Here is a 56,298-nt window from a genome sequence, read left to right on the forward strand (position 1 = left end):
CGCCTGATCTTGTTGGGCAGGCGGAACATGTGCTCGGTGAGGTCGGCGCCGAGCTCGCAGCCATAGGTGCGCTCCAGCAGGATCCGGCCCACCGGCTCCCCGGCCTCGGCCACCCAGCTGTCCACGCCCTCCGCGGTGAGGTTGGGCACCACCAGCAGTTCGGCGGGCCCGTTCGCGATCCACTCCATGGCGGTCTCGTGCACGCCGCGGACCAGGGCGGCCGGCACCGGTCCGCGCTTGCCGTACATGGAGTAGGGGGAGCCGGCGAAGACCACCGGGTCACCGAAGGCGCCCACCAGGCCGACCTGGCGTTCGTAACCGTCCCAGAAGGGCGACCGGTGCACCGCATACAGGGGCATCACCGCGTCGCCCTCCGCCCCGGCCGGGGTGTGGACATAGGCGTGCCGGGCCCGCTTCTCTATACCGATGGCCTCCCAGCCGCGCAGCCAGCCGGCCGAGTCGTACAGGCAACTGGCGGCCACCCGCTCCGGTACCTCGTCGGACAGCGACCAGCCGGAGGCAGTGGTCAGCACGCTCTGGCCGGTCTGTGTGGCACCCACGTACGCATGCCTCCTGCTTCGGGCCGACAATTCGCTGGGCCACGGTAGGGAGTCGCGCTCTCACTCCGGTATCAGCCCGGTCTCACGCGGAGCGGTGGTCGCCGTGAGAACGAGACAAGAACAACGGTCCCTACTGTCCCTGTCCGGGCCGGGGTCCACGGCGTCTTGGACGGCTCTTGTCGAAATCCCGGCGAAGACGGCACAGGCATCGGCCTGTTGGGGTCACAAGGGAGAGCTATGAAGGCGGAGCTGGCGATGTTCGGCAGCAAGCCCGCGGTACGCCCGGAGCACCGGCGGCTGGAGTGGCCGGTGGTGACGGACGCGGACCGCGAGGCCGTGCTGCGCGTGCTGGACAGCCGTAAGTTCACGGTGGGCGCGAAGAACGAGCAGGAGATCAGCGGACTCGAGTCGGAATGGGCCGAGTTCTGTGACACCCGCTACGCGGTGGCCGTCAACAGCGGCACGGTGGCACTGGAGTTGGCGCTGACGGCGCTGGGCATCCAGCCCGGTGACGAGGTGATCGTCCCGGCCCTGAGCTATGTGGCCACGGCCATGGCGCCGCTGTACCAGCTGGCGATCCCGGTGTTCGTGGACATCGACCCGGTCACCTTCAACATCGATGTCAACCAGATCGAAGCCAAGATCACCAACCGCACCAGGGCGATCATCCCGGTTCATCTGGGCGGTCTGCCCGCGGACATGGACGAGATCCGGGCCCTGGCCCGCAAGCACGACCTGCTGGTGATCGAGGACGCGGTGCAGGCCCAGGGCGGCAAGTACCGGGGCGAGACCTGCGGTTCCATGGGCGCGGCCTCGGTGTTCAGCCTCAATGTGGAGAAGTCCATCCCCACTTGTGGTGAGGGCGGTCTGATCGTCACCGATGACGAGGCGGTCGCCGAGCGCTGCCGCAGCCTGCGCATCCTGGGCGAGGACCTGAGCACCGAGGAGCGGCTGTATGTCTCCGCCACCCGGGGCTCCAACCTCAAGCTGAGCTCGGTGCTGGCCGCCTTCACCCGCTCCCAGCTGGCCCGGTTCTGGGACTACCAGGAGCGCCGGGACGCCAACACCCCGGTCTTCCTGGAGCGGTTGGCGGCGCTGCCGGGCATCGTGGTCCCGCCCACCCCGGAGGACCGCAGCCATATGTGGCATATGCTGCGCTTCCGCTTCGACCCCGAGGCGGCCGGGCTGGACGGCCTGTCCGCGGGCCGGTTCCGGCAGGCGCTGCGCCGGGCGCTGCTCGCCGAGGGCGTGCCGCTGACCCACTACCAGATCATCCCGCTGCCGGGGCAGCCGGTGTTCCAGGAGCAGAACGCCTATGGCCAGGGCTACCCCTGGTCGCTGCCCGGCACCAACCCGCAGCGCTACGACCTGGCCGACTACCCGGTGACCTGCCAGGTGATCGAGGACTCGCTGTGCCTGCGGCGGATGCACCTCAACCCGGACGCGGGCCCCGCGCTGGACGAGTACGCCACCGCCTTCGAGCGGGTCTGGAAGAACCTGGACGTGGTCGGCCGCATGGCCAGGCAGCTGGACTACGCGCCGCCGTGGGCCGCGGTCAAGGGGGCCGCCGTGCAGGCCGGTGCCACGGTATGAGCACCCGGACCGCTGAGGCACCCGCCGGCCCGGACGTGGGGCGGGACGAACTGGAGCGCCGGGCCCTGGCGGTCCGCGAGCACATCCTCCGGATCGGCGCCGGGGCGGTCGGCACCCATGTCGGCGGCTCGCTGTCGGCGGCCGACATCCTGGTGGCCCTGTACTTCGGGGTGCTGCGGGTACGGCCGGAGGACCCGCGCTGGGCGGAGCGCGACCGCTTCGTCCTCAGCAAGGGGCATGCCAGCGCCGCCCTGTACGCCACGCTGGCCGAGCGGGGCTTTATCGACCGCGCGGAGCTGGCGGGCTACGGGAGTCCGGACGGCCGGCTGATGGCCCATCCCACCCCGGCGGTGCCCGGGGTGGAGTTCGCCACCGGCTCGCTGGGCCACGGGCTGTCGCTGGCCACCGGACTGGCGGTGGCCGCCCGGCGGGCCGGGCAGCCGCACCGCGTCTTCGTCCTGCTCGGGGACGGGGAGCTGCAGGAGGGCTCGGTCTGGGAGGCGGCCATGTCGGCGGCCCATCTGGGCCTGGACAACCTCACCGCGGTGGTGGACCGCAACCGGCTGCAGATCAGCGGGTCCACCGAGGACCGGATGCGGCTGGAGCCGCTGGCGGACAAGTGGCGCGCCTTCGGCTGGCAGGCGGTGGGCGTGGACGGGCATGACTTCGGCCAGTTGCTGCCGGCCCTGCGGGCGGCACCGGAGCCGGGGCGGCCCACCGTGCTGATCGCCGACACGGTCAAGGGGCGCGGCGTGCGCCACCTGGAGAACCGCAAGCAGAGCCATTTCGCCAAGCTCGGCGCCGCCGCCTATGAGCGCGCGCTCACCGCCCTGCGAGCCACCGCATGAGCGCCGCGACCCAGGCGACGGCCGCCGCCGCGCAGCAGCATGAGTCGGACCGGGCGGCCTACCGCGCCACCCTGGTGGAACTGGCCCGGGCCGACCGCCGGATCTGGTGCCTGGACTCGGACATGGGCGGCCTGGAGAAGCAGTTCCAGGCCGAACTCCCGGACCAGTACCTGGACCTGGGCATCGCCGAGGCCAATCTGATGTCGGTGGGGGCGGCGCTGGCGAGCACCGGCCTGCTGCCCTTTGTCAACACCATGGCCGCCTTCGCCTCGGCCCGGGCGCTGGAACAGGTCAAGATCGATATCGCCTACCACGCCCTGCCGGTGCGCATCGTGGGGACCCACTCCGGCTTCTCCGCGGCCCATCTGGGCCCGACCCACCACGCCCAGCAGGATCTGGCGGTGATGCGGTCGCTGCCCCATATGACCGTGCTGACGCCGGCGGACCCGGCCGAGACGGTGCGGATGGTCAACGCGGCGGCCCAGCTGCCCGGTCCGGTCTATATCCGGCTCGGCCGCGGCCCGACCGATCCGGTCTACCCCGGCCCGGCCGGGTTCACCGTGGGCAAGGCGGTGACCCTGCGCACCGGGGGCGATGTGACCCTGGTGGCCGCCGGCAGCCACCCCGTGCTGTTCGCCCTGGAGGCGGCGCGGCGGCTGGCCGCCGAGGGCATCGAGGCCACGGTGCTCAATATGCACACCATCAAGCCCCTTGACGTACCGGCGCTCGTCCACGCGGCCGAGCACACCGCCGGCCTCGTCACCGTCGAGGACCACTCGGTGCTCGGCGGGCTGGGCGGCGCGGTCGGCGAGGCCCTCGCCGAGCACCGGCCGGCCAGGGTGCTGCGGGTCGGCATGGCGGACGCGTTCTGCGCCCGTCCCGGCGACCACCGCACCCAGCTCAAGGCCGCGGGGGTCTCCCCGGAGCATGTCATCGCGGCCGCCCGGGCCGTGCTGACCGGCCGTTCGTCCCCTTCTTCCACGGAAGTTCCGTCCGCGGAAGCCAGCGACATCACCAAGGAGAGTGCGTCATGACCACCGCCACCGCCAGCACCTGCCCCGAGTGCGCCGAGGCCGTGCCCACCGCGCCCGGCCTGCGGGTCAGCTCGATCGTGGTCTGCCCGGCGTGCAAGGTCGAACTGGAGGTCATCGGCCTGGAGCCGGCCGAGTTCGCCCTGGCGCCGGAGATCGAGGAAGACTTCGGGGAGTAAGGGGTGAGCATGAGCGCGTCCCAGGACGGCCTGCTGGCCGTCCTGACGACCCGCGTTCGCCTGGAGGAGCGGCTGATCTTCACCGCCCTGGAGCGGCGCGGCATCCCCTACACGCCGGTGGACGACCGGACTCTGCTCGGCGACCTCCAGTCGCCGCCCACGGTGCGCTACCGGGGGGTTCTGAACCGCATCATGTCGCATACGCGCAGCGTCTACGCCGCGCATCTGTTTGAGGCGATGGGGTGTCAGGTTCTCAATCCCAGCCGGGTGATCGAGGTGTGCGGCGACAAGATCCTCACCTCGCTGGCCCTGGTGCGGGCCGGTCTGCCGACCCCGCGGACGGTGGTGGCCGTCACCCCCGACGCGGCCCTGAAGGCGATCGAGGAGATCGGCTACCCGGCGGTGGTCAAGCCCGCCGTCGGGTCCTGGGGCCGGCTGCTGTCCAAGGTCAACGACCGGGACGCGGCGGAGACGCTGATCGAGCACAAGCAGGCCATGCGTGCTCCGCAGCACTCGGTGTTCTATGTCCAGGAGCTGATCGACAAGCCCGGCCGCGACATCCGGGTCATTGTGCTCGGCGACCAGGTGGTGGCGGCGGTCTACCGGCGGTCGGACCACTGGATCACCAACACCGCCCGTGGGGCGGCCACCGAGCCCTGCGAGCTGACGCCGGAACTGGCCAAGCTGGCGCTGCGGGCCGCCGAGGCGGTCGGCGGCGGGATGCTCGCGGTGGACCTGATCGAGCGCTCCACGGGCGAGGTGCTGGTCACCGAGGTCAACCACACCATGGAGTTCCACGGTCTCGCCTCGGCCACCGAGGTGGACATCGCGGACCTCGTCGTCAGCCATGTCCAGGAGGTGTTGGCCCGGTGAAGGCCGCAGTGATCGGTGCCGGCGGTTACATCGGCGGTGAGCTGGTGCGGCTGCTGCTGCAGCATCCGCACCTGGAGCTGGCCCAGGCCACCTCGACCCGCCACCGGGGCCGGCTGCTGAGCGCGGCCCACCCCAACCTGCGTGACCAGAGCGATCTGTGCTTTGTCACCGAGGACGAGGTGGGCCCGTGCGATGTGCTGTTCCTGGCCATGCCGCACGGGGCGGCGGCGAAGTCCGTCGACCGGTGGTCGGCGCTGGCGCCCCGGGTGGTGGACCTCAGCGCGGACTTCCGGCTGGCCGACCCCGTGGTGCGCGAGCGCTATTACTCCGGTGCCGCCCCCGACCCCGCCTGGCAGTCCCGCTTCCGGCCGGGCATCCCGGAGTTGCACCGGGAACGGCTGCGCGGGGCGGGCCATATCGCGGTGCCCGGCTGTATGGCCAATGCCGCGATCCTGGCCCTGCATCCGCTGGCCGCGGCCGGGCTGGTCGAGGGGCCGGTGCTGGTGGACGCCCGCACCGGTTCCAGCGGCGGCGGGCGGACCCCGGACCAGGGCAGCCACCACCCCGAGCGCAGCGGCGCGCTGCGTATCGCCAAGCCGCACGGGCACCGGCACACCGCGGAGATCGAGCAGTCCTGCGGGGTGCCGGTGCGGATGACGGTGACCGCGGTGGAGGCGGTGCGCGGAGTACAGGCCGTCCTGCACATCACCCCCGCGCGCCCGGTCACCGAGCGGGAGCTGTGGGCGGTCTACCGCGCCGCCTACCGCCAGGAGCCCTTTGTCCGTCTGGTGCGGGAGCGCTCCGCGCTGCACCGGATACCGGAGCCGAAGATCCTCAGCGGCAGCAACTTCTGCGACATCGGGCTCTCCCTCAACTCCGCGGGTGACCACCTGATCGTGGTGGCCGCCCTGGACAACCTGGTGAAGGGAGGTGCCGGCAATGCCGTCCAGTGCGTCAACATCGCCTCGGGCTGGGACGAGCGAGCGGGACTGCGCTTCGCCGGACTCCACCCGGCCTGAGCGCCTGGTGGTGAAGGTCGGCGGTTCGCTGGGCGAGGAGATGGACCGGGCCTGCGCCGACATCCGCCGCCTCGCCGCGGCGGGGACCGAGGTGGTCGTGGTGCACGGCGGCGGCGCCGAGGCCGACCGGCTGGCCGGTGAACTGGGCCGCACCACACGGTACTTGACGGCGCCGGACGGGCGGCGCAGCCGCTACACCGACGCCGCCGCGCTGGACGCGCTCACCATGGCCATGCTCGGCCGCGTCAAACCCGCGCTGATCACGGCGCTGACCGCGGCCGGGGTCCGCGCGGTGGGCCTGTCCGGGGCGGACGGCGGCCTGGTCGCCGCCCGCCGCACCCGGCCGGCCAGGGTCCGGGTGGACGGCCAGGAGCGGGTGGTCCGGGACGACCTGTCCGGGCGGATCGGCGCGGTCGATCCGCACCTGCTGCTGACTCTGCTGGACGGCGGCTATGTCCCGGTGGTCTCGCCGCCCGCGCTGGACCCGGAGGCCGGCCTGCTCAATGTGGACGCCGACCGGCTGGCCGCCCAGCTCGCGGTGGCCCTCCGGGCCGACTGGCTGGTGATTCTGTCCAATGTGCCCGGCCTGCTGCGGGATCCCGGGGACCCGGCGAGCCTGGTGGCCGAGGTTCCCGTCGGCCAACTGCCGCACTACGCCTCGCTGGCGGGCGGGCGGATGAAGGTGAAACTGCGCAGCGCGGGTGAGGCGTATCTGGCCGGGGTCGGGCAGGTGGTCCTCGCCGACGGCCGGCACCCCTCGCCGGTACTGGCCGCCCAGGCCGGCGCCGGCACGACGTTCGTCAAAGGAGCACCATGACCGCACGTGCCGAGTCCCTGCTGCGCCGGATGGTGGAGATCCCCTCGCCCTCGGGCCAGGAGGCCGAACTGGCCGCCTTCCTGGCCCGGGAGCTGCCCGAGTGGGGCTTCACGGCCCAGCTGGACGAGGTGGGCAATGTCATCGCCCGGCGGGGTGCCCCCGAAGGGCCGGTGATCATGCTGATCGGCCATATGGACACCGTGCCGGACCAGTTGCCGGTGCGGCAGGAGGGCACCGTGCTGCACGGGCGCGGCACCGTGGACGCCAAGGGCCCGCTGGCCACCATGATCTGCGCCGCGGCCGCCGCCGAGACGGCCGGGGTGCAGCTGGTGGTGGCCGGGGTGACCGAGGAGGAGACCTTCGGCCGCGGGGCCACCCACCTGGCCCGGACCCAGCGGGCCGATGTGGCCATCGTCGGCGAGCCCAACGGCTGGTCGGGCGTGGGCATCGGCTACAAGGGGCGGGTGGTGGTGCGCTATGACGTCAGCCGTCCCGCCGTGCACACCGCGAGCCCCGCGGAGAAGGCGTCCGAGGCGGCCATCGCCTTCTGGAACCGGGTGGCGGACTACTGCGAGCGCAACTCGCCCTCGGAACGGGCCTTCGAGCGGCCCATCCCGACCCTGGTCGAGATGGGCGGCACCATCGAGGAGGCCCGGCTGACCGTCGCCGTCCGCACTCCCCCGGGCTTCGACCTGGCGGACTTCGAGCGCTTCCTGGGCGAGGCGGCCGGCGATGCCGTGCTGAAGATCGACGACCGGACCCCGCCGGTGCGGGTGGACCACCGCGGCCCGGCGGTCCGCGCCCTGTGCGCCGGGATCCGCGCCCGCGGCGCCCGCCCGGTGCTCAAGCTCAAGACCGGCACCGCGGACCTGAACATCCTGGAACCGGCCTGGCAGGTGCCCATGGCGGTCTACGGGCCCGGCGACTCCAGCCTCGATCACACCAGCCGGGAGCACATCGACCTGACCGAGTACGCCACCGCCATCGACGTCCTGCGGGACGCCCTGGAGCGGCTGGCCGGCGAACTCGGTCAGGCCGAAGGCTGACGTGCAGTCGGACGTGCAGTGGGAAGTGCAGCCGGACGCGCGGTCGGATCGGATACGGCTTACGGTGCCCCGCTGAGCTGGGCCTCGGCCCGGGCCGGGGCACCGGGCAGCACCGGGTCCCCGGCGATGATCCGCCGGTGCAGGTCCTGCAGCCGGGCGCAGGGATCCAGGCCCAGGTGGCTGATCAGGGTCGCCCGGCCCGCGTGGTAGACCGCCAGGGCGTCGGCACGGCGGTCGGAGAGGTACAGCGCGGCCATCAGACTCCAGCGCAGCGGTTCCCGCAGGGGGTGTTCCTCGACCAGCAGACTCAGTTCCCCGACCAGCTCCCGGTGCCGGCCCACGGCCAGTTCGAGGTCCAGGCACTCCTCCAGCAGGGCCAGTCGCCGCTCCGCCCAGTACGCCGCGACCGGCTCCAGCGCCGGGCTCTCCAGCCCGGCCAGCGGCGGGCCCTGGAAGAGCGCCAGCGCGGCGCGGTAGTCCTCGACCGCCCCGATGGCGTCGCCGGCCGCGGCCCGGGACCGGCCGGTCAGCCGGAGCCGCTCGAAGAGCCGGGTGTCCAGGCCGTCCTCGGGCAGGCGCAGCAGATAGCCGCCGCGGACCGTCTCGATGAGCCCTGCGGAGGCCCCGGCCTTGACAAATGCCTTGCGCAACCGCCAGACACAGGTCTGTATCTGCTTGTCCGCGGTCACCGGCGGCTCCTCGCCCCAGACCGCGTCCACCAGCCGGCCCAGCGGCACGGCCTTGCCGGCCTCGGTCAGCAGCAGGGCGAGCAGGGCGAGTTGACGGTTTCTGGCCAGGGGGACGGGCCGGGCGTCGACGGTCGCCTGTAAGGGCCCCAGAATGCGGAAGAAGACTGTCCCGGCATTGCCGGGCGAACGCGGCGATTCGCTATGCATGGCATTCCTCGGTTCTCAACTGTACGTCCTGGACACTGGGTTGACACACATGGTCGCCGACCTGCGCACCGGCGGGTGTCTACAGGTCGAGGACGAGTCGGGGGGTAAGTGAACGGGACACGCAGATCAGCATCAGGTCGCCGGCGGCTCGTTCCTCCTCGGTGAGCAGGCTGTCGCGGTGCTCGGGTACGCCTTGCAGGACTCCGGTCTCACAGGTGCCGCAGGTGCCCTGCTCACAGGAGACCAGCACCTGGACGCCCGCCTCCCGCACCGCCTGGAGCACCGGGGCGCCGGCGGGCACCCGCACCGTGCGGCCGGAGCGGGCGAGGACCACGTCGAACGCGGCGTCCGCCGCCTCCTCGTCCGGGCCGGGGCCGGCCTCCGGCGCCGCCGAGAAGCGCTCGGTGTGCAGGGTGCCCGGCGGCAGCTCCCGGCAGCGCTGCCGCACGGCCTCCAGCAGGCCCTCGGGGCCGCAGCAGTAGACCAGCGCCCCGGCGGGCAGCGCCCCGAAGAGGGCGTCGAGGTCCAGCGGCCCGTCCTCGTCCTGCGGCACGGTGGTCACCCGGGCCCCGTAGCGGGCCAGTTGGGGCAGGAAGGCCATCGAGGCCCGGCTGCGGCCGCCATAGGCCAGCCGCCACCGGGTGCCGCGCCGTTCGGCCTCCCCGATCATCGGGAGCAGGGGGGTGATGCCGATGCCTCCCGCGATGAACAGCAGGTCGTCCGCGGGGTGCAGGGGAAAGCGGTTGCGGGGGCCGAGGGCCCGCAGCCGCGTTCCCGGTACGACCTCGTCGTGCAGTTCCGACGAGCCGCCGCGGCCGCCGGTCTCCCGGAGCACGGCGATGTACCACGCCCCGGGGTCGGCGCCCGGATACAGGGAGTACTGCCGGATCCGGCCCGAGGGCAGCACCAGGTCGATATGCGCCCCCGGGGTGCCCTCCGGAAGACGGGAACCGTCCGGGGCGGCCAGCTCGAACTCCACCACCGACCGCGCGAGTCCGGTCCGGGACCGGACCACCAGCTCGATCGCGTCGCCACGCATATGTCTGCTCTCCGGTGCCGAGGGTTGCCAGGCGGACAAGGGGAAAGGCGCCGCTACAGCAGCTTGCGCAGCATCTCCCGGGCGGCCAGGCCGCCGGCGTCGATGGCCACGCTGAGCTCCTGGGTGCCCGGCGGCTCGCTGGCCACCACCTTCTCCAGCACGGTGAGCGCGTCCAGGTCCTGCTGCACCACTTCCTGATTGAGCGTCAGCAGGGTGTGGCTGACCGATTCGTCGTCCAGCGCGAAGTCCCGGGTCACCGCCCAGAAATCCCAGGTGGAGTTCTCGGTTTCCGGAGTAAGACCGTGAATTATCTTCACATGCGCCGCGCCCTTGTCCCCGTCCGGTGTGGGCACAACACCGTGCGGCGCGACCCGGACATTGTTCACCCAGAATGCGGGCGGCTGGAATTCCACGTCCTGCCAGCGGTCGATGGGCGTGGTGAAACCGGTGGTCCGCTCATAGAACGGCGGACATTCGACCGCCGCCATGTGCCGGGAGAACGACACCCGCTTGCCCTCGTGGTCGACCTCGGTGGTGAACGGCGTGCGGGCGATTTCCGGAGTGCCGATGAGGCCGGCGTGCAGATATGTCTCATGGGAGAGGTCCATGAGGTTGTCCACCAACAGCCCGTAACGGAAAGGTGAATAGGCCAGATCCTCGACGGAGGCCCATTCCGGGTCGTCCAGCCAGTGCGCGTCCGGCACCAGCGCCGGGTCGGCCTTGCTCTGGTCGCCGATCCAGATCCAGATCCACTTGTCGCGCTCGACCAGCTGGTAGCGGGGCACCCGGGCGGTCCGCGGCACCCGGTCCTGGCCGGGCACGAAGGTGCAGGCACCGGAGCAGTCGAAGACGAACCCGTGGTAACCGCACTCGATTTGGTCGCCGTCCAGCTTGCCCAGGGACAGCGGATACCGGCGGTGCACACACCGGTCCGCCAGGGCCACCGGCCGGCCGTCGTTCGTCCGGTAGAACACCACCGGCTCGCCACAGATCGTCCTGCTGAGCAACTGCCTGCCGACCTCGTTGCTCCATGCCGCTACGTACCAGTAATTCTGCGGAAACGCGCTCATTGAACTCCCCTGGCTCTCGGTGAGGCGCTGCGGGCGAACGGAAATTCAGCCGGCGGCACACGTCGGCAACCGTGGACCGGTGCTTTGGCCGACTGGCCCGGCGCGAGGCACTGCGGATCAGTATCACGCCCGTCATTCCCATCGTCAATGATTGAAAGACGGACCCAACCGGCCCTTGTGCAAAGCGACTTGACACCGCAAAACCGAAGCCACTTCCCTTGTCGCATGCATCGGCCAGCCAGCATGAAAGGACATGCCATGGAAGTGGCTCAGCATTCACCGGGGAAAAGCTTGCGCCTGAGCCGGCTGATCAACCCGGTCTCCGGGCGCACCTTCGTGGTGCCGCTCGACCACTCCGTCGCCGACGGCCCGGTGGCCTCTGCGGCGGCGTTCCGGGACATCGCGCTGGCGGTCGGCCGCAACGGCGGCGACGCCCTGCTGGTCCACAAGGGCCGGACCCGCTTCCTGCCACGGGAGGTGGTCCGCGGCACCGCCCTGGTGGTGCATCTCAACGGAATCACCCGGCACGCCCCGGACGCCAACGCCAAGGTGCGGCTGGCCGAGGTGGAGGAGGCGCTGGAGCTGGGCGCCGACGCCGTCAGCATCCATATCAACATGGGCTCGGCCACCGAGACCCGGCAGCTGACCGACCTGGCCCAGGCGGCCGAGGGCTGTGCGCGCTGGGGTGTGCCGCTGATGGCGATGATCTACCCGCGCGGCCCGCGCATCAGCGACCCCACCGACCCCGAGCTGGTGGCCCATGCCGCCAATCTGGCCGCCGACCTGGGTGCCGATATCGCCAAGGTCCCCTACACCGGCTCGGTGGACACCATGAGCGAGGTGGTCCGCAGCTGCCCGATCGGCATCATCACCGCCGGCGGCGCCCCGCTGGGCGATGACGACCTGCTGGCCAAGGTGGTCGGCGATGTGGTGGCCTCCGGCGCCCTGGGCGTGGCCATGGGCCGCAATGTCTTCGAGTCCCCCGGGGTGGCCCGCACCGTCCGCCGGCTGGCCGAGGTCATCCACCGCCCCGGGGGCCCGTCCCCCGCCCTGCCCGACCCGGTGCTCACCGCGGCCGTCCAGGTCTGACGACGCAGCCACCCGCGCACCGTTACCCGCACACCGCCAACTCAAGCCAACGCTAAGGAGCACTCAGTGAAGCTCGCCTGGATCGACCTCCGTGGCCTGAAGGACCTCACCGCCGCCGTGACGGAGGAGGCGGTGCACATCGGCATAGACGCCCTGGTCGCCGACGATCCCGAACTGCTGGCCACCATCCCGCCGTCCAAGCGCAAGGTGGGCCTGGTGCTGGAGAACACCCCCGAGGGCGTGGCGGAGAAACTGGCCGAGGTCGCGGACCTGCTGATCGTGGAGCACACCCTGGTGGGCAGGCTTTCCCCGGCGCTGGCCGAGGCCCAGTCGGGTGTGTTCATCACCGTCACCGGCGAGGAGAGCCTGGAGCAGGCGTGCCAGTGGGCCGCCAAGTCCCCCTGGACCGTGGTGGAGTTCCAGCAGGACCCGAGCAAGATCCCGCTGGAGATCCTGCTGGGGGCCACCGACAAGGCCCAGGGCAACCTGATCACCGTGGTCACCGACCTGGAGGACGCCGAGATCACCCTGGGCGTGCTGGAGCGCGGCCCGGAGGGCGTGCTGCTCAACCCGGCCGCGGTCGGCCAGGCCACCACCCTGACCGAGGTGTGCCAGGAGACCACCGAGCAGCTGGAGTTGCAGGAGCTGACGGTGACCCGGCTGGCGCATGTGGGCCTGGGCGAGCGGGTCTGCGTGGACACCTGCTCCCACTTCCGGCAGAACGAGGGGATCCTGGTGGGCTCCTACGCCACCGGCATGATCCTGGTGAGCAGCGAGACCCACCCGCTGCCCTATATGCCCACCCGCCCGTTCCGGGTGAACGCCGCCGCGCTGCACTCCTACTCGCTCACCCCCGCCAACCGCACCCGCTACCTGGCCGAGTTGCGGTCCGGCTCGGAGCTGCTGGCGGTGGACACCGAGGGGAAGACCCGGCGCATCACGGTGGGCCGGATCAAGATGGAGACCCGTCCGATGCTGCTGATCGAGGCCAAGTCGGCCTCCGGCGCGGTGGTCAATGTGATCGCCCAGGACGACTGGCATGTGCGGGTGCTCGGCCCGGGCGGCAGCGTCCACAACATCACCGAACTCCAGCCGGGTGATGTGATCCTCGGTTACACCCTGGATGACCAGCGCCATGTCGGCTACCCCATCCGCGAGTTCCTCTACGAGCAGTAGGCCCGCCCGGGCCGCGGGGCGGCCCACGCACATCGGCCCGGACGACCGGCAACGGTCGTCCGGGCCGGTCGTTTTGCCCGCGGCGGGCTCAGCCCAGCAGCAGCGGCAGCCGGGCCGCGCTGCCGGCGTCCTCGGGCAGCCGGATGACCAGCTGGATCCGGGGGTCGTCGGCGGCCGCCAGCTTGGTCTGGCGCAGGGCCAGTTGGCCGACGGACGGATGCCGGAAGTGCTTGAGGACCGTCTGGTACGAGGCCACCTCATGCCGGTCCCAGTAGCGGCGGAAGTCCGGTGACTCCTCGCGCAGTCCGGTGACGATCTCCTGGAACCGGCCGTCGGCGGGGCGCTGGTCGGCCGCCATCCGGAACTGGGCGACCACCAGGGTCGCCTGCTGCTCCCAGTCGGTCATCAGCTCCCGGGCCGGGCCCCAGCCGAAGATCATCCAGAGGGTGTTGCGGCGGGCGGGCGGCAGTTGGGAGAAGTCCGTGAACAGCCCGGTCTCCGCGCGGTTCCAGGCCAGGATGTCCCAGTGCTGGTCCAGCAGGAAGGCGGGATTGGGCTCCAGGGCGTCCAGCACGGCCTGCAGATGGCCGGCCGCCACGGGGCAGGCGCCCCGGTCCTCGGCGGCGGGCGGCACTTCCCCGGCCAGCCGGTAGAGGTGCTGCTGTTCGGTGGGCGACAGCCGCAGGGTGCGGGCGAGCGAGGCGAGCACCTGCCGCGACACCTTGATGTCCCGGCCCTGTTCCAGCCAGGTGTACCAGCTCAGGCTCACCCCGGACATGGCGGCCACCTCCTCCCGGCGCAGCCCGGGCGTACGGCGGCGGGCCGTGCTGCTGACCCCCAGTTCGGCGGGTGACAGACGTTCCCTGCGCGACCGGATGAAGGCGCCCAGGGCACCGCGGCTCGCGAGGCCGGGCCGGGGAGAAGTGCTTGGCATTCCATGGAAGTTAGCAGCCGCCCTCCGCCGGGCCGTCCCGCCGGCGGGATGCCCTCCTGCCGGCGGGACGCCCGCCTGCCGGCGGGATGCCGTCCCGCCGGCGGGATGGTCCGGCGGGCGGGACGTCCCGTACTGCCCCATTAGAGGGAGAAGACGGTCAGAATGAGTTGTCAGGTTTCACACGAGGCCAACATTCCAACTCTGGCTTCCGCTGTCCCGTTCGTACATCCTGGCTAACGGGCCCCAATGACCCTGGCTCAGGGGGGATTTGGGTGCAGCGGGGGGAGGTATCACGCGACATGAGACTCGCGCTGCGGCCCATCTCGGTCATGGGATGACAGACGATGGATGGACACACAACGTGACTACCAGCACGCAACCGACCGTCGCAGTACGAGGCCGACCCCGCACCTCGGTCAATTCCGGCCCCCAACCGTCACTTCGCCCACTGTCGCCGACTATCACCCGCCATGAAATCCCGGTCGTACCACGGCTGGACGGCCCCGGGCCCGTTCCCACGCGGCCGGGGCACCAGCCGGGCCGGGAGCGGATCCTGGCCACCCGGGTGGGCCTGCGCTTCCCCCAGGCCGTCTCCTTCGAGGCCTGGGAAGAGGCCGGCATCAGGATCTCCCGGACCGCCGACTCCTTCGCCTGGTGCCTGGGCGACTGGCTGGTCTACGGCCAGGAACGCTACCGGGACCGCTACCACCGGGCGGTCGCCGCGGCCGGCCTGGACTACCAGACGCTGCGCAACTACGCCTGGGTGGCCCGGAAGTTCGAGCTGACGCGCCGTCATCACCAGCTGAGCTTCCAGCACCACGCCGAGGTGGCCTCACTGCCCCCGGCCCAGCAGGACCAGTGGCTGACCCTGGCGGAGAACAACGGCTGGTCCAAGGCCGAACTGCGCAGGCAGCTGCGCGCCGGGCGCGGCCGCCCGGCCCGGACGGCCCTGGCCCGGTTTCCCGAACTCCGGGTGAAGACCGAGAACTTAGAGCGCTGGCAGGCCGCCGCGGAGCAGGCCGGCAAGCCCTTCGAGGAATGGGTCATGACCGCATTGGACCTGGCGGCCTGCGGGGATATCGCCGCCGGCTGACCGGACGGCCCGGGTGGGCGGGGCAGCGGTTCCCGCCCACCGCGCCCGGGCAAATTCTCCGCACCCGGCACCGGAATTCTTGACGGGCCGGCGCACCGGCGGACCATCATGTCTCCTCCCGATATTCGGCTGAGGAGTCGTCATGCGGAAAGGAAATACGGCCGGTTCCCCGGGCGGACTGGTCGAACGGCGCACCATCGACGTCATTCCCGACGACGAACGGCATGGCCGGCCGGCCAGCCTTTTCAGTCTCTGGTTCGCGGCGAATCTGCAAATCAGCGCGGTGGTGACCGGATCGCTGGCCGTGGTGTTCGGAAACGACGCGCTGTGGTCGCTGGTGGCCCTGCTGACCGGAAATCTGCTGGGCGGGGCCATCATGGCGCTGCACGCCGCCCAGGGGCCCCGGCTCGGGCTGCCCCAAATGATCTCCAGCCGAGCCCAGTTCGGGGTGCGTGGGGCGGCCGTGCCGCTGGTCTGCGTGGTGGTGATGTACATCGGGTTCTTCGCCAGCGGCAGTGTGCTCGCCGGGCAGGCGGTGGCCCATCTGACCCACCTCGGCGACACCGCCGGCATCGTGGTCTTCGCCGCGGCCAGCGCGGTCACCGCGGCGGTGGGCTACCGGCTGATCCACCTGCTGGGCCGGGCGGCCACCCTGATCGGCGCCGCGGCCTTCCTCTGTCTGGGCGTCCGCCTGGCGCGACAGGCCCCGCTGGGCGAACTGCTGTCGCACCACCGGTTCTCGGCGCCGCTGTTCCTGCTCGCCATGTCGCTCTCGGCCTCCTGGCAGCTGGGCTTCGGCCCCTATGTCGCGGACTCCTCCCGCTATCTGCCGCGCACCACCCGGCCCTCGGCGGTGTTCTGGGCGACTCTGGGCGGCACCGTGCTGGGCTCCCAGTGGTCGATGTCCTTCGGGGCGCTGGCGGCGGCCTGGGGCGGCGGCAGGGGCGATGACGAGGTGGCCCGGGTGGTGGCCATGGGCGGTTCTTCGGCGGTGGTCGCCGCCCTGCTCTACTTCGCCGTGGCATTCGGCAAACTCACGGTGAATGTACTGAACACCTACGGCGGTTTCATGTCCCTGGTGACCGGGGTGGGCGGATTCCGTGGCGAACGGCCGGTGAGTCCGCGCGGCCGGGCCTGTTATATCGCCGGAATCATGGTGGCGGGCACCGGGCTGGCACTGCTCGGACGGGGTCATTTCCTGGAATCCTTCTCCACGTTCCTGCTTTTCCTGCTGATCTTCTTCACGCCATGGAGCGCCATCAATCTGGTGGACTTCTATCTGCTGACGAAGGAGGAGTACGACATTCCCGCGCTGGCCGACCCCAACGGCCGTTACGGCGCCTGGAACCGGCGGACGCTGCTCACCTACGCCTTCGGTGTGCTGGTCCAATTGCCCTTCCTGTCCAGCGAGTTCTGGACCGGCCCGCTGGTGTCCCGCCTGGGCGGGGCGGACATCTCCTGGATCGTGGGGCTGCTGGCCCCCGCCGCGGTGTACCTGGCGACCGCCCGCACCCGCGCGGCGGGGCGGCCCCGGCCGGTGTCCGCCCCCGGGGCCGCGGAGCCCGCCGAGGCGGCCGAGACGGTGGGCTGACGGGTACGGGGCCCGTCATGGACGGGCCCCCGTGCCTCAGGCCCCCGCGGGGGTGTAGCGGCTGCGGGCCACCGCCGCGAACAGCGTCAGCGGCACCGCCGTGGCGGCGGCCACCGCGAACAGCACCGGGTAGGAGGTGTGCTGGACCAGGGGCGCGCCCAGCGCCGAGCCGATGGAGCTGCCCACGAACAGCGCGGCCACAAACAGCGCCACCGCGGTGCCCCGGGCCGCGGGCACCAGGGTGGTGGCCCAGTTCTGCAGCGAGGAGTGGAAGAACGACCAGCCGCCGCCCAGCAGTACGGCGGCGATGCCGATGCCCACCGCCGAGGGCGAGAGGGCGGCCACCCCGAAGCCGGCGGTCATCATCACCCCGCCGGCCAGCAGCAGCGACCAGGGGGCCCGTAGGGCCACCCGCTTGAGCACCCGGGAGAACACCAGGGTGCCCGCGCCGTACAGGGCGGTGATCCCGCCCGCGCTGACCGTGTTGAGCCCCCGGTCCTGCAGGGCGGGCGCCAGGAAGGTGAAGCAGCCCAGCAGCACGGCGCCCTCGACCAGGCCGAAGAGCATCACCACCCAGGCCCAGCGCAGCTTGAGCACCGAGGCCAGCTGTTCGCCCGGCCGGCGCAGGGTGCCCTCGGCCCGGGACTCGTTCATCCCCCGCATGGACAGCACGGCACCGGCGGCCAGCAGCGCGGGGATGGCGAACATCACCCGCCAGCTGAGCAGTTCGGCCACCGCGCCGGCGACCACGGTGGCCGCGGCGGTGCCGATGGCCAGCGCCAGCTGGAGGTCCGACAGGGCACGCTGGCGCACCGCCGGGGGCACCGTGTCTCCCACATAGGTCAGCGAGGTGGGCACCACCGCGCCGAAGAAGGCCCCGGTGGCGATGCGCAGCACCACCAGCGTGGTCAGGTTGGGCGCCATCGCGGACAGCAGCCCGCACACGGCGGTGGCGCTCAGCGTGCCCCGGATGACCCGCATCCGGCCGTAGCGGTCGGAGAGCATCCCCCACAGCGGCTGGGCGGCGCCATAGGCGAAGAAGTAGCCGCTGGCGATCAACACCACATCGCTCAGCGGCACATCGAGCCCGGCGGCGACCGCCACCAGCATCGGGGTGATGGCGAACCGGTCGAAGTTGCTGAGGAAGCAGGAGACGACAAAGGCCCTCGGCACCCGGTCCGGCCGCCCCTGCGCCGCCGCTTCACCGGCGGGGGGCGCGGCCGCCTGTGGGCTGTGCGCTTCGCTGGACATGAACTGCCCTCCCGGAGGTCTCTGTTCCGTTGGCCGATGCCTCCACCCTCGGCCCCGGGCCCGGGTCTAGCCAGGTCACAAGGGATGCTGTTATCAGAACTCCCCCCTTAACCCCCGCCCCGGCGGCCGCGGTCGCGTTCCACGCGGCGCACCAGCGGCGGGGCGCACAGCCCCAGCAGGACGAACAGCGCCGCCAGCGCCAGCCATCCGGCTCCGCCGGCGCCCACCACCAGCGAGGTCATCAGCCAGGGTCCGGCGAACTGCTGGAGGCCGCGCCCCAGGGAGAAGACCGCCTGGTACTCCCCCTGCCGGCCGGGCGGGGCCAGCCCGAAGGACAGCCCCCAGCCGGCCGCCGACTGGCACAGCTCCCCGAGGACCAGCGCCAGCGCCCCGCCCAGCAGCGCCATGCTGTCCAGCAGCCGGCCGTGCCCCGCGCTCACCGCGAACACCAGGCAGGACACGCCCAGCGACCAGCCCGCCCGGCGCAGCATGCGGGCCGCCGCGGCGGGCTCGCCCGCACCCCGGCTGACCGCGACCTGGAAGAGCAGCACCAGGACGGTGTCCAGGATCAGCAGCGCGGAGACCGCGAGCGTGGGGGCATCGGTGCGGGTGACGATCCACAGCGGCAGCCCCACGGTGAGCAGCGGCTGGTAGAGCTCAAGTGCCCCGCACAGCAGGGCGGTGGCCACATAGCGCCCGTCCCGCAGCGCCGAGCTGCGCAGCAGGCCGCCGGTGGCCGGGGCCCGCCGCTCGGCCGTCTCCCCGGGCACCCGCATCCGCGTCAGCAGGGCCGCGGAGACCAGTTGCAGGGCGGCGTTGCCCAGCACGGTGGCGTACAGCACCCGCGCGGAGCCGGCCGCCAGGGCGGCGCCGGCCAGCGCGGCCCCGCCCAGGAACCCCAGGTTGAACAGGCTGCGCAGCTGTGCGCTGACGGTCACCCGCTGTCCGTCGCCGACCAGGGTGTCGGTCAGCGCGGCCTGCAGGGCGCCGGCCGCGGTCTCCAGGACGGCGGTGACACAGGCCAGGACCAGGAACGCCGGGAAGCCGTCCACCAGGCAGTAGCCGGTGAAACAGCCGCCGGCCAGCAGGAAGTCGGCGGCCAGCACCCGGCGCGGGCCGAAGCGGTCGCCGAGCCTGCCGATCGGCACCGTGCACAGCAGGCCGCACAGCCCGGCCACCGACAGCCCCAGCCCCACCCGGTGGGCGGGGATGCCGATGGTCCGGGTGAAGAACACCGCGCTGGAGGTGAGGAACACCCCCAGTCCCAGCGACTGGACCAGGGTGAGCACGGCGAGCCGCCGGGCGTGCCCGGTGGCCGGGACCAGTCCGCGCAGCCAGCCGCGCAGCACCGGTGCCGGGGCCTGGACCTCAGCCATGGCCGGGCGCCGAGGACACCGACGGGGACACCACCGCAACCGGGTGGACGGGCTCGGTCCGCACCCGGTAGTGCTCCATCACCGCGAGCACGGCGCGGTGCACCTCGGCCTCCCGGCCGGCGGTGAACCGGAAGATGCCGCTGCCCTCGTCATAGCTGCCCGGGCCGGTGAACTCCTGCCCCACGGGCGGCAGTTCCTGGTGGTACACCCCGGGCACGGCATCCCGGGGCGAGGTGCGGTGGGTCACCCGGGCGGGCAGCGTCCGGGGAACGGGGTAGATCAGCCAGCCGCCGGCCGGGGCCGGCGCGCCGTCCGGCCGCCACAGCGGGGGCAGCCCCACGGCCGCCCGGAACGCCTCGGCGAACAGGTCGATGCCATGGAGGTCGTCATGCAGGAACGGCACCTGGGCGCCGCCCGGCCGCAGCCCCACCTCCAGGAACACCAACTCGCCGCCGGGGCGCCGGATCACCTCCAGATGGAAGGCGCCGTCCGTCAGCCCCAGGGCGCGCAGACAGCCGCCGGCGAAGCCGGTCAGCCCGTCCCTGAGCGGGCCCTGGTCCAGCAGCACCGAGCCCAGCGGACGGCCCGCCGCATAGTCCAGGCAGGTGTTGACATAGCGGGAGGCGGTGACGAAGTGGAAGTCCCCGGACCGGAACACCCCGTCCACATGGAAGATCTCGCCCGCCACATACTCCTCGCACTCATAGGCGGTGGGGTCGATCCGTTCCAGCGCGGTGCGCAGTTGGGCCAGGTCGTCGAGCACGCGGACGCCCTCGGAGCCCGCCGCGGCGCGCGGCTTGAGCACCAGGGGCAGTGAGCCCAGGGCAGCCACCACGGCCTCGGCGGTCGCCCCGGGGCCCAGCGGATGGAAGCGCGGCACCCGCAGCCCGGCGGCCGCCACCGCCTGTTTCATCGCCGGTTTGTCCTTGAACCGCCGTACCAGGTCCGGGCCGTAGCCGCCGCTCACCCCCAGCCCGGCGGAGAGCCGGGCCGCGGTGAGGATGTCGTACTCGGACTGGCCGTAGACGGCCTGGGGCGTGCCATGGCGCCGCGCGATCTCGCGCACCACGGGCAGCAGGGCGTCATGGTCCAGGCTGTCCAACACCCGGATCTCCAGGGCCGATTCCGCGTCCAGGGCGGGCCGGCCGCCGGGGGTGGTGAGGTACACCATGCGCCGCGGGGTGCCGTCCAGGAAGCGGTGGTACTCGCCATAGCGGTCTCCGGAGCGGTTGAGCACCACATACAGCGGTGGGGTGCCGGTCATGCGCCCGCCTCCGCTCGCAGCGTGCGCGGCAGGCAGGACTCCAGCTCGGCGGCCAGGGCCCGGGGCAGGCCGGGCGCGGCGGGCAGCGGACGGACCGGGGTGGCCGCCGGGTAGCCGGCGGACCGGGGCTCGCCGCTGCCGCCCAGGCCCTGCCACACCCGCTCCGCCAGCGAGGGCATCACCGGAAAGGCCAGCAGGGCCAGGCCCTTGAGCCACCAGTAGGCGCCGTCGGGGGCGGTGTGCGCCAGGGCGTCATCGGCCCACCAGCGGTCCAGGGCGGCGACGGCGCGCGGGGTGTGCACCCGGTGGCCGTCCAGGGCCGCGGACTGCTCGGCGAGCAGCGCCTCAAGGGCCGTGACCAGCGCCGGCGCGGGGGCCCCTGGTGTCCCCTGGGGCAGCCGGGACCAGGCGGCCGCGATCCGCTTGCCCAGGTCGTCGGCGAGCACGGCATTGGCGGTGTGCAGGAAGGGGGCTGTATCGAAGCCGGCCGGTCCGGCCTCCAGGTCGGCCCGGGCGAGGAAGTAGCGCACCGCGTCGGTGCCGATGCTGGGCGCAGCGGCGATGTCCGCGGCCCAGATGGCATGGCCGGCGCTGGTGGAGAACTTGCGGCCGGCCAGCCGGTAGAAGTGGTTGATCAGGCACCGGTCATAGGGCTTGGTGGCGCCGTGCAGCAAACTGGTGCCGACGATGCCGACCAGGGTGGGGATGACATTGTCGACGCCCAGGGTGGTGATGGTGGTGACGCCGGAGTCCGGGTCGAAGGCGTTCACCCCGGTCCCGGACAGCTGCCCGTGCACGGCGCCGGCGAGCCGGGCGAACATAAAGATCCCGGCGTAGGGGAACAGCGCGTGCGGCACCCCGGGGTCGGGGGCGGGCAGCAGCGGCACGCCCCTCGGCTGCGGGGCGCTGAGCCGCACGGTCAGGCCGTCCCGCTCCAGGAACCGGGCCACGGTGTCCCGGTAGCCCCGGGCGACGCCCCGTTCGGCGAGCGCCTCCTCCAGCACCTCGCGGCGGGGCACCCGCAGGAAGAGGCTGGATATCTCCCGCCAGGTCAGCGGACCCTCGTCGAGCAGGGGGCGGGGGTCGGCCACCGCCTCGGGCAGGAAGTGCGCGCTGCACTCCTCGCAGAAGTAACTGGCCACCGGGGCACCGCACTCCGGGCAGCGGCCGAGCAGCCAGCCGCCCACCACCCAGCGGTCGGACGCGGCGCAGTACGGCACCCGCTCGGTGCGGGTCAGCACCGCGCCCCGGTCCCGCAACCGCTCCACACAGCGGGCCACTTCCTCCTCGAAGGGCTCCCGCCAGGGCTCCTGGTCCACGCGCAGGAAGGCGTCGACGCCGATGTCCAGGCCCGCCAGGTCGCGCTGGATCCGTTCGGTGTAGTGGGTCACCACCTCCTCCGGCGACACCCCCTCGGCATGGGCCTTGAGCGCCACATAGGACTCATAGACATCGCTGCCCGTGATCACCAGCGGCAGGTCGCCGCGGACCCGCAGATGGCGCGCGATCATGTCGGACCACAGAAACGGTCCGCCGATGTGCCCCAGGTGCAGCGGGCCGTTGGGGGTGGCCTCGGGCGGGACCAGCAGATAGTGCCTGGGGGCGGGGGCGTCCCCGGTCAGCAGCGTGCTCATGTTCGTGTTCTCCCGTAGAGCAGGTCCAGTGCGTCCTCGGCCATGGCCGGCGCCAGGCGGTAGCCGGAGCCGGACCCGCCGACGGCCATCACCACGGCGGGGTCGCCGGCCGTCGCCACCAGGGGCAGGTGGCCGGGTGTGAAGCAGTCGGGGAAGACCCGCCCGCCGGCCAGGTGCGGGAGGAATCCCGGCACATGGCGCTTCAGCAGGGCGCGGGCCGGCGCCCGGTCCCGGGCGTCGATGACCAGTGCCTGGTCCGGGCTCCGGTCCCAGTCGGGCGAGGTGATGCTCAACAGCCAGCAGCCGTCGGCGGGCTGGGGCAGCAGAAAGGCGTCCTGGTCCTCGAAGACCAGCGCCGGGGCGTGCGGCGGGGGCGGCGTCATGATGTGGTACGCCACCACCTTCTTCAGCCGGGCGCCGTGCGCGCGGGCCGCCGCCGCCACCGGGCCGTCCAGTGCCCAGGGCCCCGGTGCCACCGCCACCCGGCCGGCGGTGACCCGGGCCCCGTCGGCCGCGGTCAGCTCCAGCCGGCCGCCGGCCCGGCGCACCCCGGTCACCCGGAAGCCCTGCCAGAGGGCGTTGCCCCGGTGGCCGAGCACCCGGTCCAGCAGCAGATCGGCCAGCGCCCGTGGCGCCCCGGCCGTCATCGGCCCGGAGGCCAGCAGCACCTGGTCGGCGCCCTGGGCGAGGTTGGGGAAGATCCCGGCCAGCGCCCGCCGCCGTTCCCGGCCCACCGGCCGGGGCGGCCCACCGGCCACCATGCTCCGCTCCAGCGCCGCCACCCCGTCCCGGCCCACCAGCCAGCAGACCTCGACCGGGCGGCGGTGGACCTGCGGCAGTTCGGCGGCGAGCGCGGCGAACAGCGCGGTGCTGCGTGCGGCCAGCGCCCGCTGGGCGGCGTTGCGCCCGGTGGGGGTGTCGAACCCGGCCGACAGCCGGGTGGCGCCCGCGCCCCGGTCGGCCTGGCTGAGGAGCAGCACCCGACGGCCGGGGTCCCGGCGCACCGCGTAGTAGGCGGTCAGGGCGCCCACGATGCCGGTGCCGATCACGGCCAGGTCATAGTGCCCCTTGTCCCCCTCAGGCATCGGCCGCCGGCCACCAGAAGGAGAACACCACCAGTTCCTCGCCCTGGTCGGCGAAGACCTCATGGACGGCGTGCGGCGGGAAGCCCACGGCCGAGCCCGGGCCGACGGCCTCGGGCCGCCCGTCCACCACCAGGGTGCCGTGGCCGGCCTGGAGCAACCAGATCTCCTGCACGGCGTGGCTGTCGGGCGAACTGGTGCCGCCGGGCGGCACGGTGAACCGGGCCATGGCGAACGGCACCGAGGTCAGGCGGGAGTTGGCGAGGTCCGCCTCGGCGACGGTCACCCCGTCCGGCTCGGGCTCGGCGGGCGGGAAGGGCAGCGCGGACGTCATACGGGGTACCTCGTCTCACCGAGCAGGCTGTTGAGAATGACCGCGCTGCGCCAGGACAGCAGGCTGAGGTTGGGGTCGGCCACGCCCCAGGCGTGCCGGGCCCCGTTCTGCAGGTAGATGCGGTGCTCCGGCGGCCCGTCCCAGGACACCGAGAAGTCCTCGCCCACCTCCAGGTCCTCCCCGGTGCGCCGCAGCCGCGCGGCGAGGGGGGCCATAAAGCCGGGCAGTTGATAGCGGTAGCCGGTGCTCAGCACCACCAGGTCCGCGGCCAGGGCCGCCGGGGCCCGGTGGTCCTCGGAGCTCAGCGACAGTTTCCAGTCGCCGGGGTCCCCCTCCAGGGCGGTGACGGTGCAGGAGGGCAGGAAGCGCAGCGCGTCCGGGTCGCCGTCGAGGAATTCCCGCTGGTAGGCCAACTGGTAGATGTCGCGCAGGACATGGAGGTCGATGCCGTCACTGGTGTATTTCTGCCCCTCCAGCAGCCCGGCCCGCCGCTCCGGCGGCAGCCCGTGGAAGTGGCGCACATAGTCGGGGGTGTAGAGGTCGTTGGCGAACGGCGAGTCGTCCAGGGGCAGGAAGGAGGGGCGCCGGCTGACCCAGGTGAGGGTGCGCGGCGGGCGGGGGCCCGAGGCCAGGTGGCGGACGATCTCGGCCCCGCTCTGTCCGCCGCCGACCACCACCACGCGACGGCCGGCCGTCTCGGGCCGGTGCAGCAGGAACTCCCCGGAGTGGAAGAGGGTCTCACCGGTGAACGGGCGGAAGGCGGCGGGGATGTCGGGGGTGAGCCCGGTGCCCAGCACCAGATGGCGGGCGCGCACCTCGCCCCGGGCGGTGCGGGCGTGGAAGGCGCCGTGGTGGAAGTCCACGCTGTGCACTTCGGCGCCGAAGGTAAGCGCGGGCAGCTGTCCGGCGACCCACTGGAAGTACTGGTCGAACTCCCGGCGCAGCACGGCCGGGAAGTCCGCGGCCAGGAAGCGGTAGAGCCGGCCCCGGGCGGCCAGGAAGGCCAGGAAGGAGAACGGGCTGGTGGGGTCGGCCAGGGTGACCAGGTCCTTGAACTGCGAGACCTGGAGGGTGGCTTCGGGCAGCAGCAGGCCCGGGTGCCAGGAGAAGTCCGCCCGGCGTTCCAGATGGGCGCCGCGCAGCCCGGGCACCGGGTGCGCCAGGGCGGCCAGGCTCAGATTGGCGGGCCCGATACCGACGGCCAGGTAGTCGTGCAGGTCGGTGTCCATGGCGTCAGTCCAGGGTGACCGCGGCGCCCAGTGCCTGCCAGCGCTCCAGGGCGGCCCGTGGCGACTGCGCGGTGAACAGGGCGTGGCCGATGCGGGAGCGGCAGTCCTCGGCCTCGGGGATGGCCTCGCCCGGTGCGAAGTACAGGGCCGCCTCGGCGACTTCGGCGTCCTCGGTCACCTGCCGCCAGCCGGCCGGCTGCTGGAAGCGGGTGCGGCCGCCGGCGGCGAAGAAGCGGATGCCGGCGCTCTTGGCGCTGGGGGCGCCGAAGGCCCCGGCCTCGGCCGGATCGGTTCCCAGGGCGGTGGCGAGGGCCACCCGGGGCAGGCTGACCCCGGTGACCAGCCGCAGCAGTTCCACGATCCGGTCGCCGGGCAGCCGGGCGCCGATCTCGATGAGGACCGGGCCGTCGGCGGTCAGCCGCAGCTCGCAGTGGAAGGTGCCGGAGGTCAGCCGCACCGCGCGCACCACCTCGCGGACATAGTCCTCGACTCGCCGCAGTTCCTCGGGGGCGACCTCGGCGGGGGTGAGGTGGCCCAGTTCCATGAAGCCGGGCTCCGGGCCCAGCAGGGTGCGGGTGAGCGCGGCCACGGTCACCGTGCCGTCGTCCAGCACATAGCCGTCGGCGCTGAACTCGGGCCCGGCCAGGTACTCCTCGACCAGCACCCGGTGTTCGTGCAGTTGCCCCATGTCCGGCACCGGGTCGGTGACCAGCCGCCGGAAGGCGGCCTCCAGTTGCTCCAGGTCATCGGCCCGGCTGACATGGATGCTGCCGGAGCAGGCCACCGGCTTCAGCACACAGGGGAAGCCCACCAGCCCGGCCGCCGCGCGCAGTTCGTCCTCCGAGGTGGCCTGGGCGAAGCGCGGGGTGCGCAGCCCGGCCGCGGCCACGGCGGCGCGCATCACGCCCTTGTCCCGGACCCGGTCGACGGTGGCCACCTCCAGGCCGCGCAGCCCCAGGGCCGCGGCCACCCGGGCGGCGGCCGGCACATAGATGTCGGCACCGGCCAGGACGGCCTCGAAGGGCTCCTCGCGGTGCAGGCGCAGCACCGCGGCCTCAAGTGCCGCCTGGTCGTTGGTCTCCACGGTGAGGACCGTCTCGGCCGCGGCCCGCACCGGGCCGCTCAGCCGGCGGTCGCCGGTGTCGGCGGAGGCGACCACGACCCGCATTCCCAGCTCGGCGGCGACGCCGATCAGGCTGCCGCCGCCGGAGGAAGCGGGCTCGACCACCAGGATGCGGGCAGGGGGGAGGGAAGGCGTTGGCAACACGATGACCTCATTCCAGGGCAGAGGTGAACCGGGCGGCGGTAAGGAGCGGGACCGTGGCGGCGGGGTCCGGTGCCCGCGGGGCACGGCGGCCCGCCGGGCGTCATGGGCTGGGCAAAGCCCCTGGGGTGCGCGGCCGTTGGCGTCCCCGTCGTCCCCGCGACTGCGACGTACTCATGGATCCCCCGTCGTCCATACCGCCGCTCGCTCGGCGCAGTGCAGTCCTACCACCCGGCCAGCGTCAACAAAAGCCCCACCCGTGTCACCTGCCCGAATCGTCACATGCGTCTATGGCGGTTGGCTCAAAACCGACCCGGGCCCGGGGAGTTGGCACCCGGTCGCGGCCCTGGCAGGATCCGCATATGGCTCCCCGGCTGCCGCACTTCGGCCGGCGCCGCGCCCTGAGGGCGGGCGCCGCGGCCGCCGTACTGCTGAGCCTGCTGGGCTGGTGGCTGGTGAGCCGGCCACAGACTCCCCCCGTCGGGGGCCGGATCGCCATCGCCACCGGGGTACGCACCGGGGTCTACGCGCGCTACGGCGAGCTCCTCAAACAGGACCTGGCCCAGGACCTGCCCGCCCTGGACGTACGCCTCAGGCCCAGCAAGGGCTCCCTGGACAATCTGCGCCAACTGGCCACCGGCCGGGCGGACTTCACCATCGCCACCGCCGACTCGGTGGCCGACTACCTGGACCGGGGCCTGCCCGGCGCCGCCCGGCTGCGGGCCTGCGCCCGGCTGTACGACGACTACATCCAGCTGGTGGTGCGCCAGGACTCACCGGTGAGGTCGGTGCGCGACCTGAAGGGCCTGCGGGTGGGCGTGGGCGCCCGGGGCTCGGGGGTGCAGCTGATCAGCCGGCGGCTGCTGAAGGCCGCCGGGCTGGACTTCGACCGGGACCTCACCCCGGTCCCGGTGGGCATCGACCGCAGTCCGGGCCTGCTGGAGCACCAGGAGGTCGACGCGTTCTTCTGGTCCGGCGGGCTGCCCACCGGCGCGATCCAGACACTGGGCACCCGGCTGCCCATCCGGCTGGTCCAACTCGATGACCTGGTCGGCCCCTTGCACCTGCTGGGGCGGCAGACGCGGTTCTACCGGGCGGCCACCATGCCCGCCGACGCCTACCGGGAGCTGGGCGCCGCCCGGACGGTGAAGTCCATCGCGGTGGCCAATCTGCTGGTCACCATGGACCACACCGACCCGGTGCTCACCGAGAACGTCACCCGTACCGTGATCCAGAGCCGGGACCGGATCGGCGCCCAGGTGCACGCCGCCCAGCTGGTGGACCTGCGCACCGCGGTCTTCACCGATCCCCTGCCGCTGCACACCGGCGCCCGCCGCTACTACGTATCGGTCAAACCCTAGTGAGCGGCGGGTGGTTCGCGTGGCACCGCGATGGTTGCCCGGAGCCCCCGCGGCCGGTTGGGGGCGTAGCCCAGGGTGGCCCCGCCCGCGGTGAGCAGGGCGCGGGCGATGGACAGCCCGAGCCCTGAACCGGTGATGTTCTGGTGGCGGTTGCTGCGCCAGAAGCGGTCGCCGACGCGGGTGAGCTCCTCCTCGGTCAGGCCCGGCCCCCCGTCGGCCACCGTGACCGCGACGGTGTCCCCGGCGAGCGCCACGGCCACCTCCACCCGGCCACCGCCGGGGGTGAACTTCAGCGCGTTGTCCAGCACCGCGTCCAGCGCGCTGGACAGCGCTATCGGATCGGCCCAGCCGGTGGCCGCCGCCGCGCCCCGGACCTCCAGCGCCACCCGCTCCCGGGCGGCGACCGGCGCCCAGGCCCCCACCCGGTCGGTGACCAGCTCGGCGATGTCGGTCAGCCGCAGGTCGGCATCGCTGTGCTCGGCCAGCGCCAGGTCCAGCAGGTCGTCCAGGACCCGGGCCAGCCGCTTGCCCTCGGCACGCACCGAGGCGATCTCCGCATGCCCCTCGGGGAGGTCCAGGGCCAGCAGATCGATCCTCAGCAGCAGGGCAGCGAGCGGATTGCGCAACTGGTGCGAGGCGTCGGCGACAAAGGCGCGCTGCTGCTCCAGCGCCTCCTCCACATGACCGGCCATCTCATTGAACGACCGGGCCAGGGTGCGCAGTTCCGGCGGCCCGCTGTCCACCCTGACCCGGGAGTTCATCCGGCCGGTGGCCATGGAGTGGGCGGCCGCGTCCAGGGTGCGCACCGGGCGCAGCACCCAGCCGGTCAGCCGCACCGCCGCCGCCACGGCCAGCAGCATCGCCGCCGTCTCGCCCGCCACCAGCAGCAGCCATTTGTGCAGGATGCGCGAACGCAGCGCGCCGGTGGGCGAGTCGGTGACCACCACCGCGATCACATCCCCGTCCCGGATCACCGGCGAGGCGATGGCCAGCCGGGTGCGCCGCCAGGGCCACACCCGGGGCGGGTCATGGCTGCGGCGCCCGGCCAGCGCCTCGTCGAAGGCCCGCCGCCCCTCGCCGCCGTCCGGCACCGCCCACCCCTTGGGGGCCACGGCCAGCGCGCCCCGGTCACGGCGGAAGACCCCGGCCCTTATCCCGTACAGGCTCTGATAGCGGTCGAGTTCCTTCTGCAGGGTGAACTGCCGCTCGTCGGTCTCGGCGGACGCCTCATAGGGCGGGGTGGCGATGTACTGGGCGAGCGCGGCGAAGCGCGCGGTGTCATCGAGCCGGTCCACCACCACCCGTTGCTGGTCGACCGCGGCCATGCCGCCGGCCAGCGGGAATCCCAGGGCCAGCAGCACGCCGGCCATCAGCACGATCAGCAGGGGCAGCAGTCGGGCACGCATGGTCGTGGCGGCCCCTACGCCGCGGGGACCACGATTTTGTAGCCCACCCCGCGCACCGTCTCTATCAGGGCCGGCATGCGCAGCTTGGAGCGCAGCGAGGCGATATGCACCTCCAGGGTGCGCCCGGTCCCCTCCCAACTGGTGCGCCACACCTCGCTGATGATCTGCTCCCGGCGGAACACCACCCCGGGCCGCTGGGCCAGCAGCGCCAGCAGGTCGAACTCCTTGCGGGTGAGCGGGACGGTGACGCCGTGCACCGCCACCCGCCGGGTGGGGAGTTCGATGGTCAGCGGCCCCAGCCGCAGCGGCGGCGGGCTCTGGTCGCCGGGGAGTTCGGTGCCGGTGCCGGTACCGGCGGCCGGCGGGTTGCGCCGGGCCACCGCGTGGATCCGGGCCAGCAACTCCCCGGTGTCATAGGGCTTGACCACATAGTCGTCGGCGCCCAGGTTGAGGCCATGGATCTTGGATCGGGTGTCGGCCCGCGCGGTGACCATGATGACCGGGATGCCAGTGCGCCTGCGGATCCGGCCGCAGACCTCGAAGCCGTCCTGGTCGGGCAGGCCCAGGTCGAGCAGGACCACGCCGAACGGCGGTGCGGCGTCCGGCAGCAGCGCCTTGAGCGCCTCCTCGCCGCTGCGGGCGTGGGTGACCGTGAAGCCATGCCGGGCCAGCACGGCGGACAGCGCCGCGGCGACATGGTCGTCGTCCTCCACGAGCAGCAGTCTCATCGGCCCTCCGCGCGGCTGCGTTGCACACCGCATCCACTCCGATACGGGCCGGTTACGTCAAGAGCCACCGGGCGCCCACGAGGCTTCCGTTATTCAGCCGGTACTCCGCGCACGCGCTCCTCGCGCCCCCTTCACACAGAGTGTCCGTTTGCGATCGGATCGTTATGCTCAATTTCAGCTCAGATGTAATGACGCTGGTTGTCACGGCTCATTAGGGTTCCCTCTCAACCGAGGAGGACGGAGCGAGGGGCGCCGATGAGCGAAGCACCGGCCGACAACGCGGACGCGCTGGTCGTCCTGGACAAGGTGAACAAGCACTTCGGGGCGCTGCATGTGCTCCAGGACATCGACCTCACCATCGCCCGAGGCGAGGTGGTGGTGGTCATCGGACCCTCCGGTTCCGGGAAATCCACCCTGTGCCGCACCATCAACCGGCTGGAGACCACCGACTCCGGGACCATCACCATCGACGGCCGGCCGCTGCCGCAGGAGGGCCGGGAACTGGCCCGGCTGCGCGCGGATGTGGGCATGGTCTTCCAGTCCTTCAACCTCTTCGCGCACAAGACCGTGCTGGAGAACGTCACCCTGGGCCAGGTCAAGGTCCGTAAGAAGGACCGCACTTCGGCCCAGGCCACCGCGCGCACCCTGCTGGACCGGGTGGGTGTGGGCGCCCAGGCGGACAAGTATCCGGCTCAGCTCTCCGGTGGCCAGCAGCAGCGGGTGGCCATCGCCCGCGCCCTGGCCATGGATCCCAAGGTGATGCTGTTCGACGAGCCGACCTCGGCGCTGGACCCGGAGATGATCAACGAGGTGCTGGAGGTGATGCGGCAACTCGCGCGGGACGGCATGACGATGATCGTGGTCACCCATGAGATGGGCTTCGCCCGCTCGGCCGCCAACCGCGTGGTCTTCATGGCGGACGGCCGGATCGTCGAGGAGGCCGCACCGGACCAGTTCTTCAGCAATCCGCGCAGCGACCGGGCGAAGGACTTCCTGTCCAAGATCCTGCACCACTGAGCAACCTCGCACCGAACCACCCGCGCAGGCCACCGACCGCAGACGTAAAGGAAGTTCACCATGAAGCTCCGCAAGACCGCCGCGGTGGGCGCCGTGGTGCTGGCGCTCTCCGTGACCGCGACCGCCTGCGGCAAGTCCGGCAGCCCCGATGACAACAAGGACAAGCCCAGCGACGGCAAGACCGCCCCGGCGGCGCCCAGTTACCAGGTCAATGGCTCGGCCGAGGTCAAGGGCTCCCCGGTCTTCGAGAAGATCAAGGGCAAGACCATCACCATCGGCACCAAGGCCGACCAGCCGGGCCTGGGCTTCGAGAACCCCAGCACCAAGAAGCGCACCGGCTTCGATGTGGAGATCGCCCGGATGATCGCGGCCGATCTGGGCTTCGACGAGGACCACATCAAATGGAAGACGGTGGTCTCCGCGGCCCGGGAAACCCAGATCGAGGCCGGCGGCGTCGACCTGTACGTCGGCACGTACACCATCAACGACGAGCGCAAGAAGCAGGTGGGCTTCGGCGGGCCGTACTACATCGCCGGGCAGGACCTGCTGGTGAAGCAGGACAGCTCCATCAAGGGGCCGGACGACCTCAAGGGCAAGAAGGTCTGCTCGGCCACCGGTTCCACCCCGCTCAAGCGGATCAAGGAGCCCAAGTACGGCGTGGCCGAGGCCAAGGCCCAGGATGTCTACCAGCTGTGTGTGCAGCAGCTGGTCAACGGCCAGGTGGACGCGGTCACCACCGATGACGCCATCCTCAAGGGCTATGCCGCGCAGAACAAGGGCGCGCTGAAGGTGGTGGGCCATCCCTTCTCCACCGAGCCCTATGGCGTCGGCCTGAAGAAGGACGACAAGGCGCTGCGCGAGGCGGTGAACAAGGCCATCGAGGCCCATGAGAAGAACGGCGACTGGAAGCGGGCCTACGACGCCACCCTGGGCCTTTCCGGCGCCGCCGCCCCCAACCCGCCTGCGGTCGACCGGTACTGAGCGCGGCGCGGGGGACTGACGTGAACGTTCTCTCGGACAACTTCGCGGAATTCCGCGAGGGTTTCCTCAAAACCGTCGAACTGACGGCGTACAGCGGGCTGCTGGCGCTGCTGCTGGGCACCCTGATCGCCGCGTTCCGCGTCTCCCCGGTGCCCGCGCTGCGCGCCTTCGGCACCGCCTGGGTGACCCTGCTGCGCAATACCCCGCTGGTGCTGCTGTTCCTGACGGTCACCCTGGGGCTGCCCGCGCTGGGCCTCAAGGGCTGGGATGACTTCTGGCTGGCCGTGCTGGCTCTGGGCAGTTACACCTCGGCGTTCATCTGCGAGGCGGTCCGCTCCGGCATCAACACGGTGCCGGTCGGACAGGCCGAGGCGGCCCGTTCGATCGGCATGACCTTCAGCCAGACCCTGGGCCAGGTGGTGCTGCCCCAGGCGGTGCGCACCGCGATACCGCCCATCGGCAGCCTGATGATCGCGCTGGCCAAGAACACCGCCATCGCCTCCGGGTTCAATGTGGGCGAACTGGCCTCGGTGCAGAAGGGCCTCAACTCCGACCAGGGCTACAACATTTACGTGATCTTCCTCTGGATCGCCCTGTGCTACCTGGTCATCACCTTCGCCATCAGCGGCCTGTTCCGGCTGCTGGAGAACCGGCTGGCGGTGGTCCGATGAGCGCGAGCGTGCTCTACGACGCCCCGGGCCCCAAGGCCCGGGCCCGCAACCGGATCTACGGCGTCCTCTCCGTGCTGGCCATCCTGGGCCTGCTGGCCTTTATCGGCTACCGGCTGGACGACACCGGGCAGTTCCAGTCCGGGCTGTGGTCCACCTATGAGTACACCGACACCCAGCACCGCATCCTGGACGGCCTGCTCACCACGCTCAAGACCTTCGCCATCGCCGGGGCGCTGTCGCTGGCGCTGGGTGCCCTGCTGGCCACCGGCCGGCTGTCGGACCACCGGGCGGTGCGCTGGGCGGCCACCGTGGTGGTGGAGTTCTTCCGCGCCATGCCGCTGCTGATCATGATCTTCCTGCTGTCCGCGGCGGTCTTCACCACCGACCCCATGTGGGCGCTGGTGCTCGGCCTGGTGCTCTACAACGGCTCGGTCCAGGCGGAGATCTTCCGCTCCGGCATCAACGCGGTGCCCCGCGGGCAGAGCGAGGCCGCCTACGCCCTGGGGCTGCGCAAGACCCAGGTGATGGCGGGCATTCTGGTGCCCCAGGCGGTCCGCTCCATGCTGCCGTCGATCATCAGCCAGCTGGTGGTCACCCTCAAGGACACCTCGCTGGGCTTCATCATCCTCTACGAGGAGCTGCTGTTCGTCGGCAAGGCCTTCGCCCAGCAACTGACGCCGGTGAACGGCGTCTACGCCTTCATCCCGATGGTGATCGTCTTCGGCTCGATCTACATCCTGCTCTGCCTGGCCCTCTCCGGCCTGGCCACCTGGGTCGAACGGCGCACCCAGCGCTCCCGCAAGGGCGCCCCGGTGCCGCCGGCCGCCACCGGGGCGGCCGTCATGGCCGATCCCGGGCACAGCGCCCCCGGCGGCGGACCGGGCGGCTCCGGCGCGGACGCCTCCTAGCCCCCGCGCGAGGCCCAGGAGTGACGCCCCGTCGGCCATGACCGGACGGCGGGGCGTACGCCACCGGCGCACCGCTCGGCGGCCTCTGATCACTTGACGCATGCGGTGGCAATGGGTTGCATACGTTCTGTGATCGAGCTGTTCCCTCTCCCGTGTTCCGGTGCCCCGTGGACCCGGTGATCGTCAACGGGGCCGGCCCGGCCGGCCTGGCGCTGGCCCTGGGCCTGGCCCGGCGTCAGGTGCCGGTGGTGGTCCTGGACGAGGCCCCGGACGGGGGCACCGGCCAGGGTGAGCGGCGCCTGGCGCGCACCGCCGTGCTGCGGCCGGACACCCTGGCCATGCTGGAGCGGCTGGGCTTCACCGGGCCCGGGGACGCGCGGTGGACGGCCTGGCGCACCCTGCACCGCCGCTCGCTGCTCACCCGGGTGGAGTTCGGCGAGGACGAGCCCTCCCCCGCGCACCTGCCGCAGCACACCCTGACCGAGGGACTGCGGGCCGCGCTGGACGGCGCGGAGAACGTACGGATCGTCCCCGGCACCCGGCTGACCCTGCTGCGCCAGGACGCCTCGGGGGTCACCGTGCACACCCGCGGCGGCAACCAGGAGATCTGGCGGGCGAGTTACCTGGTGGGCTGTGACGGCGCCCGCTCGGTGGTGCGCAAGCTGCTGGGCGCGCGCTTCCCGGGCCGTACCGCGGTGGAGCGGTACGCGGTCGCGGCGCTGCGCGCCCAACTGCCCTGGCCCGGCGAGGCGGTGCTGCACCGCGCGCCCGCCCGGGGCGGGGAGGTGACGGCGCGCCCGCTGCCGGACGGGGCGTGGCGGCTGGACTGGCCGCTGCCGCCGGACGGCGAACTGGTCACCCCCCAGGATCTGCTGGCCCGTATCGCCGACTCGCTGACCCTGTGGTGCGGCGAACTGCCGTCCTATGAACTGCTGGACACCGGAGTGCACACCGTGCACCACCGGCTGGCCCGCCGCTGGCGCGGCGGCCGGGTCTTCCTGGCCGGGGACGCCGCCCATCTGCTGGGCGCGCTGGGCGTGCACGGGGTGGACGAGGGGCTGCGGGACGCCGGGAACCTCGCCTGGAAGCTGGCCCTGGCCTGGCACCACGGCGCCTCCGAGACCCTGCTCGACAGCTACCAGGCCGAGCGCCGGACAGCGGTCGGCCGGCGGCTGCGCGCGGCGGACCGGGCCCTGCCGGCGGTGCGCGGCGACGGCGGCTGGCGCACGGTACGGCGTACGGTGGTGCCCGGCACCGCGCGCGGGCATGATCTGCTGCTCTCCGAAGGGCACTTGGGGCGCGGGGCACTGGCCGCACCCCCGGTGTACGACCGTACGCCGCTGGCGCCGGGAGCCGAGCCGGCCGGCTCGGCGGCGGTGGACACCGCGGTGGGTGCTCCGGTGCTCGATGTGCCGGTGACCGCGCCGGACGGCTCCACGGTGCGGCTGCGGGACCGCCTGGACGGCGATCTGCTGGTGGTGCTGGTCGCTCCCGGTACGGGGGTGTGGGAGCGGCGGCACTGGATGGGCGCCGGGCTGATGCCCTCGCTGGCGGCGGCGGTGGGAGCGCTTCCGGTCCGCTCGGAACTGCTGGTGGCCGAGAGCTATCCGGGAGCGGCGGCGCACACGGTGCTGGTGGTGCGGCCGGACGGCCATCTGGTGGCGGCGCTGGCCGGAGTGCGGCCCGCGGAGCTGTACGCCTGCGCGGACGCGGTGCGCGGGGGCCCGGCCGGCGCGGTGCGCCCGGCCGAGGAGCGGGCCGTGGACCGGGCGCCGGCGCTGCGCGCGGCGGAACCCAGTGAGGCTACGGCCAAGCGTTGACCGGCCATCGGACCGGATGGTTGACTCCGGCCATGAATGACGGCGGCGCGCGGTTCTGGCGGAGGGTCCATGTGGACCTGCTCCGCTACGCGGGCTGCTGCTGTCGTCCGTCCTGCTGATCCCTATGTCTCCGGACATATCCCCTGGCGCGGCCGGGAGTTGACCGCCGCGCGCTCTCAGCGATCACCCAGGACGGTTGCCATGCCTTTTCCCGTGCACACCTCCGCGCGCTCCGGCGCGCCTTCCCCCTCGCTCTCCGGTCCCCCTTCGCCGAAGGACCTGCTCCGCTTCGCTGCCGCGATCGCCGCCGACCAGGCCCTGATCGCCGCCCTGCCACTGGATCCCCAGGGCCGCACCTGGGTCCGGCTGCCCGGCCCCTCCGGCGCGGAGGCATGGCTGATCGGCTGGCCGCCCGGGGCGGGCACCGGCTGGCACGACCACGGCGGCTCCAGCGGTGCCTTCGCCATGGCGGCGGGCACCCTGACCGAGCAGTCGCTGGCCGCCCAACTGCCCACCGAGGGCTGGAAACTGCTGGAACTGGCGGATGGCGTGGACCGGGAGCGGCGGCTGGCCGGCGGTCAGGGACGGGCTTTCGGGCCGCACCATGTCCACCAGATGTTCAACCCCTCGGAGGGGGAGCACGCGGTGTCGGTGCACGCCTACCATCCGCCGCTGCCCATGATGCGCCGCTACAGCCGGACCGGCCGGGTGCTGCGGCTGGAGCAGGTGGAGTGGCCCCGGGAGTGGGCATGAGGGTGGAGGAGCTGCTGGCCCTGGCCCGTAGCGGACTTGACCGGTTGAGTCCGGCCGAGGCGGCCCAAGTCCAGTCCGGCGGCGGCCTGTTGGTGGACATCCGCTATGCCGCGCTGCGCGAGCGGGACGGGACGATCCCCGGGGCGCTGGTGGTGGAGCGCAATGAGCTGGAGTGGCGCCTGGACCCCTGCTGTGCGCACCGGGCGGCCGAGGCCCGTGGCCATGACCTGCGGGTGGTCGTGATCTGTGACGAGGGCTATGCCTCCTCGCTGGCGGCCGACTCGCTGCGGCGGCTGGGGCTGCACCGGGCCACCGACCTGGTGGGCGGCTTCCAGGCGTGGCGGGCGGCGGGCCTGCCGGTGACACCACCCGGCGTCCGGGCGCACCCCGGGTGCTGACCGGGCGGCCGCTGCCGGGCCAACCGCCCCTACTCCGGGGCGAGAAAGGCGTCCAGCAGCTCCTCGTCCTCGCCCTCCGCCGCGAGCGCCTCCCGCACCACGCGTATGGCGAGGCCCTCGCCATACCCTTTGCGGGCGAGCATCCCCACCAGCCGGCGGATGCGCTTCTCCCGCTCCAGGCCGCGGGTGGCGCGGAGTTTGCGCTCGGCCAGCTCCCGGGCGGTGCGCTCCTCCTGCTCGGAGTCCAGCTGTCCGACCGCCTCCTCGATGACCGCCGAGTCCACCCCCTTGGTGCGCAACTCGCGTGCCAGCGCCCGCCGGGCCAGCCCGCGGCCATGGTGCCGGGACTCCACCCAGGCGCCCGCGAAGGCCGCGTCGTCGATCAGCCCCACGTCCTCGAAGCGGGACAGCACCTCCTGGGCGGCCTCCTCGGGGATGCCGCGCCTGGCCAGCGCCTGGGCCAGCTGCCTGCGGGTGCGCGGGGATCCGGTGAGCAGGCGCAGACAGATCGCCCGCGCCTGCTCCTCCGGTGACGGCGGCGCCCCGTCCCCGGCCCTCGACGGGGCCGGGGCGCCACCGCCCGCATGGTCGTCCGCGTACGGCTCGGCGAACTCGCTTCGTCGCGTCATCAGGCCTTAGCCCTTGGCCGTCGCCTTGGCCGCCTTGGTGGACTTGCCCGCCGGTGCCGGAACCGACTTGGCCGGCTCGCCCGCGGCCGCCCCGGCCGCGTCCGCGCCCGGCTCCTCGCCCGGAGCCTCCGGGCGCACGCCCACGCCCAGCTTCTCCTTGATCTTCTTCTCGATCTCGTTGGCCAGGTCGGGGTTGTCCTTGAGGAAGTTGCGGGCGTTCTCCTTGCCCTGGCCCAACTGGTCGCCCTCGTAGGTGTACCAGGCACCGGCCTTGCGGACAAAGCCGTGCTCCACACCCATGTCGATCAGGCCGCCCTCACGGCTGATGCCCTGGCCGTAGAGGATGTCGAACTCGGCCTGCTTGAAGGGCGGGGCGACCTTGTTCTTGACGACCTTGCAACGGGTTCGGTTGCCGACCGCCTCCGTGCCGTCCTTGAGCGTCTCGATGCGGCGGATGTCGATGCGCACCGAGGCGTAGAACTTCAGCGCCCGGCCACCGGTGGTGGTCTCGGGGGAGCCGAACATCACGCCGATCTTCTCGCGGAGCTGGTTGATGAAGATCGCGGTGGTCTTGGACTGGTTGAGCGCGCTGGTGATCTTCCGGAGCGCCTGGCTCATCAGGCGGGCCTGGAGGCCGACATGGGAGTCGCCCATCTCGCCCTCGATCTCCGCGCGGGGCACCAGGGCCGCCACGGAGTCGATGACGATCAGGTCGAGCGCGCCGGAGCGGACCAGCATGTCGACGATCTCCAGCGCCTGCTCGCCGTTGTCCGGCTGGGACAGGATCAGGTTGTCGATGTCGACGCCCAGCTTCTTGGCGTACTCGGGGTCGAGCGCGTGCTCGGCGTCCACGAAGGCCACCGTGCCGCCCGCCCGCTGGGCGTTGGCCACCGCGTGCAGGGTCAGCGTGGTCTTACCGGAGGACTCCGGTCCGTACACCTCGACCACCCGGCCGCGGGGCAGCCCGCCCACGCCGAGGGCGACGTCCAGCGCGGTCGACCCGGTGGGGATGACCTCGATGGGCTCGTTGGGGCGCTCACCCAGGCGCATCACGGCGCCCTTGCCGAACTGCCGTTCAATCTGTGCGAGCGCGGCGTCCAGCGCCTTCTCGCGGTCGGTGCCTGCCATGGGTTCCACCCGGTTCGCTTGAGTCGATCGCTTCACGTCCATGACGCTAACGCCTGCCACTGACAATGGGCCCGGACGCCGCTCTGACCTGCGGAAATGCCATTACGGGAGGTTTACCGGGCCAGCCGCGGACCCCAATCAGAATGGATGTTCGATTTTTGTGTCAAGCACGCCACACCCCGGCGGCGCCGGGTCAGCGCTTGTCGGCCGGCACGTCCACCGCCCGGCACACCGCACGCCACACGTCCTTGGCCTCCCAGCCGGCGTCCAGCGCCTGGCGCACGGTGCGGCCGCCGAGCTCGGACATCACATGATCACGGGCAAAGGAGTCGGCGTACGCCGGGCCGAAGTGGTCGGCCATACGCTGCCAGAAGACGGTCAACTTCATATCCGCAGCGTACGGCGTCAACCGGGGGCACCCGGCCAGCCGCCCCTGCGGGTGCAGCCGGGCTCCAGCCGCTGACCGCGCGCCGCTTCGCGCCCTACGGTCTTGTGCATGGCCCCCTCCGGAGCATCCGCCGCGGCCCGTGCCGCGCACTTCGTCTGGCTGACCGCCCGTGTGCTCGAACAACGCAGATTCGCCTTCCACTTCCTCGGCGGCGGCCCGGAGCCCGTCGAGGCGGCCCTGACGGCCTACCGGCTCGACGACGGCGGCTACGGCCACGCCCTGGACCCGGACCTGCGCGGCCCGGTGAGCCAGCCCCTGCACACCGCCCACGCGCTGCGGGTGCTGGACGAGATCGGCCGCTGCGGCGGCCGGCGGGCGGAGCCGGTCTGCCGCTATCTGACCGCCGTCTCCACCCCGGACGGCGCCCTGCCCGCCCTGCACCCCTCACTGCGCGGCCACCCGGCCGCGCCCTGGTTCCCGCTGACCGAGGACCCGCCCAGCTCCCTGCTCACCACCGGCCCGGTGGTGGGCCTGCTGCACCGCAACGCGGTCTGGCACGCCTGGCTGTTCCGGGCCACCGACTTCTGCTGGGCGGCCGTGAACGCCCTGGCGGCCAACGGCCGGCCGCATCCCCGGGAGGTCCGGGCGGCGGTCGACTTCCTGGACGGCGTCCCGGACCGGCCGCGCGCCGAAGCGGCCGCCGACCGGCTGGGCCGGGCGGTGCGCGAGCAGCGGCTGGCCGTCCTGGACCCCGGCCCCGGACACCGGCCCGGCCCGGAGGCGGACGGGCCCTGCTTCCCGCACGACCTGGTGCGCACCCCCGCCTCACTGGCCCGCCCCTGGTTCACCGACGCCGAACTGACCCGCTCCCTGGACCACCTGGCCGCGGCCCAGGGGGAGGACGGCGGCTGGCCGGCGCACCACCGCTCCTGGGCACCGGCCGCGGAACTGGAACACCGCCCGCTGGCCACCATCGAGGCCCTGCTGACCCTGCGCGCCCACGGCCGCCCGGTCTAGCCGGCCCGCCCCCTGCCGAAACCGCCCCTGACCTGCCGCTCGGCGGCGTTGTCAGTGGTGCGGTGCACGATGGGGTGCATGACGGACGACTCGGCGGCGGCGGACCCGGCCGCCGCGCTCTCGGAGTTCTCTCCCGCGACCCGCTCCTGGTTCACGGGAGCCTTCACCGCGCCCACCGCCGCCCAGGCCGGAGCCTGGCGGGCGATCGGCCGGGGCTCCGATGTGCTGGTCGTCGCGCCCACCGGCTCCGGCAAGACACTGGCCGCCTTCCTCGCCTCGCTGGACCGGCTGGCCGGCAACCCGCCGCCGGCCGAGCGCGCCAAGCGCTGCCGGGTGCTGTACATCTCCCCGCTCAAGGCCCTCGCGGTGGACGTGGAGCGCAATCTGCGCAGCCCGCTCACCGGAATCCGCCAGGAGGCGGTGCGCCTGGGGCTGCCGGAGCCGGAGATCACCGTCGGTATCCGCTCCGGCGACACCCCGGCGGCCGAGCGCCGCGCCCTGGTCAGCCGCCCGCCGGACATCCTGATCACCACGCCCGAGTCGCTGTTCCTGATGCTCACCTCCGCCGCCCGCCAGGCGCTCACCTCGGTGGAGACCGTCATCCTCGACGAGGTGCACGCGGTGGCCGGCACCAAGCGCGGCGCCCACCTGGCGCTGTCCCTGGAGCGGCTGGACGAGCTGCTGCCCCGCCCCGCCCGCCGCATCGGCCTGTCCGCCACCGTCCGGCCGGTCGACGAGGTGGCCCGCTATCTCTCCCCGCGGCGCCGGGTGGAGGTCGTCCAGCCGCCCTCGGGCAAGGAGTTCGACCTCTCGGTGGTCGTGCCGGTGGAGGACCTGGGCGAGCTGGGTGCCTCCCCGGTGCGGGAGGGCGACGACCGCGAGAAGCCCTCGATCTGGCCCCATGTCGAGGAGCACATCACCGACCTGGTGCAGGCGCACCGCTCCACCATCGTCTTCGCCAACTCCCGCCGCCTGGCCGAGCGGCTGTGCAACCGGCTCAACGAGATCGCCCATGAGCGGGCCACCGGTGAGCCGCTGCCCGAACACCACTCCCCCGCCCAGCTGATGGGCGGTTCCGGCGCGGCCGCCGGCGCCTCCGCCGTGATCGCCCGGGCCCATCACGGCTCGGTCTCCAAGGAGCAGCGGGCCCAGGTCGAGGAGGCCCTCAAGGCGGGCCGGCTGCCGGCCGTGGTGGCCACCTCCAGCCTGGAGCTGGGCATCGACATGGGCGCGGTCGACCTGGTGGTCCAGGTGGAGTCCCCGCCCTCGGTCGCCTCCGGACTGCAGCGCGTGGGCCGCGCCGGACACCAGGTGGGCGCCGTCTCCACCGGGGTGGTCTTCCCCAAGTACCGCGGCGATCTGGTGCAGGCGGCCGTGGTGACCGAGCGGATGCGCCAGGGGGCCATCGAGGCGCTGCGGGTGCCCGCCAACCCGCTGGACGTGCTGGCCCAGCAGATCGTCGCCATGACCGCCATGGACACCTGGGACGTGGACGAGCTGCTGGCGGTGGTACGCCGGGCCGCCCCCTTCGCCGCCCTCCCCGAATCCGCCTACACCGGCGTGCTGGACATGCTCGCCGGCCGCTATCCCTCCGACGCCTTCGCGGAGCTGCGGCCCCGCCTGGTGTGGGACCGGGTGGCCGGCACGGTCACCGGGCGCCCCGGAGCCCAGCGGCTGGCCGTCACCTCCGGCGGCACCATCCCCGACCGCGGCCTGTTCGGTGTCTTCCTGGCCGGCGCCGACCCAAAGAAGGGCGGCGGCCGCGTCGGTGAACTGGACGAGGAGATGGTCTATGAGTCCCGGGTGGGAGATGTGTTCACCCTGGGCACCACCTCCTGGCGGATCGAGGACATCACCCGCGACCGGGTCCTGGTCACTCCCGCCCCCGGCGTGCCCGGCAGGCTGCCGTTCTGGAAGGGCGACCAGCTGGGCCGCCCGCTGGAACTGGGCCGTGCGCTGGGCGCGTTCCTGCGCGAGGTGGGCGCACTGGACGAGAAGGCCGGCCGCCGGCGGCTCACCGCCGCCGGGCTGGACGCCCGCGCCGCCGGCAATGTGCTGTCCTACCTCGATGAACAGCGCCGCGCCTGCGGCCATGTGCCCGATGACCGCACCATCGTGGTGGAACGCTTCCGCGATGAGCTGGGCGACTGGCGGGTGGTGGTGCACTCCCCCTTCGGCGCCCAGGTGCACGCCCCCTGGGCGCTGGCGCTGGGCGCCCGGCTCACCGAGCGCTATGGCATGGACGCCCAGGTGATGCACGCCGACGACGGCATTGTGCTGCGCCTGCCCGACGCCGACCTGCTGGGCCTGGACCTGCTGGACACCGAACCGGCCGCGCGGGGAACGGAGTTCGACGACGGCCAGTCCCCGATGGGCGCCGCCGATGTGGTCTTCGACAAGGAGGAGATCTCCGGCATCGTCACCGACCAGGTGGGCGGCTCCGCCCTGTTCGCCGCCCGCTTCCGGGAGTGCGCCGCCCGCGCCCTGCTGCTGCCGCGCCGCAATCCCGGCAAGCGCACCCCGCTGTGGCAGCAGCGCCAGCGCGCCGCCCAACTACTCCAGGTGGCCGGTGAGTTCGGCTCCTTCCCGATTGTTCTGGAGGCGGTCCGCGAGTGCCTCCAGGATGTCTTCGACGTCCCCGGGCTGACCGAGCTGATGGGCGACATCGAGGCCCGCCGGGTCCGGCTGGTCGAGGTCACCACGCCCGAACCCTCCCCCTTCGCCCGCTCGTTGCTGTTCGGCTATGTCGCCCAGTTCCTCTACGAGGGCGACTCCCCGCTGGCCGAGCGCCGGGCGGCCGCGCTCTCGCTGGACTCCCGGCTGCTGGCCGAACTGCTGGGCCAGGCCGAGCTGCGCGAGCTGCTGGACGCCGAGGTGCTGGCGGAGCTGGAGCGCGAACTGCAGTGGCTGACCGAGGACCGCCGGGTCAAGGACGCCGAGGGGGTCGCCGATCTGCTGCGCCTGCTGGGCCCGCTCACCGATGCCGAGCTGGCCGAGCGGGGCGCCGAGCCCGGGTGGGCAACGGAGTTGGGCGAGGCCCGGCGGGCGCTCAGGGTGCGCGTCGCGGGCCGGGAGCACTGGACCGCCATCGAGGACGCCGGCCGGCTGCGCGACGCCCTGGGCACCGCCCTGCCGGTGGGCGTGCCGGAGGCGTTCACCGAGCCGGTCAGGGATCCGCTGGGCGATCTGCTGGCCCGGTACGCCCGCACCCATGGCCCGTTCACCTCGGCCCGGGCCGCCGCCCGGTTCGGCCTGGGCACCGCGGTGACCGACGGCGCCCTGCACCGGCTGGCGGCGAACGGCCGTATTGTCCAGGGCGAGTTCCACCCCTCGGGAATCGGCCAGGAGTGGTGTGACGCGGCCGTGCTGCGCCGGCTGCGCCGCCGCTCGCTGGCCGCGCTGCGCCAGGAGCTGGAGCCGGTGCCGCCCACCGCGCTGGCCGCCTTCCTGCCGCAGTGGCAGCACATCGGCGGGCATGGGCTGCGCGGCATCGACGGACTGCTGCGCGCCATCGAGCAGTTGCAGGGGGCGCCGGTGCCCGCCTCCGCCCTGGAGAAGCTGGTGCTGCCCGCCCGGGTGAGCGACTACCGGCCCGCCATGCTCGATGAACTCACCGCCGCCGGCGAGGTGGTGTGGGCCGGGGCCGGCGCGCTGCCCGGCAAGGACGGCTGGATCACCCTGCTGCCCGCCGACACGGCCCCGCTGCTGCTCCCCGCCCCGCATCCGCTGGAGCTCACCCCGCTGCACCAGGCCGTGCTGGACGCCCTCGCGGGCGGCTACGGCCTGTTCTTCCGGCAGATCGCCGAGCGGGTGCACACCGTGCTGCCCGAAGCCGACGGCTCCGCCGGGTCCGAGGCCCGGATCGCCGACGCCCTGTGGGACCTGGCCTGGTCCGGCCGGCTCACCAATGACACGCTGGCGCCGCTGCGTTCACTGCTGGGCTCCGGCCGCACCGCCGGTTCCACCGCGCACCGCGCCAGGCGTCCGGTGCCCCGGGGCCGGTACGGCTCCTTCGCCGGCCGCACCGGTCTGGCCAACCGTCCGGCCGCCGCCCGGGGCGGCCCGCCCACGGTCGCCGGACGCTGGTCGCTGCTGCCCGCGCCCGCCCCCGATGCCACCCACCGGGCGCACGCCCTGGCCCGCACCCTGCTGGACCGCCATGGCGTGGTCACCCGGGGCGCCGTGCAGGCGGAAGGCGTCGAGGGCGGCTTCGCCGCGGCCTACCGGGTGCTCGCCGCCTTCGAGGAGAGCGGGCAGGCCCGGCGCGGCTATGTGGTCGAGGGCCTGGGCGCCGCCCAGTTCGCCATGGAGGGCGCCATCGACCGGCTGCGGGCGGCCGCCACGGCCCGGGAGCGGGCGGCCGGGGCCGGCCCGGTGCCCGGCGGCGGACGGCGGGCGGTGGTGCTCGCCGCGGCGGACCCGGCCAACGCCTATGGCGCGGCCCTGCCCTGGCCGGAGCCGCCGGGCGGCGCCGCCCACAAGCCGGGCCGCAAGGCCGGTGCCCTGGTGGTCCTGGTGGACGGCGCGCCGGCCCTCTATGTGGAGCGGGGCGGCAAGACCCTGCTGGCCTGGCCCTCGGCCGAAGCGGCCGGAGAGCCCTCGGCGGACGACCCCGGGCTGACGGAGGCCGCCATGGCCCTGGCCGAGGCGGCCCGGGCGGGCGCGCTGGGCACCGTCACCGTGGAGCGCGTCAATGGCTCCGCCGCGCTCACCTCTCCCCTGGGCGCCCTGCTGGAGGCGGCCGGTTTCCATGCCACTCCCCGGGGCCTGCGGCTGCGCGCCCCTTAGCCCGATCGGGTGAGCCGGTGGCCGCCGAAGCGGCCCTCACCCCGCCTGGGGCGGGGCACACAGTGCACCGGCAGCAGGCTCAGCCCCCAGCCGGCGAGCACCAGCCCGCCCACCGCCCCGTCCCGGCCGCCTGCCGCCCACAGCGGCCAGCAGGCCGCCCCGCACCACAGGGCGCCGGCCAGCAGGGCGAGCGCCCGCCGGCCCGGCCTGCGCAGCCGGTGCCGGCCCCGGATCCCGCGCCATGGCATGGCTGCCTCCTCGGACCGGACCACCGCCGGCGGCACCGCCCTCAGCCGGGCCGTTGCCCGCCCAGGCGGGCCAACTCCCGCTCCAGTTCCTCGATCCTGCGGTCGCGCCGGTGCAGTTCCACCAGGACCCGTTGCTCGCCCTCGTGCACGCCCTCCAGACAGACGGCCCGGACAAAGGCCCCGGCCGCCTGCTCGTCGAGCTCCGAGACGAGCATCAGCTCCTGGGTGAAGCGGGTCACCGCCTGCTCGTCCATGTCCCCAGGAGACCCTGCCCCGGCCGGGTGCGCCACCGGGCGCCGGACACCGCCCGGATCAGGCGTTCTCCGCCTGGAACATCCAGTGGTGCTTCTCCAGGTCGGCGGTGAGCCCGATCAGGATGTCCTGGGTCACCGGGTCCGGCTCCCCGGTGGCCCGGATCCGCTCGCGCATCCGCCCGATCACCGCGCCCAGCGCCTCGACCATGACGCGGACCACATCCGCGTCCTTGGTCCAGCCACCGCCGAGCGGATCGATGCCACTGGTCTTGGCGACCGTCTCGGCCCGGCCGTCCGGGGCGAGGCCCAGCGCCGAGGCCCGCTCGGCCACGGTGTCCATATGGGTCCGGGCCGAGGCCACCACCTCGTCCAGCTGAAGGTGGACGGAACGGAACCGGGGCCCCACCACGGTCCAGTGGACCTGCTTGGCGACCAGGGAGAGATCCACCAGGTCGACCAGCGCGCCCTGCAGGGCGTCCCCGACGGTCTTGCGGTCCTGTTCGGGCAGCGGGCTCTTCACAACAGACATCCGCTTTCTCCTCTTCAGGCGTTGCATCGGATTGGTCCCGGTTTTCCCACCATGACACAGGGGCGGGAATCGGGCCCGGAATGCACCGGAGCCCCGGTCAGGCTTCTGACCGGGGCTCCGGGAACAAAACCCAGACGCCGTTGAACGGTGTCAGGCCGCGACCACGTCCACGGCCTCCGCGGGTGCCTTGATGGTCACGCGCTCGGTGGGGACGCCCGTAACGGACGCCACGGACATCGAATTGAACATCGGCCGCATCGGCGCGGGTACCGGCTCGCTCGCCGCCGCCGACTGCGCCAGCTCGGCGAGCGAAAGCTCATCGCTCACCTCGCGCATGACCTCGGACATCCGTACGTCCAGAGCGTCGCAGATTGCGGAGAGAAGCTCGGAGGACGCCTCTTTCTGCCCGCGCTCGACCTCGGAGAGATACCCGAGCGAAACCCTGGCGGATGAGGAGACCTCGCGCAGAGTGCGGCCCTGGCGCTGGCGCTGCCGACGCAGCACGTCACCCAGCAGGCGACGGAGCAAAATCATCGGTGGCTCCCTCCTTGGACCGCGAATCCGGATCCTTCACGCCCCACCGTACCGCCTCGGGGTGCGGCCGTGCGGGGAGCTATCTCGTGTTCACTCAGGGCTGCAAACATCCATTCCCCCCCGTGTGTTCCGTATCCTGTGCCCTCGCGTTTCCCGCCAATTCGCTGAGCAGCAGCGCCAGAACGGCCTCGGTGCTCCGGGCCCTGATCCGCTCCCGGTCCCCGGCCAGCGAGAGCGCGCGTACCGCCGCCCGGCCGTCCGGACCGGCCACCGCCACAAAGACGGTGCCCACCGGCTTGCCGTCCTGAGGTTCGGGCCCGGCGACACCGGTGGTGGCCAGACCCCAGTCGGCGCCCAGCAGTGCGCGTACCCCGCGGGCCATCTGCCGGGCCACCTCGGCGTCCACCGCGCCGTGTTCGGCCAGCAGGGACCCGTCCACACCCAGCACCTCACGCTTGACCTCGGTGGCATAGGCGGTCACCGAGCCGCGCACCGTGCGGGAGGCCCCCGGCACCGCGGTCAGCGCGGCGGAGACCAGGCCGCCGGTGAGGGATTCGGCGACGGCCACCGTCCGGCCCGCCCGTTCCAGCGCCGCCAGTGCCCGCCGGGCACCGGCGGAACCGGCCGCGCTCAACGCTCCGGCTCCCCGGCCGGGGCGGCCCGGCGCAGCACCACGGCCTGGCGGATGTAGTCGAGCCCGGTGAGCACGGTCAGCACCACGGCCACGGCCATCACCCAGAACCGCAGGGTGGCCAGCCAGTCGGTGAGCGGCAGGATGTACATCCCCACGCCCACGCCCTGGAACAGCGTCTTGAGCTTGCCGCCGCGGCTGGCCGGGATGACGCCGTGCCGGATCACCCAGAACCGCATCAGGGTGATGCCGATCTCGCGGAAGAGGATCACGCCGGTGACCCACCAGGGCAGGTCATGCAGGGCGGAGAGGCAGATCAGCGCCGCGCCCATGATCGCCTTGTCGGCGATCGGGTCGGCGATCTTGCCGAAGTCGGTGACCAGGTTGTACGAGCGGGCCAGGTGACCGTCGAAGAGATCAGTGATCATGGCGACGGCGAAGGCGGCCCAGGCGAAGGAGCGCCAGGCCGGATCGTCACCCCCGTCATGCACCATCAGCAGCACAAAGGCGGGTACCAGGCACAGCCGGATCATGGTGAGGATGTTGGCGATGTTCCACAGCCGGGCCGGCCGCCGCGCCGTCGCCGGTGCGGGGCTGCCCGCGGCCGAGGCCGGGACTCCGCTCATCTGCCCGCCTCCTCGGTACACCCGCCGTCTCCCACCGGCTCGGCGATGAGATCGACGCCCTCGCTCGCCACCACCTTGGCCACGACCATACGGCCGGGGGCCGGAGCGGTGTCCATGGAGCCGACGAGAAGCCGGACCTGCCCGTCGGTCTCGGGGGCCTGGTGGGCCGCCCGGCCGAGCACGCCGTCCTCCTCGTCGAACCTCTCGACCAGTACTTCGATTGTCTCGCCGATCCGCTCCTCGGCGCGCTGCGCGGTCAGCTCCTCGGCCAGCCGGGAGACGCGGGCCAGGCGTTCGGCGACCACATCCTCGTCCACCTTGTCCTGGTAGCCGGCCGCCTCGGTGCCCTCCTCGTCGGAGTAGCCGAACACGCCGATCGCGTCCAGGCGGGCCTCGGACAGGAAGCGTTCCAGCTCAGCGAGGTCCTCCTCGCTCTCGCCGGGGAAGCCGACGATGAAGTTGGAGCGGGCGCCGGCCTGGGGGGCCTTGCCGCGGATGGTGTCCAGCAGCTCCAGGAAACGATCGGTGTCGCCGAAGCGGCGCATGGCCCGCAGCACCCCGGGGGCGGAGTGCTGGAAGGACAGGTCGAAGTAGGGGGCCACCTTCTCGGTGGAGGTCAGCACGTCGATCAGCCCGGGCCGCATCTCGGCCGGCTGCAGGTAGCTGACCCGGATCCGCTCCAGGCCGTCCACCGCCGCCAGCTCCGGCAGCAGGGTCTCCAGCAGCCGGATGTCCCCGAGGTCCTTGCCGTAGGAGGTGTTGTTCTCGGAGACCAGCATCACCTCCTTGACGCCCTGCTCCGCCAGCCAGCGGGTCTCCGCCAGCACATCGGAGGGGCGGCGGGAGATGAAGGAGCCGCGGAAGGAGGGGATGGCGCAGAAGGAGCACCGCCGGTCGCAGCCGGAGGCGAGCTTCACCGAGGCCACCGGGCTGCTGCCCAGGCGACGGCGGAGCGGGGCCCGCGGCCCGGAGGCCGGGGCGAGGCCGTCCGGCAGGTCGGCGGGCGGGGTGTCCTGGGCGTGGCCCGGCAGCGCGACATCCGCGCTCTGGCGCTCGGCGGGGCTGATCGGCAGCAGCTTGCGCCGGTCGCGCGGGGTGTGCGAGGCGTGGACGCCGCCGGAGAGGATGGTCTGCAGCCGGTCGGAGATATCGGCGTAGTCGTCGAAGCCCAGCACGCCATCGGCCTCGGGCAGCGCCTCGGCCAGTTCCTTGCCGTAGCGCTCGGCCATGCAGCCCACGGCCACCACGGCCTGGGTGCGACCATGATCCTTCAGATCGTTGGCCTCCAGCAGGGCGTCGACGGAGTCCTTCTTGGCGGCCTCCACAAAGCCACAGGTGTTGACCACGGCCACATCGGCGTCGGCGGCGTCCTCGACGAGGTCCCAGCCATCCGCCGCCAAGCGGCCTGCCAGCTCCTCCGAGTCCACCTCGTTACGGGCGCAGCCAAGTGTGACAAGAGCGACGGTACGGCGTTCGGGCATAGGGCTCAGCCTACTTTGTCCCGGCGCCGCCTCGGCCGCCGAGTGCGGAGAGCCTGGTCACCCGGTGGCTCCGCGCACCCGGCGGCCGGTCAGCCGGCCACCGGGTCACCCCGGGTGTAGCTGAGCCGCTGGACCTGCCCGCCATCACCGACGTTCTTGATCTCTTTGCCGTTGACGAACAGCTGGACGGCTCCGGCGTTGCCCAGCACCAGATCGATCCGCTTGCTGTCGGTGAAGGTCTTGGACGCGCCGCGTTTGAGCACGCCCTCCTCCAGAGTCTTGCCGTTGTGGTCCTTGGCGGACATCCAGGTCTGGTCTTTTTCCGCGGTGAGCTTGACGACCACCTTGTTCGCCGGGACCCCGGCGATGGCGCTGTCCGAGGGCTCCGGCCGGGGCCGGGACGGCTTGGCGGCGTTGGGCTTGCCGGGGGCCTTGGAGGGGGTGGCCGACGGGCCGGCCGCCACCGGGTCGTCCTGGTTCCCGGCTCCGCCGTTGAAGAGGGTGAAGCCGACGAAGCCGACCACCGCCACGATCGCGGCGACCATGGCGGCCGTCCAGTTGGGGCGCCGGGGCTCGGGCCGGATCCGCTCGGCCTCGAAGACGGGGGCGGCCTGGCTGGGCCGGGGGCGGCCGCCGCGCTCGGCGTCGTAGGTCTCGATGAGCCCGGTGGAGTCGATGCCCACGGCGCGCGCCAGGGTGCGGATATGCCCCCGGGCGTAGACGTCCCCGCCGCAACGGGAGAAGTCATCCTGTTCCATCGCATGGATGATCGGAATGCGTACGCGGGTGGTGGAACTGACCTCATCCACCGTCAGTCCGGCGTTGATTCGGGCTTGCTGAAGGGTGCGGCCGATGGAGGGCCGTTCGTCTTCCTGAGGAGAGTTGCCGATGGACACCTGGGCGCCTTTCGAGCGTGCAGCCACCTGCTGGAATATCAGTCTAGGGGGGATGCGAAAGCGTCCGGCAAGCGGGAAGCCGGACTTTGTACGCCATCAGAAGACTCTGCCGTACCGGCGCCACCGGTGGCGCTGGCGCGGGCACCGCCGAAGGCCCGTCAGGAGCCGCCGTCCCCGCGGATCATCGCGAGCACCCCGTCCAGCTCGTCCGGCTTGACGAGCACATCGCGGGCCTTGGAGCCCTCGCTGGGACCCACGATGTTGCGCGACTCCATCAGGTCCATGAGCCTGCCCGCTTTGGCGAAGCCCACGCGCAATTTGCGCTGCAGCATGGAGGTCGATCCGAACTGGGTGGAGACCACCAGCTCGGCGGCCTGGCACAACAGATCGAGGTCGTCACCGATGTCCTCGTCGATCTCCTTCTTCCTGGCCGTGCCGACCGTGACGTCCTCGCGGAAGACCGGGGCCATCTGTTCCTTGCAGTGCCGCACCACCGAGGCCACCTCGGCCTCGGTGACAAAGGCGCCCTGCATCCGGGTCGGCTTGCCGGCGCCCATCGGCAGGAAGAGGCTGTCGCCCTTGCCGATCAGCTTCTCGGCGCCCGGCTGGTCCAGGATGACCCGGCTGTCGGCCAGCGAGGAGGTGGCGAAGGCCAGCCGGGACGGCACATTGGCCTTGATCAGGCCGGTGACCACGTCCACCGAGGGCCGCTGGGTGGCCAGCACCAGGTGGATGCCGGCGGCCCGGGCGAGCTGGGTGATGCGGACGATGGAGTCCTCGACATCGCGCGGGGCCACCATCATCAGGTCCGCCAGCTCGTCGACGATCACCAACAGATAGGGGTACGGGGACAGTTCGCGCCCGCTGCCGTCCGGCGGGTTCACCCTGCCCTCGCGCACCGCGGCGTTGAAGTCGTCGATGTGCCGGAAGCCGTAGGCGGCGAGGTCGTCGTAGCGCAGGTCCATCTCGCGCACCACCCACTGCAGCGCCTCGGCGGCCCGCTTGGGGTTGGTGATGATCGGCGTGATCAGGTGCGGAATGCCTTCATAGGCGGTGAGTTCGACGCGCTTGGGGTCGATCAGCACCATCCGCACATCATCCGGGGTGGCGCGCACCATCACCGAGGTGATCAGGCAGTTGATGCAGGAGGACTTACCGGAACCGGTGGCTCCGGCGACCAGGATGTGCGGCATCTTGGTCAGGTTGGCCATCACATAGCCGCCCTCGACGTCCTTGCCCAGCGCCACCAGCATTGGGTGCTCGTCACCGGCCGCGTCCGCCAGGCGCAGCACATCGCCGAGATTGACCATCTCCCGGTCGGTATTGGGGATTTCAACGCCGACGGCCGACTTGCCGGGAATGGGGCTGATGATCCGTACATCCGGACTGGCCACCGCATAGGCGATGTTCTTGGTGAGCGCGGTGATCCGCTCCACCTTGACCGCGGGGCCCAGTTCCACCTCGTAGCGGGTGACCGTCGGGCCCCGGGTGAAGCCGGTGACCGCGGCGTCCACCTTGAACTCGGCGAAGACAGTGGTCAGTGAGGCCACTATGGCGTCATTGGCGGCGCTGCGGGCCTTGCCCGGGCCACCGCGCTCCAGCAGGTCCAGGGTGGGCAGCGCATAGGTGATGTCACCCGCCAGCTGGAGCTGCTCGGCGCGTGCCGGCAGCCCCGAGGAGGGTTCGGGGGCGGGCTTGGTCAAGTCGGGGACATAGCCCGGCTGTTCCTCCGCTTCTCTGGCCTCCTTGCCCTTCCTGGCCTTGGCGCCGCGTCTGGCCGGCACCTCCGCCGTGGGCTCCTCCGGCGAGATGCCGCTGCTGAGGCCGGCCACCAGCGGTGAGGGCTGCACCCCGTGCAGCACCGCCCCGTCCAGGTCGGCGGCGGCCGCGGCGGCCAGGTCCACCGGGTCCGGCTCCCCCGCGCCACGGCGGGGGCGGCGGCGCCTGGCGAGCGCCTGCTCCTCGGACGCGCCGGGATCCGCCTCCTCGGCGGCGGGCAGCCGGCGCGGACGGCGGGCGGGCGCCTGGCGCCACTCGGCGGTGTGCTCCGGTTCCTCGTACTCCCCCGGGTACTCGCCGGGCCCGGGCTCGATCACCCCGAGCCTTATGCCCGCCTGCCGCAGCCGGCGGGGGATGGCGTTGACCGGGGTGGCGGTGACCACCAGCAGCCCGAAGACGGTGAGCAGCACCAGCAGCGGCACCGCCAGCACCTCGCCCACCGTGTAGATCAGCGGCTTGGCGGCCGCCCAGCCGATCAGGCCGCCGGCGTTCTGCAGCGCCCGGGAGCCATCGCCGCGGCCCGGCGATCCACAGGCCACATGGACCTGCCCGAGGACACCGACGACCAGGGCGGACAGCCCGATGACGATCCGTCCATTGGCCTCCGGCCGCTCGGGATGGCGGAACAGCCGTACCGCGATCACCGCCAGCAGTATCGGCACCACCAGATCCAGCCGCCCGAACGCCCCGGTGACCAGCATCTTCACCAGATCGCCCACCGGTCCCTGGAGGTTGGACCAGGTGCCGGCCGCGATGATCAGGGCCAGGCCCAGCAGCAGCAGCGCCAGCCCGTCCTTGCGGTGCGCGGGATCCAGGCCCTTGGCTCCCCGCCCCACGCCCCGGAAGGCCACGCCCACCCCCTTGGCCATGCCGCGCCCGACCCGGCGGGCACCACCGGCGGGCGGTTTGGCGGCAGCCTTCTTGGCGGCGGGCTTCCGGGCGGGCGCCTTGCCGGCGGGCCGGGCGGCCGCCTTCTTGGCGGCGGCGCCCGGGGCGCGTCCGGCGCGCTGCTTGGAGTTGCCCGCCGTGCTCTGGGAACCCTTGCCGGACGTACGTGAGGCCATGATGCCGAGGTTACCGTTGCTGACGAGTGGTTACACCTGCGCCCAGGGGTTCACCCGTTCGTGTCGGGCCGGCGCTATTGCGCCGGTGACGCAGCGTCAAACGGGTGAAAGCCCTTGCGGGACGAAACGGCGTGCGCCCTCAGGTCTGCGAGGGAACCGGCGGTGCGCTGCTGCCGGCGCCCGGCTCCAGGGCGTCCAGCGCCCGTCGCAGACCGTTGAGTTTGCGCTCCAGATGGGCCGCGGTGGCCACCGCGGCCGCGTCCGCCGACTCGTCCAGCTGCTTGGACAGCGCCTCGGCCTGCTCCTCCACCGCCGCCAGCCGGGCCGACAGCTCGGCGAGCAGCCCCGCGGGCTCCGCGGCCCCGGCCGCGCCCGCACGGCCGGACTGGCCGCCGTTCTCCAGCTGCAGCCGCAGCAGCGAGGCCTGCTCGCGCAGCTGGCAGTTCTTCATATACAGGTCGACGAAGACCGAGACCTTGGCCCGCAGCACCCAGGGGTCGAAGGGCTTGGAGATGTAGTCCACCGCTCCCGCGGCATAGCCGCGGAAGGTGTGGTGCGGACCGTGGTTGATGGCCGTGAGGAAGATGATCGGGATGTCCCGGGTCCTCTCCCGCCGCTTGATGTGCGCCGCGGTCTCGAAACCGTCCATCCCAGGCATCTGGACGTCCAGCAGGATCACCGCGAAGTCGTCCGTCAGCAGCGCCTTGAGCGCTTCCTCCCCTGACGATGCCCGCACCAGTGTCTGATCGAGCGCCGAGAGGATGGCCTCCAGCGCGAGCAGATTTTCCGGCCGGTCATCGACCAGGAGGATCTTGGCCTTCTGCACCATGGCCGCCCGTCCTCCTCGCCCCGGCGCGGGGCCTCCCCTGCTCGAAGAGCTCGGGGAAGCTCCGGGCGCCGCCCCAGGGGACGACTCCCTTGCGCCGCCCGTCCTTGTGCCGGTCATGGTAGCCGCACCCCGGCCGTCACCACACCCTGTCACCACGATGTCACTGCGCACATAGCGGAAACGTGGCGGCGGAGCGGAAAGTTCCCGGAATGCGGGGGTCGCACACCTCCTCGGACACGGTCTGTCAGCGGACAGTCGGAGCCCATCCTTCCGACTGTCACTCAGCGCGCATCCACTGCTCCATCACCGACAACAGATGATCCGTATCGACCGGCTTGGTGACATAGTCGGACGCTCCGGCGTCGATGCTCTTCTCCCGGTCGCCCTTCATCGCCTTGGCGGTGAGCGCGATGATGGGCAGCTCCGCGAACTGCGGCATCCTGCGGATCGCGGCCGTGGTGGCATAGCCGTCCATCTCCGGCATCATGATGTCCATCAGCACCACCACCACATCGTCGTGCTGCTCCAGGACCTCGATGCCCTCCCGGCCGTTCTCCGCGTAGAGCACGGTGAGCCCGTGCTGCTCCAGCACGCTGGTGAGCGCGAACACATTGCGGATGTCGTCATCGACGATCAGCACCTTCTCGCCGTGGAAGCCACGGGCGGCCACCCGCGGCGGCTGCTCCTCGCGGGGCGCCGGAGCCTGTTCGGTCCCGCCCGGCGCGGCCTGGACCTCACCACGGGCCGCGTCCGGCTCCGCCTCGTGCCGGCCGTTGCCCTGCGCGGCCCGCCGGCGGCGCAGGAAGAGACCGGCGGCACCGCTGGGGAAGGCGTCCGCGCCGGCACCGGCCTCGGCCGTGGCGGCCTCCTGGCTCTCCTCCTCGGCGCCCTGCCCCCCGGGCAGCAGCTGGCCGAAGCCCTCGGCGGGCAACTCCCCGGCGTTCAACGGCAGATAGAGGGTGAAGGTGGACCCCCGGCCGGGCTCGCTGGCGGCATGGATCTCGCCGCCCAGCAGCCGGGCGATCTCCCGGCTGATCGACAGCCCCAGCCCGGTGCCCCCGTACTTGCGGCTGGTGGTCCCGTCCGCCTGTTTGAACGCCTCGAAGATCACCCGCATCTTGCTGGCGGCGATCCCGATGCCGGTGTCGGTGACCGAGAAGGCGATCAGCTCACCGTCCGCGTCACGCAACGCCCCGGCCTCCAGCAGCTGTTCGCGGATGGAGTCCGGCACATCCGTACCGGCCGGCCGGATGACCAGCTCCACCGCCCCGCCGTCGGTGAACTTCACCGCGTTGGACAGCAGATTGCGCAGCACCTGCAGCAGCCGCTGCTCATCGGTGTGCAGGGTGGCGGGCAGCTCCGGCGAGACCCGTACCGAGAAGTCCAGCCCCTTCTCCGCCGTCAACGGCCGGAAGGTGGCCTCCACATAGTCCACCAGCTGCACCAGGGCGATCCTGGACGGACTGACGTCCATCTTGCCCGCCTCCACCTTGGACAGGTCGAGGATGTCGTTGATCAGCTGGAGCAGATCCGAGCCCGCGCCATGGATGGTCTCGGCGAACTCCACCTGCTTGGGGGAGAGATTGCCGTCCGCGTTGTCGGCCAGCAACTTGGCCAGGATCAGCAGGGAGTTGAGCGGGGTGCGCAGCTCATGCGACATGTTCGCCAGGAACTCCGACTTGTAACGCATGGAGACGGCGAGCTGTTCGGCCCGCTCCTCCAGCACCTGCCGGGCCTCCTCGATCTCGGTGTTCTTCACCTCGATGTCGCGGTTCTGCCGCGCCAGCCGCTCGGACTTCTCCTCCAGCTCGGCGTTGGACAGCTCCAGCGCCTTCTGCCGGTTCTCCAGCTCCGCGGAGCGCTCGCGCAGCTGCTCGGTCAGCTCCTGGGACTGCTTGAGCAGCACCTCGGTCTTGGTGTTGACGCTGATGGTGTTGACGCTGGTGCCGATCATCTCGGCGATCTGGCTGAGGAAGTCCCGCTGGATCTGGGTGAAGCGCTGGAAGGAGGCCAGCTCGATCACGCCCAGCACCTGGCCCTCGAACAGCACCGGCAGCACGATCACATGGGCGGGCGGGGCGTCGCCCAGCCCGGAGGCGATCTTGAGGTAGCCCGACGGCACATTCTCCAGCGGGATGGTGCGCTTCTCCTTGGCCGCCGTGCCGATCAGCGACTCGCCCGGCCGGAAGGACGTGGGCATGGAACCCATGGAGTAGCCGTAACTGCCCAGCATCCGCAGCTCGTAGTCGTCCTCGCCCCCGTCCACCTCCCCCGCCGGCATGGCCAGGAAGAAGGCGCCATGCTGCGCGGAGACCACCGGGGTCAGCTCGCTCATGATCAGCTGGGCCACGTCCTCCAGGTCGCGGCGGCCCTGCATCAGGCCGGAGATCCGGGCGAGGTTGCCCTTGAGCCAGTCCTGCTCCTTGTTGGCGAGGGTGGTCTCCCGGAGGTTGGCGATCATCGTGTTGATGTTGTCCTGGAGTTCCAGGATCTCGCCGGCCGCCGCCACATCGATGCGGAGGTTGAGGTCGCCCCTGGTCACCGCGGTGGCCACCTCGGCGATGGCCCGCACCTGGCGGGTGAGGTTCCCGGCCATCTCATTGACGGACTCGGTGAGGTCGCGCCACACACCGTCCACATCGCGCACCCGGGCCTGGCCGCCCAGCTGCCCCTCGGTGCCGACCTCCCGGGCCACCCGGGTCACTTGGTCGGCGAACGAGGAGAGCTGGTCGACCATGGTGTTGATGGTGGTCTTCAGCTGGAGGATCTCGCCGCGCGCATCGATGTCGATCTTCTTGGTGAGATCGCCCTGGGCGATGGCGGTGGTCACCATGGCGATATTGCGCACCTGGCCGGTGAGGTTGGAGGCCATGGAGTTCACCGACTCGGTGAGGTCCTTCCAGGTCCCGCTCACCCCGGGGACCCTGGCCTGGCCGCCCAGGATGCCGTCGGTGCCCACCTCGCGGGCCACCCGGGTCACCTCGTCCGCGAAGGACGACAGGGTGGTCACCATGGTGTTGACGGTGTCGGCGAGCTGCGCCACCTCGCCGCGCGCCTCCACGGTGACCTTCTTGGTCAGGTCGCCATTGGCCACCGCGGTCGCCACCTGCGAGATGTTCCGCACCTGTGAAGTCAGGTTGTTGGCC

Annotated in this window: 52 protein-coding genes (2 of these 52 cut by a window edge); 23 read left to right on the plus strand and 29 right to left on the minus strand. The window is 72.3% G+C overall.

The window, feature by feature from the left end:
* Positions 1-560, minus strand: partial view of a GNAT family N-acetyltransferase gene (locus ACIHFE_RS10930; RefSeq protein WP_400105517.1) — the 5' portion only. It extends 526 nt beyond the left edge of the window; 560 of the gene's 1,086 nt are visible here — the first part of the coding sequence; the start codon lies at positions 558-560; the stop codon falls past the left edge of the window.
* Positions 561-797: 237 nt separating this feature from the next.
* Here ACIHFE_RS10930 and ACIHFE_RS10935 point away from each other — a divergent pair, with 237 nt between their 5' ends.
* Genes ACIHFE_RS10935 through ACIHFE_RS10970 form a run of 8 tightly spaced genes read left to right on the plus strand, consistent with a single transcriptional unit; the run spans position 798 to position 7,966 of the window.
* Positions 798-2,153, plus strand: coding sequence for a DegT/DnrJ/EryC1/StrS family aminotransferase (locus ACIHFE_RS10935; RefSeq protein ID WP_400105518.1), 1,356 nt, complete (start codon positions 798-800; stop codon positions 2,151-2,153).
* A complete protein-coding gene (locus ACIHFE_RS10940; RefSeq protein ID WP_400105519.1) occupies positions 2,150-3,001 on the plus strand; it encodes a transketolase in 852 nt (283 codons plus the stop codon). The genes ACIHFE_RS10935 and ACIHFE_RS10940 overlap by 4 nt, the downstream gene beginning before the upstream one ends.
* Positions 2,998-4,035, plus strand: coding sequence for a transketolase family protein (locus tag ACIHFE_RS10945; RefSeq protein WP_400105520.1), 1,038 nt, complete (start codon positions 2,998-3,000; stop codon positions 4,033-4,035). Before ACIHFE_RS10940 ends, ACIHFE_RS10945 begins: the two co-directional genes overlap by 4 nt.
* Positions 4,032-4,211 carry a lysine biosynthesis protein LysW gene (locus ACIHFE_RS10950; RefSeq protein ID WP_400105521.1) on the plus strand — a complete coding sequence of 60 codons (180 nt, stop codon included), beginning with the start codon at positions 4,032-4,034 and terminating at the stop codon, positions 4,209-4,211. Before ACIHFE_RS10945 ends, ACIHFE_RS10950 begins: the two co-directional genes overlap by 4 nt.
* Before the next feature lie 9 nt (positions 4,212-4,220).
* Positions 4,221-5,084, plus strand: coding sequence for a lysine biosynthesis protein LysX (lysX, locus tag ACIHFE_RS10955; RefSeq protein ID WP_400105522.1), 864 nt, complete (start codon positions 4,221-4,223; stop codon positions 5,082-5,084).
* Positions 5,081-6,103 (plus strand): N-acetyl-gamma-glutamyl-phosphate reductase, encoded by a 1,023-nt coding sequence (gene argC, locus ACIHFE_RS10960; RefSeq protein WP_400105523.1) that lies wholly within the window; start codon positions 5,081-5,083, stop codon positions 6,101-6,103. Before lysX ends, argC begins: the two co-directional genes overlap by 4 nt.
* Before the next feature lie 7 nt (positions 6,104-6,110).
* The gene (locus tag ACIHFE_RS10965; protein WP_400105524.1) at positions 6,111-6,920 is read left to right on the plus strand and encodes a [LysW]-aminoadipate kinase; all 810 of its coding nucleotides are present in this window, start codon (positions 6,111-6,113) and stop codon (positions 6,918-6,920) included.
* Positions 6,917-7,966 carry a [LysW]-lysine hydrolase gene (locus ACIHFE_RS10970; RefSeq protein WP_400105525.1) on the plus strand — a complete coding sequence of 350 codons (1,050 nt, stop codon included), beginning with the start codon at positions 6,917-6,919 and terminating at the stop codon, positions 7,964-7,966. The genes ACIHFE_RS10965 and ACIHFE_RS10970 overlap by 4 nt, the downstream gene beginning before the upstream one ends.
* A gap of 59 nt (positions 7,967-8,025) precedes the next feature.
* Here ACIHFE_RS10970 and ACIHFE_RS10975 read toward each other — a convergent pair whose 3' ends face one another.
* From ACIHFE_RS10975 to ACIHFE_RS10985, 3 genes are all read right to left on the minus strand, one after another.
* Positions 8,026-8,862, minus strand: coding sequence for a BTAD domain-containing putative transcriptional regulator (locus tag ACIHFE_RS10975; RefSeq protein ID WP_400105526.1), 837 nt, complete (start codon positions 8,860-8,862; stop codon positions 8,026-8,028).
* A 79-nt stretch (positions 8,863-8,941) separates the two neighbouring features.
* Positions 8,942-9,901 (minus strand): PDR/VanB family oxidoreductase, encoded by a 960-nt coding sequence (locus tag ACIHFE_RS10980; protein WP_400105527.1) that lies wholly within the window; start codon positions 9,899-9,901, stop codon positions 8,942-8,944.
* A 53-nt stretch (positions 9,902-9,954) separates the two neighbouring features.
* On the minus strand, positions 9,955-10,971 hold the full coding sequence (locus tag ACIHFE_RS10985; RefSeq protein WP_400105528.1) for a Rieske 2Fe-2S domain-containing protein: 1,017 nt from the start codon (positions 10,969-10,971) through the stop codon (positions 9,955-9,957).
* Positions 10,972-11,262: 291 nt separating this feature from the next.
* Here ACIHFE_RS10985 and ACIHFE_RS10990 point away from each other — a divergent pair, with 291 nt between their 5' ends.
* Together ACIHFE_RS10990 and ACIHFE_RS10995 are read left to right on the plus strand one after the other, a co-directional pair.
* Complete coding sequence (locus ACIHFE_RS10990; protein ID WP_400105529.1) at positions 11,263-12,060, plus strand: 2-amino-3,7-dideoxy-D-threo-hept-6-ulosonate synthase; 798 nt, start codon at positions 11,263-11,265, stop codon at positions 12,058-12,060.
* A 66-nt stretch (positions 12,061-12,126) separates the two neighbouring features.
* Complete coding sequence (locus tag ACIHFE_RS10995) at positions 12,127-13,236, plus strand: 3-dehydroquinate synthase II family protein (RefSeq protein WP_400105530.1); 1,110 nt, start codon at positions 12,127-12,129, stop codon at positions 13,234-13,236.
* Between the two features lie 88 nt (positions 13,237-13,324).
* Here ACIHFE_RS10995 and ACIHFE_RS11000 read toward each other — a convergent pair whose 3' ends face one another.
* Positions 13,325-14,170 carry a helix-turn-helix transcriptional regulator gene (locus tag ACIHFE_RS11000; protein ID WP_400105531.1) on the minus strand — a complete coding sequence of 282 codons (846 nt, stop codon included), beginning with the start codon at positions 14,168-14,170 and terminating at the stop codon, positions 13,325-13,327.
* 565 nt (positions 14,171-14,735) lie between these two features.
* Here ACIHFE_RS11000 and ACIHFE_RS11005 point away from each other — a divergent pair.
* Together ACIHFE_RS11005 and ACIHFE_RS11010 are read left to right on the plus strand one after the other, a co-directional pair.
* Positions 14,736-15,263 (plus strand): LmbU family transcriptional regulator, encoded by a 528-nt coding sequence (locus ACIHFE_RS11005; protein ID WP_400105532.1) that lies wholly within the window; start codon positions 14,736-14,738, stop codon positions 15,261-15,263.
* Between the two features lie 142 nt (positions 15,264-15,405).
* Positions 15,406-16,854, plus strand: coding sequence for a purine-cytosine permease family protein (locus ACIHFE_RS11010; protein WP_400105533.1), 1,449 nt, complete (start codon positions 15,406-15,408; stop codon positions 16,852-16,854).
* A gap of 36 nt (positions 16,855-16,890) precedes the next feature.
* On the opposite strand, the gene ACIHFE_RS11015 is transcribed toward ACIHFE_RS11010, so the two are convergent.
* From ACIHFE_RS11015 to ACIHFE_RS11050, 8 genes are all read right to left on the minus strand, one after another.
* Positions 16,891-18,105: an MFS transporter gene (locus ACIHFE_RS11015; protein ID WP_400105534.1), complete on the minus strand. Its 1,215-nt coding sequence runs from the start codon at positions 18,103-18,105 to the stop codon at positions 16,891-16,893.
* Between the two features lie 107 nt (positions 18,106-18,212).
* Complete coding sequence (locus ACIHFE_RS11020) at positions 18,213-19,481, minus strand: MFS transporter (RefSeq protein WP_400105535.1); 1,269 nt, start codon at positions 19,479-19,481, stop codon at positions 18,213-18,215.
* On the minus strand, positions 19,474-20,745 hold the full coding sequence (locus tag ACIHFE_RS11025; protein WP_400105536.1) for an acetyl-CoA carboxylase biotin carboxylase subunit family protein: 1,272 nt from the start codon (positions 20,743-20,745) through the stop codon (positions 19,474-19,476). Before ACIHFE_RS11025 ends, ACIHFE_RS11020 begins: the two co-directional genes overlap by 8 nt.
* A complete protein-coding gene (locus tag ACIHFE_RS11030) occupies positions 20,742-22,379 on the minus strand; it encodes a class I tRNA ligase family protein (RefSeq protein ID WP_400105537.1) in 1,638 nt (545 codons plus the stop codon). The genes ACIHFE_RS11025 and ACIHFE_RS11030 overlap by 4 nt, the downstream gene beginning before the upstream one ends.
* A complete protein-coding gene (locus ACIHFE_RS11035) occupies positions 22,376-23,464 on the minus strand; it encodes an NAD(P)/FAD-dependent oxidoreductase (protein ID WP_400105538.1) in 1,089 nt (362 codons plus the stop codon). The genes ACIHFE_RS11030 and ACIHFE_RS11035 overlap by 4 nt, the downstream gene beginning before the upstream one ends.
* Positions 23,457-23,795 carry a cupin domain-containing protein gene (locus tag ACIHFE_RS11040; RefSeq protein ID WP_400105539.1) on the minus strand — a complete coding sequence of 113 codons (339 nt, stop codon included), beginning with the start codon at positions 23,793-23,795 and terminating at the stop codon, positions 23,457-23,459. Before ACIHFE_RS11040 ends, ACIHFE_RS11035 begins: the two co-directional genes overlap by 8 nt.
* Positions 23,792-25,024 (minus strand): lysine N(6)-hydroxylase/L-ornithine N(5)-oxygenase family protein, encoded by a 1,233-nt coding sequence (locus tag ACIHFE_RS11045; RefSeq protein ID WP_400105540.1) that lies wholly within the window; start codon positions 25,022-25,024, stop codon positions 23,792-23,794. Before ACIHFE_RS11045 ends, ACIHFE_RS11040 begins: the two co-directional genes overlap by 4 nt.
* A gap of 4 nt (positions 25,025-25,028) precedes the next feature.
* On the minus strand, positions 25,029-26,291 hold the full coding sequence (locus ACIHFE_RS11050) for an ATP-grasp domain-containing protein (RefSeq protein ID WP_400105541.1): 1,263 nt from the start codon (positions 26,289-26,291) through the stop codon (positions 25,029-25,031).
* A 359-nt stretch (positions 26,292-26,650) separates the two neighbouring features.
* On the opposite strand from ACIHFE_RS11050, the gene ACIHFE_RS11055 reads away from it, so the two are divergent.
* A complete protein-coding gene (locus ACIHFE_RS11055) occupies positions 26,651-27,649 on the plus strand; it encodes a TAXI family TRAP transporter solute-binding subunit (protein WP_400105542.1) in 999 nt (332 codons plus the stop codon).
* On the opposite strand, the gene ACIHFE_RS11060 is transcribed toward ACIHFE_RS11055, so the two are convergent.
* Entirely contained in the window at positions 27,646-29,055 is a 1,410-nt protein-coding gene (locus ACIHFE_RS11060) for a sensor histidine kinase (protein WP_400105543.1), read from the minus strand. The two genes, ACIHFE_RS11055 and ACIHFE_RS11060, sit on opposite strands and share 4 nt — an antisense overlap.
* 14 nt (positions 29,056-29,069) lie before the next feature.
* Positions 29,070-29,783, minus strand: coding sequence for a response regulator transcription factor (locus ACIHFE_RS11065; RefSeq protein WP_400105544.1), 714 nt, complete (start codon positions 29,781-29,783; stop codon positions 29,070-29,072).
* Positions 29,784-30,038: 255 nt separating this feature from the next.
* Here ACIHFE_RS11065 and ACIHFE_RS11070 point away from each other — a divergent pair, with 255 nt between their 5' ends.
* From ACIHFE_RS11070 to ACIHFE_RS11105, 8 genes are all read left to right on the plus strand, one after another.
* Positions 30,039-30,800 (plus strand): amino acid ABC transporter ATP-binding protein, encoded by a 762-nt coding sequence (locus ACIHFE_RS11070; protein ID WP_400105545.1) that lies wholly within the window; start codon positions 30,039-30,041, stop codon positions 30,798-30,800.
* Positions 30,801-30,860: 60 nt separating this feature from the next.
* Positions 30,861-31,781, plus strand: a complete 921-nt coding sequence (locus ACIHFE_RS11075; RefSeq protein ID WP_400105546.1) for a glutamate ABC transporter substrate-binding protein — start codon at positions 30,861-30,863, stop codon at positions 31,779-31,781.
* Between the two features lie 20 nt (positions 31,782-31,801).
* Positions 31,802-32,452 carry an amino acid ABC transporter permease gene (locus tag ACIHFE_RS11080; RefSeq protein WP_400105547.1) on the plus strand — a complete coding sequence of 217 codons (651 nt, stop codon included), beginning with the start codon at positions 31,802-31,804 and terminating at the stop codon, positions 32,450-32,452.
* Positions 32,449-33,360, plus strand: coding sequence for an amino acid ABC transporter permease (locus ACIHFE_RS11085; RefSeq protein WP_400105548.1), 912 nt, complete (start codon positions 32,449-32,451; stop codon positions 33,358-33,360). The genes ACIHFE_RS11080 and ACIHFE_RS11085 overlap by 4 nt, the downstream gene beginning before the upstream one ends.
* A gap of 167 nt (positions 33,361-33,527) precedes the next feature.
* Entirely contained in the window at positions 33,528-35,180 is a 1,653-nt protein-coding gene (locus tag ACIHFE_RS11090; RefSeq protein WP_400105597.1) for an FAD-dependent monooxygenase, read from the plus strand.
* Between the two features lie 32 nt (positions 35,181-35,212).
* Positions 35,213-35,299 carry a putative leader peptide gene (locus tag ACIHFE_RS11095; RefSeq protein WP_400105598.1) on the plus strand — a complete coding sequence of 29 codons (87 nt, stop codon included), beginning with the start codon at positions 35,213-35,215 and terminating at the stop codon, positions 35,297-35,299.
* A gap of 82 nt (positions 35,300-35,381) precedes the next feature.
* Positions 35,382-35,933, plus strand: coding sequence for a cysteine dioxygenase (locus ACIHFE_RS11100; RefSeq protein WP_400105549.1), 552 nt, complete (start codon positions 35,382-35,384; stop codon positions 35,931-35,933).
* Positions 35,930-36,331 (plus strand): rhodanese-like domain-containing protein, encoded by a 402-nt coding sequence (locus tag ACIHFE_RS11105; RefSeq protein ID WP_400105550.1) that lies wholly within the window; start codon positions 35,930-35,932, stop codon positions 36,329-36,331. Before ACIHFE_RS11100 ends, ACIHFE_RS11105 begins: the two co-directional genes overlap by 4 nt.
* A gap of 29 nt (positions 36,332-36,360) precedes the next feature.
* On the opposite strand, the gene recX is transcribed toward ACIHFE_RS11105, so the two are convergent.
* The 3 genes from recX to ACIHFE_RS11120 form a co-directional block, all read right to left on the minus strand.
* Entirely contained in the window at positions 36,361-36,960 is a 600-nt protein-coding gene (gene recX / locus ACIHFE_RS11110) for a recombination regulator RecX (protein ID WP_400105551.1), read from the minus strand.
* A 6-nt stretch (positions 36,961-36,966) separates the two neighbouring features.
* Entirely contained in the window at positions 36,967-38,088 is a 1,122-nt protein-coding gene (gene recA / locus ACIHFE_RS11115) for a recombinase RecA (RefSeq protein WP_400105552.1), read from the minus strand.
* 193 nt (positions 38,089-38,281) lie between these two features.
* Complete coding sequence (locus ACIHFE_RS11120; protein ID WP_400105553.1) at positions 38,282-38,476, minus strand: DUF3046 domain-containing protein; 195 nt, start codon at positions 38,474-38,476, stop codon at positions 38,282-38,284.
* Positions 38,477-38,584: 108 nt separating this feature from the next.
* Between ACIHFE_RS11120 and ACIHFE_RS11125 the strand changes: the two genes are divergently transcribed.
* Together ACIHFE_RS11125 and ACIHFE_RS11130 are read left to right on the plus strand one after the other, a co-directional pair.
* Complete coding sequence (locus ACIHFE_RS11125; RefSeq protein ID WP_400105554.1) at positions 38,585-39,493, plus strand: hypothetical protein; 909 nt, start codon at positions 38,585-38,587, stop codon at positions 39,491-39,493.
* 78 nt (positions 39,494-39,571) lie between these two features.
* Complete coding sequence (locus ACIHFE_RS11130) at positions 39,572-44,281, plus strand: ATP-dependent helicase (RefSeq protein WP_400105555.1); 4,710 nt, start codon at positions 39,572-39,574, stop codon at positions 44,279-44,281.
* Here ACIHFE_RS11130 and ACIHFE_RS11135 read toward each other — a convergent pair.
* The 11 genes from ACIHFE_RS11135 to ACIHFE_RS11185 form a co-directional block, all read right to left on the minus strand.
* The gene (locus ACIHFE_RS11135) at positions 44,278-44,529 is read right to left on the minus strand and encodes a hypothetical protein (RefSeq protein WP_400105556.1); all 252 of its coding nucleotides are present in this window, start codon (positions 44,527-44,529) and stop codon (positions 44,278-44,280) included. The genes ACIHFE_RS11130 and ACIHFE_RS11135 overlap by 4 nt on opposite strands.
* Positions 44,530-44,570: 41 nt before the next feature.
* Positions 44,571-44,783, minus strand: coding sequence for a hypothetical protein (locus tag ACIHFE_RS11140; RefSeq protein ID WP_400105557.1), 213 nt, complete (start codon positions 44,781-44,783; stop codon positions 44,571-44,573).
* Positions 44,784-44,841: 58 nt separating this feature from the next.
* Complete coding sequence (locus ACIHFE_RS11145; protein ID WP_400105558.1) at positions 44,842-45,312, minus strand: Dps family protein; 471 nt, start codon at positions 45,310-45,312, stop codon at positions 44,842-44,844.
* 150 nt (positions 45,313-45,462) lie between these two features.
* Positions 45,463-45,846 (minus strand): helix-turn-helix domain-containing protein, encoded by a 384-nt coding sequence (locus ACIHFE_RS11150; RefSeq protein ID WP_400105559.1) that lies wholly within the window; start codon positions 45,844-45,846, stop codon positions 45,463-45,465.
* Between the two features lie 94 nt (positions 45,847-45,940).
* Positions 45,941-46,480: a CinA family protein gene (locus ACIHFE_RS11155; RefSeq protein WP_400105560.1), complete on the minus strand. Its 540-nt coding sequence runs from the start codon at positions 46,478-46,480 to the stop codon at positions 45,941-45,943.
* Positions 46,477-47,103, minus strand: coding sequence for a CDP-diacylglycerol--glycerol-3-phosphate 3-phosphatidyltransferase (gene pgsA / locus ACIHFE_RS11160; RefSeq protein ID WP_400105561.1), 627 nt, complete (start codon positions 47,101-47,103; stop codon positions 46,477-46,479). Before pgsA ends, ACIHFE_RS11155 begins: the two co-directional genes overlap by 4 nt.
* Complete coding sequence (rimO, locus tag ACIHFE_RS11165; protein WP_400105562.1) at positions 47,100-48,584, minus strand: 30S ribosomal protein S12 methylthiotransferase RimO; 1,485 nt, start codon at positions 48,582-48,584, stop codon at positions 47,100-47,102. The genes pgsA and rimO overlap by 4 nt, the downstream gene beginning before the upstream one ends.
* Positions 48,585-48,673: 89 nt before the next feature.
* On the minus strand, positions 48,674-49,480 hold the full coding sequence (locus ACIHFE_RS11170) for a helix-turn-helix domain-containing protein (RefSeq protein WP_400105599.1): 807 nt from the start codon (positions 49,478-49,480) through the stop codon (positions 48,674-48,676).
* Between the two features lie 158 nt (positions 49,481-49,638).
* On the minus strand, positions 49,639-52,323 hold the full coding sequence (locus ACIHFE_RS11175) for a DNA translocase FtsK (RefSeq protein WP_400105563.1): 2,685 nt from the start codon (positions 52,321-52,323) through the stop codon (positions 49,639-49,641).
* A gap of 139 nt (positions 52,324-52,462) precedes the next feature.
* Positions 52,463-53,152: a two-component system response regulator gene (locus ACIHFE_RS11180; RefSeq protein ID WP_400105564.1), complete on the minus strand. Its 690-nt coding sequence runs from the start codon at positions 53,150-53,152 to the stop codon at positions 52,463-52,465.
* Positions 53,153-53,429: 277 nt separating this feature from the next.
* Positions 53,430-56,298 carry the 3' portion of a HAMP domain-containing protein gene (locus ACIHFE_RS11185; protein ID WP_400105565.1) on the minus strand. Its footprint extends 2,585 nt past the window's final position, so 2,869 of the gene's 5,454 nt are visible here — the last part of the coding sequence; the start codon falls outside the window, past its right edge; its stop codon occupies positions 53,430-53,432.

Source organism: Streptomyces sp. NPDC052396 (assembly GCF_044593195.1).
In the GTDB taxonomy this organism is placed as follows: domain Bacteria; phylum Actinomycetota; class Actinomycetes; order Streptomycetales; family Streptomycetaceae; genus Streptomyces.

Coding starts and splice junctions, on each gene's coding strand:
- ACIHFE_RS11055 (WP_400105542.1), top strand. CDS start 26,651: ATGGCTCCCCGGCTGCCGCACTTCGGCCGGCGCCGCGCCCTGAGGGCG.
- ACIHFE_RS10950 (WP_400105521.1), top strand. CDS start 4,032: ATGACCACCGCCACCGCCAGCACCTGCCCCGAGTGCGCCGAGGCCGTG.
- ACIHFE_RS11145 (WP_400105558.1), bottom strand. CDS start 45,312: ATGTCTGTTGTGAAGAGCCCGCTGCCCGAACAGGACCGCAAGACCGTC.
- pgsA (WP_400105561.1), bottom strand. CDS start 47,103: ATGAGCGGAGTCCCGGCCTCGGCCGCGGGCAGCCCCGCACCGGCGACG.
- ACIHFE_RS11180 (WP_400105564.1), bottom strand. CDS start 53,152: ATGGTGCAGAAGGCCAAGATCCTCCTGGTCGATGACCGGCCGGAAAAT.
- ACIHFE_RS10970 (WP_400105525.1), top strand. CDS start 6,917: ATGACCGCACGTGCCGAGTCCCTGCTGCGCCGGATGGTGGAGATCCCC.
- ACIHFE_RS11085 (WP_400105548.1), top strand. CDS start 32,449: ATGAGCGCGAGCGTGCTCTACGACGCCCCGGGCCCCAAGGCCCGGGCC.
- ACIHFE_RS10935 (WP_400105518.1), top strand. CDS start 798: ATGAAGGCGGAGCTGGCGATGTTCGGCAGCAAGCCCGCGGTACGCCCG.
- ACIHFE_RS11120 (WP_400105553.1), bottom strand. CDS start 38,476: ATGAAGTTGACCGTCTTCTGGCAGCGTATGGCCGACCACTTCGGCCCG.
- ACIHFE_RS11135 (WP_400105556.1), bottom strand. CDS start 44,529: ATGCCATGGCGCGGGATCCGGGGCCGGCACCGGCTGCGCAGGCCGGGC.
- ACIHFE_RS11025 (WP_400105536.1), bottom strand. CDS start 20,745: ATGACCGGCACCCCACCGCTGTATGTGGTGCTCAACCGCTCCGGAGAC.
- ACIHFE_RS11075 (WP_400105546.1), top strand. CDS start 30,861: ATGAAGCTCCGCAAGACCGCCGCGGTGGGCGCCGTGGTGCTGGCGCTC.
- ACIHFE_RS10940 (WP_400105519.1), top strand. CDS start 2,150: ATGAGCACCCGGACCGCTGAGGCACCCGCCGGCCCGGACGTGGGGCGG.
- ACIHFE_RS11045 (WP_400105540.1), bottom strand. CDS start 25,024: ATGGACACCGACCTGCACGACTACCTGGCCGTCGGTATCGGGCCCGCC.
- ACIHFE_RS11105 (WP_400105550.1), top strand. CDS start 35,930: ATGAGGGTGGAGGAGCTGCTGGCCCTGGCCCGTAGCGGACTTGACCGG.
- ACIHFE_RS11100 (WP_400105549.1), top strand. CDS start 35,382: ATGCCTTTTCCCGTGCACACCTCCGCGCGCTCCGGCGCGCCTTCCCCC.
- ACIHFE_RS11015 (WP_400105534.1), bottom strand. CDS start 18,105: ATGTCCAGCGAAGCGCACAGCCCACAGGCGGCCGCGCCCCCCGCCGGT.
- ACIHFE_RS11040 (WP_400105539.1), bottom strand. CDS start 23,795: ATGACGTCCGCGCTGCCCTTCCCGCCCGCCGAGCCCGAGCCGGACGGG.
- ACIHFE_RS11010 (WP_400105533.1), top strand. CDS start 15,406: ATGCGGAAAGGAAATACGGCCGGTTCCCCGGGCGGACTGGTCGAACGG.
- ACIHFE_RS11065 (WP_400105544.1), bottom strand. CDS start 29,783: ATGAGACTGCTGCTCGTGGAGGACGACGACCATGTCGCCGCGGCGCTG.
- lysX (WP_400105522.1), top strand. CDS start 4,221: ATGAGCGCGTCCCAGGACGGCCTGCTGGCCGTCCTGACGACCCGCGTT.
- ACIHFE_RS11060 (WP_400105543.1), bottom strand. CDS start 29,055: ATGCGTGCCCGACTGCTGCCCCTGCTGATCGTGCTGATGGCCGGCGTG.
- recA (WP_400105552.1), bottom strand. CDS start 38,088: ATGGCAGGCACCGACCGCGAGAAGGCGCTGGACGCCGCGCTCGCACAG.
- ACIHFE_RS10975 (WP_400105526.1), bottom strand. CDS start 8,862: ATGCATAGCGAATCGCCGCGTTCGCCCGGCAATGCCGGGACAGTCTTC.
- ACIHFE_RS11125 (WP_400105554.1), top strand. CDS start 38,585: ATGGCCCCCTCCGGAGCATCCGCCGCGGCCCGTGCCGCGCACTTCGTC.
- ACIHFE_RS10945 (WP_400105520.1), top strand. CDS start 2,998: ATGAGCGCCGCGACCCAGGCGACGGCCGCCGCCGCGCAGCAGCATGAG.
- ACIHFE_RS10980 (WP_400105527.1), bottom strand. CDS start 9,901: ATGCGTGGCGACGCGATCGAGCTGGTGGTCCGGTCCCGGACCGGACTC.
- ACIHFE_RS11000 (WP_400105531.1), bottom strand. CDS start 14,170: ATGCCAAGCACTTCTCCCCGGCCCGGCCTCGCGAGCCGCGGTGCCCTG.
- rimO (WP_400105562.1), bottom strand. CDS start 48,584: ATGCCCGAACGCCGTACCGTCGCTCTTGTCACACTTGGCTGCGCCCGT.
- recX (WP_400105551.1), bottom strand. CDS start 36,960: ATGACGCGACGAAGCGAGTTCGCCGAGCCGTACGCGGACGACCATGCG.
- ACIHFE_RS11140 (WP_400105557.1), bottom strand. CDS start 44,783: ATGGACGAGCAGGCGGTGACCCGCTTCACCCAGGAGCTGATGCTCGTC.
- ACIHFE_RS10985 (WP_400105528.1), bottom strand. CDS start 10,971: ATGAGCGCGTTTCCGCAGAATTACTGGTACGTAGCGGCATGGAGCAAC.
- ACIHFE_RS11175 (WP_400105563.1), bottom strand. CDS start 52,323: ATGGCCTCACGTACGTCCGGCAAGGGTTCCCAGAGCACGGCGGGCAAC.
- ACIHFE_RS11070 (WP_400105545.1), top strand. CDS start 30,039: ATGAGCGAAGCACCGGCCGACAACGCGGACGCGCTGGTCGTCCTGGAC.
- ACIHFE_RS11030 (WP_400105537.1), bottom strand. CDS start 22,379: ATGAGCACGCTGCTGACCGGGGACGCCCCCGCCCCCAGGCACTATCTG.
- ACIHFE_RS11035 (WP_400105538.1), bottom strand. CDS start 23,464: ATGCCTGAGGGGGACAAGGGGCACTATGACCTGGCCGTGATCGGCACC.
- ACIHFE_RS11020 (WP_400105535.1), bottom strand. CDS start 19,481: ATGGCTGAGGTCCAGGCCCCGGCACCGGTGCTGCGCGGCTGGCTGCGC.
- ACIHFE_RS11150 (WP_400105559.1), bottom strand. CDS start 45,846: ATGATTTTGCTCCGTCGCCTGCTGGGTGACGTGCTGCGTCGGCAGCGC.
- ACIHFE_RS11130 (WP_400105555.1), top strand. CDS start 39,572: ATGACGGACGACTCGGCGGCGGCGGACCCGGCCGCCGCGCTCTCGGAG.
- ACIHFE_RS11095 (WP_400105598.1), top strand. CDS start 35,213: ATGAATGACGGCGGCGCGCGGTTCTGGCGGAGGGTCCATGTGGACCTG.